This window comes from Thalassospira sp., from assembly GCF_002709775.1.
Lineage (GTDB): Bacteria > Pseudomonadota > Alphaproteobacteria > Rhodospirillales > Thalassospiraceae > Thalassospira.
In genome coordinates, this window is record NZ_PAQR01000016.1 from 53740 (window position 1) to 108169 (window position 54430).

55 protein-coding genes (1 of these 55 cut by a window edge) are annotated in these 54430 nt (G+C 55.1%); 29 read left to right on the forward strand and 26 right to left on the reverse strand.

Annotated elements, in window-relative coordinates; genetic code table 11:
* Positions 1-185, forward strand: partial view of a GntR family transcriptional regulator gene (locus CMO10_RS08040; protein ID WP_297020516.1) — the 3' end only. It extends 469 nt beyond the left edge of the window; 185 of the gene's 654 nt are visible here — the last part of the coding sequence; its start codon lies beyond the left edge, outside the window; its stop codon occupies positions 183-185.
* A gap of 21 nt (positions 186-206) precedes the next feature.
* On the opposite strand, the gene CMO10_RS08045 is transcribed toward CMO10_RS08040, so the two are convergent.
* Positions 207-746, reverse strand: a complete 540-nt coding sequence (locus CMO10_RS08045; RefSeq protein ID WP_297020519.1) for a phosphatase domain-containing protein — start codon at positions 744-746, stop codon at positions 207-209.
* Positions 747-846: 100 nt separating this feature from the next.
* Entirely contained in the window at positions 847-1818 is a 972-nt protein-coding gene (locus CMO10_RS08050) for a nucleoside recognition domain-containing protein (protein ID WP_297020521.1), read from the reverse strand.
* A 196-nt stretch (positions 1819-2014) separates the two neighbouring features.
* On the opposite strand from CMO10_RS08050, the gene CMO10_RS08055 reads away from it, so the two are divergent.
* The 7 genes from CMO10_RS08055 to CMO10_RS08085 all read left to right on the forward strand — a co-directional run bounded on the left by CMO10_RS08055 (position 2015) and on the right by CMO10_RS08085 (position 9078).
* Positions 2015-2476, forward strand: a complete 462-nt coding sequence (locus CMO10_RS08055) for an Lrp/AsnC family transcriptional regulator (protein WP_297020524.1) — start codon at positions 2015-2017, stop codon at positions 2474-2476.
* Positions 2477-2533: 57 nt separating this feature from the next.
* The gene (locus tag CMO10_RS08060; protein ID WP_297020528.1) at positions 2534-2875 is read left to right on the forward strand and encodes a hypothetical protein; all 342 of its coding nucleotides are present in this window, start codon (positions 2534-2536) and stop codon (positions 2873-2875) included.
* A 95-nt stretch (positions 2876-2970) separates the two neighbouring features.
* Complete coding sequence (locus CMO10_RS08065) at positions 2971-4476, forward strand: multicopper oxidase family protein (protein WP_297020530.1); 1506 nt, start codon at positions 2971-2973, stop codon at positions 4474-4476.
* Positions 4477-4515: 39 nt separating this feature from the next.
* Complete coding sequence (locus CMO10_RS08070) at positions 4516-4956, forward strand: DUF411 domain-containing protein (protein WP_297020532.1); 441 nt, start codon at positions 4516-4518, stop codon at positions 4954-4956.
* Positions 4957-5264: 308 nt separating this feature from the next.
* Positions 5265-6437 (forward strand): acetyl-CoA C-acetyltransferase, encoded by a 1173-nt coding sequence (locus tag CMO10_RS08075; protein WP_044827793.1) that lies wholly within the window; start codon positions 5265-5267, stop codon positions 6435-6437.
* 258 nt (positions 6438-6695) lie between these two features.
* Entirely contained in the window at positions 6696-7418 is a 723-nt protein-coding gene (gene phbB, locus CMO10_RS08080; RefSeq protein ID WP_044827794.1) for an acetoacetyl-CoA reductase, read from the forward strand.
* A gap of 103 nt (positions 7419-7521) precedes the next feature.
* The gene (locus CMO10_RS08085) at positions 7522-9078 is read left to right on the forward strand and encodes a mannose-1-phosphate guanylyltransferase/mannose-6-phosphate isomerase (RefSeq protein WP_297020537.1); all 1557 of its coding nucleotides are present in this window, start codon (positions 7522-7524) and stop codon (positions 9076-9078) included.
* A 39-nt stretch (positions 9079-9117) separates the two neighbouring features.
* On the opposite strand, the gene CMO10_RS08090 is transcribed toward CMO10_RS08085, so the two are convergent.
* From CMO10_RS08090 to CMO10_RS08105, 4 genes are all read right to left on the reverse strand, one after another.
* Positions 9118-9750: a nucleoside triphosphate hydrolase gene (locus CMO10_RS08090; protein WP_297020539.1), complete on the reverse strand. Its 633-nt coding sequence runs from the start codon at positions 9748-9750 to the stop codon at positions 9118-9120.
* A gap of 42 nt (positions 9751-9792) precedes the next feature.
* A complete protein-coding gene (locus CMO10_RS08095) occupies positions 9793-10578 on the reverse strand; it encodes an ATP-binding cassette domain-containing protein (protein ID WP_297020542.1) in 786 nt (261 codons plus the stop codon).
* Positions 10575-11657, reverse strand: a complete 1083-nt coding sequence (locus tag CMO10_RS08100; RefSeq protein ID WP_297020544.1) for an ABC transporter permease — start codon at positions 11655-11657, stop codon at positions 10575-10577. The genes CMO10_RS08095 and CMO10_RS08100 overlap by 4 nt, the downstream gene beginning before the upstream one ends.
* Positions 11658-11835: 178 nt before the next feature.
* A complete protein-coding gene (locus tag CMO10_RS08105; protein WP_297020547.1) occupies positions 11836-12864 on the reverse strand; it encodes a sugar ABC transporter substrate-binding protein in 1029 nt (342 codons plus the stop codon).
* Between the two features lie 225 nt (positions 12865-13089).
* On the opposite strand from CMO10_RS08105, the gene CMO10_RS08110 reads away from it, so the two are divergent.
* Entirely contained in the window at positions 13090-14337 is a 1248-nt protein-coding gene (locus CMO10_RS08110; RefSeq protein ID WP_297020550.1) for an ROK family transcriptional regulator, read from the forward strand.
* 12 nt (positions 14338-14349) lie between these two features.
* Here CMO10_RS08110 and gloB read toward each other — a convergent pair whose 3' ends face one another.
* Positions 14350-15120, reverse strand: a complete 771-nt coding sequence (gene gloB / locus CMO10_RS08115; RefSeq protein WP_297020551.1) for a hydroxyacylglutathione hydrolase — start codon at positions 15118-15120, stop codon at positions 14350-14352.
* A gap of 134 nt (positions 15121-15254) precedes the next feature.
* Here gloB and CMO10_RS08120 point away from each other — a divergent pair, with 134 nt between their 5' ends.
* Positions 15255-16091 (forward strand): methyltransferase domain-containing protein, encoded by an 837-nt coding sequence (locus CMO10_RS08120; protein WP_297020553.1) that lies wholly within the window; start codon positions 15255-15257, stop codon positions 16089-16091.
* 331 nt (positions 16092-16422) lie between these two features.
* Positions 16423-17259, forward strand: a complete 837-nt coding sequence (locus CMO10_RS08125; RefSeq protein ID WP_297020554.1) for a substrate-binding periplasmic protein — start codon at positions 16423-16425, stop codon at positions 17257-17259.
* A 107-nt stretch (positions 17260-17366) separates the two neighbouring features.
* On the opposite strand, the gene CMO10_RS08130 is transcribed toward CMO10_RS08125, so the two are convergent.
* The 4 genes from CMO10_RS08130 to CMO10_RS08145 are packed head-to-tail and all read right to left on the reverse strand — an operon-like array spanning position 17367 to position 20106.
* Positions 17367-18146: a cytochrome c1 gene (locus tag CMO10_RS08130; protein ID WP_297020555.1), complete on the reverse strand. Its 780-nt coding sequence runs from the start codon at positions 18144-18146 to the stop codon at positions 17367-17369.
* On the reverse strand, positions 18139-19407 hold the full coding sequence (locus tag CMO10_RS08135) for a cytochrome b (protein ID WP_297020556.1): 1269 nt from the start codon (positions 19405-19407) through the stop codon (positions 18139-18141). Before CMO10_RS08135 ends, CMO10_RS08130 begins: the two co-directional genes overlap by 8 nt.
* A gap of 11 nt (positions 19408-19418) precedes the next feature.
* Entirely contained in the window at positions 19419-19967 is a 549-nt protein-coding gene (gene petA, locus CMO10_RS08140; protein WP_044827804.1) for a ubiquinol-cytochrome c reductase iron-sulfur subunit, read from the reverse strand.
* Positions 19939-20106 (reverse strand): hypothetical protein, encoded by a 168-nt coding sequence (locus CMO10_RS08145; protein ID WP_161794601.1) that lies wholly within the window; start codon positions 20104-20106, stop codon positions 19939-19941. The genes petA and CMO10_RS08145 overlap by 29 nt, the downstream gene beginning before the upstream one ends.
* 530 nt (positions 20107-20636) lie before the next feature.
* Between CMO10_RS08145 and CMO10_RS08150 the strand changes: the two genes are divergently transcribed.
* From CMO10_RS08150 to CMO10_RS08165, 4 genes are all read left to right on the forward strand, one after another.
* Positions 20637-21503, forward strand: a complete 867-nt coding sequence (locus CMO10_RS08150; RefSeq protein ID WP_297020559.1) for a carbon-nitrogen hydrolase family protein — start codon at positions 20637-20639, stop codon at positions 21501-21503.
* A 43-nt stretch (positions 21504-21546) separates the two neighbouring features.
* Positions 21547-22545 carry a TRAP transporter substrate-binding protein gene (locus CMO10_RS08155; RefSeq protein WP_297020561.1) on the forward strand — a complete coding sequence of 333 codons (999 nt, stop codon included), beginning with the start codon at positions 21547-21549 and terminating at the stop codon, positions 22543-22545.
* A gap of 76 nt (positions 22546-22621) precedes the next feature.
* Entirely contained in the window at positions 22622-23131 is a 510-nt protein-coding gene (locus tag CMO10_RS08160; RefSeq protein WP_297020563.1) for a TRAP transporter small permease, read from the forward strand.
* Between the two features lie 47 nt (positions 23132-23178).
* On the forward strand, positions 23179-24459 hold the full coding sequence (locus tag CMO10_RS08165) for a TRAP transporter large permease (protein ID WP_297020566.1): 1281 nt from the start codon (positions 23179-23181) through the stop codon (positions 24457-24459).
* 60 nt (positions 24460-24519) lie between these two features.
* Here CMO10_RS08165 and CMO10_RS08170 read toward each other — a convergent pair whose 3' ends face one another.
* The gene (locus CMO10_RS08170; protein WP_297020569.1) at positions 24520-25422 is read right to left on the reverse strand and encodes a LysR family transcriptional regulator; all 903 of its coding nucleotides are present in this window, start codon (positions 25420-25422) and stop codon (positions 24520-24522) included.
* 282 nt (positions 25423-25704) lie between these two features.
* On the opposite strand from CMO10_RS08170, the gene CMO10_RS08175 reads away from it, so the two are divergent.
* From CMO10_RS08175 to bla, 3 genes are all read left to right on the forward strand, one after another.
* Positions 25705-26178, forward strand: a complete 474-nt coding sequence (locus CMO10_RS08175) for a tRNA (cytidine(34)-2'-O)-methyltransferase (RefSeq protein ID WP_297020572.1) — start codon at positions 25705-25707, stop codon at positions 26176-26178.
* The gene (gene hemF / locus CMO10_RS08180; RefSeq protein ID WP_297020577.1) at positions 26175-27050 is read left to right on the forward strand and encodes an oxygen-dependent coproporphyrinogen oxidase; all 876 of its coding nucleotides are present in this window, start codon (positions 26175-26177) and stop codon (positions 27048-27050) included. The genes CMO10_RS08175 and hemF overlap by 4 nt, the downstream gene beginning before the upstream one ends.
* Before the next feature lie 77 nt (positions 27051-27127).
* Positions 27128-28009 (forward strand): class A beta-lactamase, encoded by an 882-nt coding sequence (bla, locus tag CMO10_RS08185; protein ID WP_297020580.1) that lies wholly within the window; start codon positions 27128-27130, stop codon positions 28007-28009.
* Positions 28010-28083: 74 nt separating this feature from the next.
* On the opposite strand, the gene CMO10_RS08190 is transcribed toward bla, so the two are convergent.
* Positions 28084-29076, reverse strand: a complete 993-nt coding sequence (locus tag CMO10_RS08190) for an AraC family transcriptional regulator (RefSeq protein WP_297020582.1) — start codon at positions 29074-29076, stop codon at positions 28084-28086.
* Between the two features lie 213 nt (positions 29077-29289).
* Here CMO10_RS08190 and CMO10_RS08195 point away from each other — a divergent pair, with 213 nt between their 5' ends.
* Positions 29290-29916 (forward strand): NAD(P)H-dependent oxidoreductase, encoded by a 627-nt coding sequence (locus CMO10_RS08195; protein ID WP_297020585.1) that lies wholly within the window; start codon positions 29290-29292, stop codon positions 29914-29916.
* 76 nt (positions 29917-29992) lie between these two features.
* Here CMO10_RS08195 and speB read toward each other — a convergent pair whose 3' ends face one another.
* Together speB and CMO10_RS08205 are read right to left on the reverse strand one after the other, a co-directional pair.
* The gene (speB, locus tag CMO10_RS08200) at positions 29993-30946 is read right to left on the reverse strand and encodes an agmatinase (protein ID WP_297020587.1); all 954 of its coding nucleotides are present in this window, start codon (positions 30944-30946) and stop codon (positions 29993-29995) included.
* Positions 30947-31038: 92 nt separating this feature from the next.
* On the reverse strand, positions 31039-31923 hold the full coding sequence (locus CMO10_RS08205) for a choline sulfate utilization transcriptional regulator (RefSeq protein ID WP_297020590.1): 885 nt from the start codon (positions 31921-31923) through the stop codon (positions 31039-31041).
* 251 nt (positions 31924-32174) lie between these two features.
* Between CMO10_RS08205 and betC the strand changes: the two genes are divergently transcribed.
* Together betC and CMO10_RS08215 are read left to right on the forward strand one after the other, a co-directional pair.
* Positions 32175-33689, forward strand: coding sequence for a choline-sulfatase (gene betC, locus CMO10_RS08210; protein ID WP_297020593.1), 1515 nt, complete (start codon positions 32175-32177; stop codon positions 33687-33689).
* 253 nt (positions 33690-33942) lie between these two features.
* Entirely contained in the window at positions 33943-35592 is a 1650-nt protein-coding gene (locus CMO10_RS08215; RefSeq protein WP_297020594.1) for a BCCT family transporter, read from the forward strand.
* A 140-nt stretch (positions 35593-35732) separates the two neighbouring features.
* Here CMO10_RS08215 and CMO10_RS08220 read toward each other — a convergent pair whose 3' ends face one another.
* Both CMO10_RS08220 and CMO10_RS08225 read right to left on the reverse strand, forming a co-directional pair.
* A complete protein-coding gene (locus tag CMO10_RS08220; protein WP_297020597.1) occupies positions 35733-36680 on the reverse strand; it encodes a hypothetical protein in 948 nt (315 codons plus the stop codon).
* Between the two features lie 185 nt (positions 36681-36865).
* A complete protein-coding gene (locus CMO10_RS08225; RefSeq protein WP_044827818.1) occupies positions 36866-37762 on the reverse strand; it encodes a branched-chain amino acid aminotransferase in 897 nt (298 codons plus the stop codon).
* 113 nt (positions 37763-37875) lie between these two features.
* Between CMO10_RS08225 and CMO10_RS08230 the strand changes: the two genes are divergently transcribed.
* From CMO10_RS08230 to CMO10_RS08240, 3 genes are all read left to right on the forward strand, one after another.
* On the forward strand, positions 37876-38391 hold the full coding sequence (locus CMO10_RS08230) for a MarR family winged helix-turn-helix transcriptional regulator (RefSeq protein WP_044827819.1): 516 nt from the start codon (positions 37876-37878) through the stop codon (positions 38389-38391).
* A gap of 132 nt (positions 38392-38523) precedes the next feature.
* Entirely contained in the window at positions 38524-39252 is a 729-nt protein-coding gene (locus CMO10_RS08235; RefSeq protein ID WP_297020601.1) for a response regulator, read from the forward strand.
* Positions 39253-39298: 46 nt separating this feature from the next.
* Entirely contained in the window at positions 39299-40633 is a 1335-nt protein-coding gene (locus CMO10_RS08240) for an ATP-binding protein (protein ID WP_297020603.1), read from the forward strand.
* 133 nt (positions 40634-40766) lie between these two features.
* On the opposite strand, the gene CMO10_RS08245 is transcribed toward CMO10_RS08240, so the two are convergent.
* The 3 genes from CMO10_RS08245 to CMO10_RS08255 all read right to left on the reverse strand — a co-directional run bounded on the left by CMO10_RS08245 (position 40767) and on the right by CMO10_RS08255 (position 43439).
* The gene (locus CMO10_RS08245) at positions 40767-41660 is read right to left on the reverse strand and encodes a phage tail protein (protein ID WP_297020606.1); all 894 of its coding nucleotides are present in this window, start codon (positions 41658-41660) and stop codon (positions 40767-40769) included.
* Between the two features lie 49 nt (positions 41661-41709).
* Positions 41710-42615, reverse strand: coding sequence for a 50S ribosomal protein L11 methyltransferase (locus CMO10_RS08250; protein ID WP_297020609.1), 906 nt, complete (start codon positions 42613-42615; stop codon positions 41710-41712).
* A gap of 128 nt (positions 42616-42743) precedes the next feature.
* Complete coding sequence (locus CMO10_RS08255; protein WP_297020611.1) at positions 42744-43439, reverse strand: nitroreductase family protein; 696 nt, start codon at positions 43437-43439, stop codon at positions 42744-42746.
* 435 nt (positions 43440-43874) lie between these two features.
* On the opposite strand from CMO10_RS08255, the gene CMO10_RS08260 reads away from it, so the two are divergent.
* The 3 genes from CMO10_RS08260 (at position 43875) to CMO10_RS08270 (ending at position 47920) form a co-directional block, all read left to right on the forward strand.
* On the forward strand, positions 43875-44651 hold the full coding sequence (locus tag CMO10_RS08260) for a ferredoxin--NADP reductase (protein ID WP_044827822.1): 777 nt from the start codon (positions 43875-43877) through the stop codon (positions 44649-44651).
* 204 nt (positions 44652-44855) lie between these two features.
* Entirely contained in the window at positions 44856-46346 is a 1491-nt protein-coding gene (locus CMO10_RS08265; protein WP_297020614.1) for a methyl-accepting chemotaxis protein, read from the forward strand.
* A 221-nt stretch (positions 46347-46567) separates the two neighbouring features.
* Positions 46568-47920 (forward strand): PAS domain-containing protein, encoded by a 1353-nt coding sequence (locus tag CMO10_RS08270; RefSeq protein ID WP_297020617.1) that lies wholly within the window; start codon positions 46568-46570, stop codon positions 47918-47920.
* An 85-nt stretch (positions 47921-48005) separates the two neighbouring features.
* Here CMO10_RS08270 and CMO10_RS08275 read toward each other — a convergent pair whose 3' ends face one another.
* The 6 genes from CMO10_RS08275 to CMO10_RS08300 all read right to left on the reverse strand — a co-directional run bounded on the left by CMO10_RS08275 (position 48006) and on the right by CMO10_RS08300 (position 52180).
* Positions 48006-48353, reverse strand: coding sequence for a tRNA-binding protein (locus CMO10_RS08275; protein ID WP_297020619.1), 348 nt, complete (start codon positions 48351-48353; stop codon positions 48006-48008).
* 188 nt (positions 48354-48541) lie between these two features.
* A complete protein-coding gene (locus tag CMO10_RS08280; RefSeq protein ID WP_044827824.1) occupies positions 48542-48994 on the reverse strand; it encodes a phasin family protein in 453 nt (150 codons plus the stop codon).
* A gap of 197 nt (positions 48995-49191) precedes the next feature.
* Positions 49192-49908 (reverse strand): TetR family transcriptional regulator, encoded by a 717-nt coding sequence (locus tag CMO10_RS08285; RefSeq protein ID WP_297020622.1) that lies wholly within the window; start codon positions 49906-49908, stop codon positions 49192-49194.
* A gap of 45 nt (positions 49909-49953) precedes the next feature.
* The gene (proC, locus tag CMO10_RS08290; RefSeq protein WP_297020625.1) at positions 49954-50769 is read right to left on the reverse strand and encodes a pyrroline-5-carboxylate reductase; all 816 of its coding nucleotides are present in this window, start codon (positions 50767-50769) and stop codon (positions 49954-49956) included.
* Positions 50770-51123: 354 nt separating this feature from the next.
* Positions 51124-51630: a type III secretion system chaperone family protein gene (locus CMO10_RS08295; RefSeq protein ID WP_120224348.1), complete on the reverse strand. Its 507-nt coding sequence runs from the start codon at positions 51628-51630 to the stop codon at positions 51124-51126.
* A gap of 223 nt (positions 51631-51853) precedes the next feature.
* The gene (locus CMO10_RS08300; RefSeq protein ID WP_297020628.1) at positions 51854-52180 is read right to left on the reverse strand and encodes an accessory factor UbiK family protein; all 327 of its coding nucleotides are present in this window, start codon (positions 52178-52180) and stop codon (positions 51854-51856) included.
* 213 nt (positions 52181-52393) lie between these two features.
* Between CMO10_RS08300 and rfaD the strand changes: the two genes are divergently transcribed.
* On the forward strand, positions 52394-53380 hold the full coding sequence (rfaD, locus tag CMO10_RS08305) for an ADP-glyceromanno-heptose 6-epimerase (RefSeq protein ID WP_297020630.1): 987 nt from the start codon (positions 52394-52396) through the stop codon (positions 53378-53380).
* 107 nt (positions 53381-53487) lie between these two features.
* Complete coding sequence (lgt, locus tag CMO10_RS08310) at positions 53488-54321, forward strand: prolipoprotein diacylglyceryl transferase (RefSeq protein WP_297020632.1); 834 nt, start codon at positions 53488-53490, stop codon at positions 54319-54321.
* Positions 54322-54430 lie beyond the last annotated feature (109 nt).

A 54430-nucleotide genomic window follows, 5' to 3' on the forward strand; every position in this document is an offset into this window, starting at 1 on the left:
GTACCGTGCCGGGACTGGTGCGCCAGGCCGCACAATTCCCGGAGCTCGCCACCAGTCTGATCCGGACCGAATTTGATCGTCTGGTCGATCCGATTGAAAAGGGCGACTTCAAGGAATTCTTCCGGGTGCGCTCTGAAACGCTTCTGACCTTCTGCGATCTGCTGGACCCCAAAGACGGGCACTAGGCCAATGTCGGGCAGGGCGGTTTAGATTGCAGCGCGTGCCAGCAAAAACCGTTTCTGCTCGTCACTTTCAATGGACTCGCCATTGACCGCCTGAACGGCCTTAATCGCGATCTCGGCTGCCATGCCACGCTCAATCAACAGGAGCGCTGCGATCGTGCCACTCCTCCCGTATCCGGCCAGACATTGCAGAACAATACTCTTGCCCTGATCAAGGCTGGCATGAAGCTGTGGGGAAAACGCTTCCCAACCGCGCAGGAATGCTGCATCGGGCTTGGCATAATCATCAACGGGCAAATGGTGAAAGGCGATGTCAGATTGCCGGGCCAGTTCGGCAATATCCATAATCGCATCCGCCCCGACCTCATCATCGGTCATCAGGCAGACATAGTGGGTCGCGTTGTGTTGGCGAAGATCGCTGATCGCTGTCTTGCAGCGCGCAAAATCCATCTCAAGCGCACCGCTTGGGCCAATGTCAAAGCCCGGCACCGCCATCTGAATAATGCCCTGCGCGTGGCCGGTCTGGACCGGCAGGATGGCGCGGATATAGCTGTCATGCGGCATGGCGGTGTGATGTGACCCCGATGGATAAAGCTTTGAATACTCTACACATGCACAAAGCCGCGACAAGCCTGCTTCTAATATGAGGGGTGGGGCTGCTGCGCTATTCAGCGCTTTCGGTCGCAAGTTGTGCACGCTCTGGGGCCCAGCGCAGGGTCAGGCGGGCAAGCAGCGCGATAATTATCAGGGTCAGGATCACCCGCCCAACCAGCACCACCCAGATATCCGCCCCGAGTGCCAGCATGATCGCCGTATCCTCGATCAGGGAATGCGATAGCGACAACCAGCTGAGCGACAGGAAAAGCGTTCTTGGCGGATAGTTGTTCTTGCGCGCCTCATCAATGATCAAGGCCCCGCCATAGGTGATGCCAAGCAACACGCCAATGGTGGTCACCGGTGCCACATCGCGCGAAATGCCGGAAATGCGCAGCATCGGCATCATCGCCTGTGTGATGCGGGCCGTGATCCCGGTCTTTTCCAGGATATCCAGCAGGACCAGCAACCCGACAATCACACCAAACGTCACCACAAGCGATTTGACCATCTGCATCGACCAGTCAATCCAACCGGCCAGGCCGCTGGCGGCGGTCGTGACATCCCCTGCAACCATCCAGGAAAAATCAACCGGCTCGGACAGCCAGCCAGTCATGTCACTGATCCAGGTCACCAACGCGCCATAGGCAATTGCCGCCCCAACACGAAGGGCTGTGGTCGCCCAGAAACTCGCCCCGGCGCGTTTGACAATTGCCTGCTCGACCGGAAGCCCATGGGCAAACAGCATCATCGCACACAGCGCGCTTAACTGTGCGGCTGTCATATCAAGATGGGTCGCCAGCCCGACAAAGGCGCCAACCGCGCCATACATGCTGACCAAAACGCACGTCGCCCAGATCAGCCCGGCCTCTGGCGGCAGGCCGATCAGCGCCATCACGGGCGTCAGCCAGTCGGATACCAACTCGACTGCGCCAAATTCTTCGGCTATCCGCACGATCACCATCACCGGCAACATCACCTTGATAAGGGTGATGAACAGCTTCTGGCTGCGGTTGATCAGATCAAAGGCATAGCGATGCATGGGGCGGCAATCCATCTTCGGTGTTTGGGGCGCGTCCGGCCTGTTGGCCAATCACAGCAACCTCTAACGTTGCTGCACAAGTCTGTCGAGGAGCGCGATCATGCCACGGGTTCTCGATTTTCGTGCAGCGTATTTGTGCATCTTCGTGCAATATGGCAGCGTTATATTGCCAAATGACGCTGTGGAGTTGCGCAAAATGCCTGAGCTGGATCGGATCGATACCAAAATCCTGCGCCAATTGCAGGAAAACGCCGATATCCCCAATGCCGAGCTGGCTGATCGGATCGGGCTTTCGCCATCGGCCTGTTTACGTCGGGTGGCGAAGCTTCGCCAATCGGGCATCATCCGCAAGACCGTCGCGGTGATTGATCCAGCAAGCGTCGGACGCCCGCTTGGTGCTGTGATCAATCTTGAGTTCCATCGTCACGGCAATCAGTTCCGCCAGGATTTCATTCGCAAGGTCCGTGACCTTGATGCTGTCCGCCAATGCCATGTCGTCACCGGCGAAGTCACCGGTGTCATGATCCTTCAGATGCGCGACATGGCCGAATACACCGCCCTGTGCGAAACGCTGTTTGATGCCGATGACAATATCGTCTGGTATCGCACCTATATCATCACCGAAACGCTCAAGGATGAAATGGGACCGGCCTTTTAGGGGCGCATATGATCAAGATCATGGACGGCCCCATTCGATCGCGATAGTTTTGCGCCTATGAAAAAGCTGTTCCATATCCTCATGACACTGTGTTTGCTCAGCGCCTCGGTTGCGGGCATGGCACATATGTCTGGTCCGGCCTCGGCAATGCCGATGGCGGGCGTTGGCATGTCGCATGGAACCATGGAACAGATGATGGCCGATTGCGATGATTGCACAGCGACATCTCAGGCTACTGACAGCTGCGATATCATCTGCGCCGTTCCGGCAGTGATCGCCCGCAAGGAGCCATTGGCAAACATCCTTTCGGTCACGCGCCTTCACATCCTGCCGGTTGCCTATCGTGCCGATGGCATCACGCGGCGCCCGGAAATCGCCCCTCCACGCCTTCTTTCCTGATCAGCTACGCGCGCGCCCGGCTCATGGGCGTGTGCGCATTTCATTCCGGCATCTGAACTGCCGGGAATGTTCCTTCTGTCAGGAAAGTCATCATCATGAAGACTTCTTTCCCCCTGTGCCCGTCGCGGCGCAGGTTCTTGCAAACACTTGGTGCAGGTGGCGTGACGGCGGCGGCGCTAACCACGGGTCTGCCTGGATTGCTGCCGGGCGTCGGGCGTGGTTCGGCTCATGCGGCCGAAAACATCCAGAATATGGTGGCAGCCCCCGCCAAGGCCAATCTTCTGCCCGGCGGGGCAACGTCAACACCGGTCTGGGCCTATAACGGCACGGTGCCGGGTGCCATGCTGCGCGTCAAACAGGGTGAAGACGTGCATGTCCGTTTTGAAAATCAGCTATCCGAGCCCAGCAGCATTCACTGGCACGGGGTGCGTGTGCCCAATGCCATGGATGGTGTCCCGGGCCTGACCCAGCAGCCGGTCGCCCCGGGCGAAACATTTGATTATCGCTTTAACGCCCGCGATGCCGGGACCTATTGGTATCATCCCCATATCAACTCACCGACCCAGCTGGCGCGCGGGCTTTACGGTGCCCTGATTGTCGAGGAAGCCGAACCGGTAAGCGTTGATCGCGAGTTCGTCTGGCTGATCGATGACTGGCGTCTGGGCGCTAATGGCGAGATTGATCCGATCTTTAATGGCGGGCACGATGTCGGCCATGCCGGACGGCTGGGCGAGCTTGTCACCATCAATGGTGTAGCCAATCCCGATATTGCAGTCCGCCCGGGCGAACGCATCCGGTTGCGTTTGGTCAATACGGCCAATGCGCGGGTGTTTGCCATCGACTTTGCCGGTCTGGCACCGCATCTGATTGCCCTTGATGGGCATCCGGTCACACCGCATGTGCCCGATATGCCGGTCTTTTTGTTTGCGCCGGGCATGCGGGCCGATTTCATTGTCGATATCCCGCCAGATGCTGGTGGTGCATTTGTGTTGATCGATCGCTTTTTTGACGGGCTTGAAAACCCGTTGGCGAACCTGCGCGTGCAAGGTGACCCGGTGCGGGCGGATGTTGCCCAAACTAGCATGGCCTTGCCGGAAAATCCGTTACCGGAACCCGATCTGCAGAATGCTAGGCGGGAACAGCTGCTTTATACCGGCGGCATGATGGGCGGTGGCGTTCTGCGGCATCTGGTCGAAACCGGCAAGATTGATGCCGGGTTCCTCGGGCAGGTACGCGGCATGGCGCAATCAATGATGGGCATGATGACCGGCGGCGGTGTCTGGATGGTCAATGGCCGTGATCCGGAACGTGATCAAATGGGCCCGCTCTTCTCGCTTGGGCATGGGGAAAGTTGTGTGGTGACAGTGACCAATGCGACGGCCTGGTATCACCCGATCCATCTGCATGGGCATGCCTTCCGCGTGCTCTCGCGCGACGGGCAGCCAACCCGTTATCAGGAATGGCAGGATACCGTCCTTCTCGCCCCGGCAGAGCAGGCCGAAATTGCCTTTGTCGCCGATAATCCCGGCGACTGGATGCTCCATTGCCACATTCTCGAACACAAGTTCGGCGGTATGTCCGGCTTCATCCGAACTGCCTGAACGGCTTCCGTTGACGTTACACGTAACAGGATCAAAAACATGAAACGTTTCTTTGCACTTATGCTGACACTTGCGCTGGCAACAATCGGTCTCGCGTCGCACAGCCACGCAAACCCCTTGCAAGCCACAATCTATAAGGACCCCAATTGCGGTTGTTGTGCGATCTATGCCGATTACCTCGTCGCCCGTGATGTCGAGGTCGAGGTGATCGAAAGCGATCAGGTCGTTCAGATGTCGCGCATGACCGGCATCCCAGAGGAAATGCAGGGATGCCATCTGACGATGATCGAAGGCTACGCCATTTCCGGTCATGTGCCGTTTGAAACCATCGATCGCATCCTGGCCGAACGCCTGGACGCCAAGGCCTATACCCTGCCGGGCATGCCGATGGGATCACCGGGCATGGGCGGAATGAAGAACGCCCCGTTCGAGATCTATCAGATCAATGGCGCCACGGCCGAGATCTACGACGTTCAATAACCAAACCCAGAAGCCCGGCTCCGAGTATGGGGCCGGGCTAAAGCAAAAAATACGTGACAAAGTCCTTAAAATTGCGACTTGGGCTTGCGATCTGCGCGCCATAGGCACACACTCTATGTATCATTCGTCATCATGCGTTCCGGGCTGTTTGCCTGATGGTTGCGTATTTCGGACTGACCCGAAAGTGGTAGGCATCAGCGCTTGGAAAATTGCTGCGGTGCGGTAAGATCAAGTCTGGATCTGAGCAAGGCCCGTAACGACCTTTGCCCGATCTTTGGAAACGTAATCAGGATTAATCGGAGGATCTCATGACCGACGTCGTAATTGTGGGTGCCGCACGGACACCAATTGGTGCATTCAGTGGCACGCTGGCCAATACCCCGGCGCATGATCTGGGTGCTGTTGCCATCAAGGCTGCACTCGAACGCGCAGGTGTCGAAGGCGATGCTGTGGATGAAGTGATCCTTGGTCAGGTCCTGACAGGTGGTCAGGGGCAGAACCCGGCACGTCAGGCCGCCATTGGGGCGGGTATTTCTGACCGCGCCACGGCGTTTCTGATCAACCAGGTTTGTGGTTCGGGCCTGCGCACCGTCGCCCTTGCCGCCCAGCAGATCATGACTGGGGATGCCAACATCGTTGTTGCCGGCGGTCAGGAAAACATGTCGCTTTCAACCCATGTCGCGCATCTGCGCAACGGGCACAAGATGGGCGATGTCAAATTCATCGACAGCATGATCAAGGACGGCCTGTGGTGTGCCTTTAATGGCTATCACATGGGCAATACCGCTGAAAACATTGCCAAGAAATGGGGTATCTCGCGCGAAGAGCAGGATGAATTCGCTGCCGGCTCCCAGAATAAGGCCGAAGCCGCCCAGAAGGCCGGTCGTTTCAATGATGAAATTGCCGCGGTCACCATCGCGCATCGTAAAGGCGACATCGTCTTTGATGCCGATGAATATCCGCGTCACGGTGCCACCGTCGAAGGCATGGCCAAACTGCGCCCGGCCTTTGACAAGGAAGGCACGGTGACCGCCGGCAACGCATCGGGCATCAATGATGGTGCTGCTGCCCTTGTCGTGATGTCAGCGGCTGAGGCGTCCAAACGTGGCCTGACCCCGCTCGCAACGATCAAAAGCTGGGCGACGGCTGGTGTTGATCCGGCGATCATGGGTTCCGGCCCGATCCCGGCGTCGAAAAAGGCACTGGAAAAGGCCGGCTGGTCGGCAGCCGATCTTGATCTGATCGAAGCCAACGAAGCATTTGCCGCCCAGGCCATCGCGGTCAACCGCGACATGGGCTGGGATACCGACAAGGTCAACGTCAATGGCGGTGCGATTGCGCTTGGCCATCCGATTGGCGCATCGGGCGCACGTGTCTTCACCACGCTGCTTCATGAAATGCAGAAGCGCGATGCCAAAAAAGGTCTGGCGACGCTCTGCATCGGTGGTGGCATGGGGGTCGCGCTTTGCGTTGAACGCTAAGCCGGCCTTGGCCAAAAATTGAAGTATGCGGGGTGTCCTCTTGCGGGGATGCCCCGTTTGCATTGATGCAGCATTTGCTGCAGTGCGACGAAAGACTAAACCGTTTTGCAGACATCGATGATGGAGAAGAAATAAAATTACGTATATAACGCTGTTTATGGACTAAAGTTACGCGAGTCGTAGAAGGGCAAACTACGGAAATCGTGACGATGACATGTTGGATGACACGTTTGATGAACGAAGTTTAGGGAGGCGACCATGACAAAAACAGCACTGGTAACCGGTGGAACGCGTGGTATTGGCAAGGCAATCAGTCTGTCACTCAAGGATGCGGGTTACACCGTCGTGGCGAACTATGCCGGCAATGACGAGGCCGCCAAGGCCTTCACCGATGAAACCGGCATTGCGACCTATAAATGGAGTGTCGCGGATGCGGATGCATGTGCTGCGGGCATCGCCAAGGTCGAAGCCGAAGTCGGGCCGATTGATATTCTGATCAATAATGCAGGCATCACCCGCGACGGCTTCATGCACAAGATGGAAACCGAGCAATGGAACGCGGTGATTGATACCAATCTGAGCTCGCTGTTTTACATGACCAAACCGGTCCTTGAAGGCATGCGCGCACGCGGCTTTGGCCGGGTTGTGAATATTTCCTCGATCAACGGGCAGGCCGGCCAGTTTGGCCAGACCAACTATTCCGCCGCCAAGGCCGGCGTGCACGGCTTTACCAAGGCCCTTGCCCAGGAAGTCGCGCGCAAAGGGATTACGGTCAACACCATCGCACCGGGTTACATCAATACCGACATGGTGGCAGCGGTGCCTGAAAAGGTCCTTGAAGGCATCATTTCCAAAATCCCGGTTGGCCGTTTGGGCGAAGCAGACGAAATCGCACAGGCGATCCTCTATCTCTGCGGTCCGAATTCCGGCTTCATCACCGGTTCCTGCCTGTCCATCAATGGTGGTCAGCATATGTTTTGATGTGTTGCCAGTCCGGCAAGCATCACCAAACAGCAAAACGCCCTGCAACACTGCAGGGCGTTTATTTATAGCATAGTCGACTTGCTTAGCAGAACGAACAGATATGCTTCCCGAAGCTTCCCGAAGCTTCCCGAATTTGTTTATTCAATATACGACAGAGGTGTTGGAAGGAGAGCAAAAACTGTTCTATAAGCGGGTTCAGTTCAAAAAATGCATCACCGGAAAGCGCAACGTAAATATGCGAGAAGATAAGATCATCAAACCCGTCATTATGTGTGGCGGATCGGGGACAAGACTTTGGCCGCTTTCGCGCAAAGCGTCCCCCAAGCAGTTCATTCCTCTCTATCAAGGGAAATCTCTGTTTGAACTTACGCTGGATAGAGTTGCACCTATCGGCGAAGTGCTTGCCGTTAGTGGCGATGATTATCGATTTTTCGTTCAAGAGATTGCGGAGAAGGTCGGGAATGATGTCACTCAGGTTCTTGAGCCTTGTGGTCGAGATACGGCTGCAGCTATGGGACTGGCAGCGGCTTTTGCGAGTAGTCCCGATGACTTGCTGCTGTTCTGTCCAGCCGATCACTTTATACCCGGTGCTGACGAATTTCGCACAATGGTTTCTGATGCGGCAGACCTCGCCAGGGAGGGATGGATTGTAACCTTCGGGGTTCAGCCAAGCGGCCCAAGTACCGCCTATGGCTATATTGAAACCGGCGATGAAATTCGTGGTGATGCGACAAAATCAGTTCGCTTCCACGAAAAGCCTGATACTGCAACAGCTCTGGAATTCCTCGCTTCTGGAAAGTTCCTCTGGAATTCAGGCATTTTTCTCATCAAACGTTCAGTGCTCCTTGAAGCCTTGCAGACCTTCGAGCCGACGATCTACGAAAAATGTATGACCGCGATGGAGGGTGCTGAACAGGACGGTGCATTTTTGCGGCCCGGTGCTGAGTTTATAGATGCAACCAAAAAAAGCATCGATTACGCAGTGATGGAGCGCGCGACAAACATTGCTGTCGTGCCATTCAAGGGGGTCTGGAGTGACGTCGGCAGCTGGGACGCGATGTTTGCGCTAAGCGACGTTGATCAAGACAATTGTGGTAAGCTCGGTGTTAGCGAGAACATTCATTCAATTGACTCAAAAAACACACTCGTACATGCGTCAGACCGCCGTTTTGTCGTCACTATTGGTACGAAGGATCTGGCCATTATTGATACGCCAGATGCCTTGATGGTAAGTGCACTTGATCAGGTAGAGAAAATTAAGGGTGTTGTTTCTGACCTAGACGCATCAGGCCGCGCAGAAGTTCAGGAGCACCGTCGTGTCGCGCGCCCTTGGGGGGCGTATGACAGTATTGATCATAGCGACCGGTTCCAAGTCAAACGCATCACGGTCAAGCCGGGAGCCAGACTTTCCTTGCAAAGACATAACCACCGAGCGGAACACTGGATTGTTGTCAAGGGGACGGCATTGGTAACCCGGGATGAGGAAACGTTCCTGCTGAAGGAAAATGAATCAACCTACATTCCGTTGGGGGCTGTTCACCGCATGGAAAATCCTGGCAAAATCCCGCTCGAGTTGATTGAAGTACAATCTGGTACATACCTTGGGGAAGATGATATTGAGCGTTTCGACGACGAGTATGGTCGTCATGTTTTGTAGTCGGTCTATAACTAGACTTAGCGGATCGAGAAGATAACATCAGCTACACGTCATAACCCAAATATCAGCAATCCCGGTGCCGTGAATAACGGTTTGCGCGTTGGGCAGGTCGTTGCTGGTGGCTTTGTGGGTGGCGGGGGCGTCGTCAAAGCCATGGCCGCGCCACCGTTCGATCAGGCGTTGGCGAAGGATTTCTTCCGGGACTTCGAGATAGATCGACAGATCAAAAAGGTCGTGAAGCTGCGTCCACGGGGCTTGATCCAGTAGCAGGTAATTGCCTTCGACCAGAATGATCTTGTGGCGCGGAGTGATGGCGCGCGCCGAGCCGCGTGAGATTTCGAGGCTGCGGTCAAAAAGCGGGACATAGACGTCTTCGTTTTGTGTGTCACGAAGTGCTGTTAGCGTGCGTTTCAATCCACCGATATCAAATGTTTCCGGTGCGCCCTTGCGGGCCAGAAGCCCGCGGTCTTCAAGAATGCTGTTATCAAAGTGAAAACCGTCCATCGGCACCACAGCAGCCCCGGCTTTATCACCCCCCAGATGGTGATAAAGCCGGTCGGACAAAGCGGATTTGCCCGAGGCTGGTGCGCCGACGATAGCAACGAGGATGCGGCCGCCGTCGGCGTTTCTGGCGCGAATGGCTTCTGCCAGATGGTCAAGATCAGGTGTCATGAAGCTGTGGTTCTCATATCCGGGACACGTCGTGTTGAGGGATCAGGCCGCACTTTCTGCTGGCGGTTCCTTTGCGCCCGTCATAAAGGCAACCGCATCGGACATGCTATAATCATCGGGCTTGATCGTGCAAAGACGTTTGCCCAGACGATGAACGTGAATGCGGTCCGCCACCTCGAACACATGCGGCATATTGTGCGAGATCAGCACAATCGGCATGCCGCGCGCCTTCACATCGGCAATCAGGTCCAAAACCCGTCGGCTTTCCTTGACCCCAAGGGCCGCTGTCGGCTCATCCATGATCACCACACGTGATCCGAATGCCGCCGCACGGGCAACTGCCACGCCTTGGCGCTGGCCGCCCGAAAGGGTTTCAACCGCCTGATTGATGTTCTGAATGGTCATCAGGCCAAGCTCGTTAAGCTTTTCACGCGCCAGTCGCTGCATTTCCTTATGATCAAGTGCGCCGAAATACTTGCCCATAAAGCCCTTCTTGCGAAGCTCGCGGCCCATGAACATGTTATCCGCAATCGAAAGGGCCGGTGAAAGGGCAAGGTTCTGATAAACCGTTTCAATCCCGGCTTCGCGCGCATGCATCGGGGAGGTGAAATGGATCGGCTTGCCATCAAGTTCGATGCTGCCTTCATCAATCGTGACAGCCCCCGAAAGCGCCTTGATCAGCGATGATTTCCCCGCGCCGTTATCGCCGATCACGGCAAGAACCTCACCGGGATAAAGATCGAAATCGGCGTAATTGAGCGCAGTAACACGGCCATAGCGTTTGACGATGCCGCGTGCCTTAAGAACAGGTTTGATTTCGTTGCTCATGACGACACCTTTCTGATCCACTGGTCAATGGCGACGGCGATAATGGTCAGCCAGCCAATCGCAAAGACCTGCCAAAGAACATCCACACCCGCCAGACGAAGACCGGAATTAAACACGCCAACAATCAGCGCCCCGATCAACGGGCCAATGATCGATCCGCGCCCGCCAAACAACGAGATGCCCCCGATGACAACCGCAGTAATCGATTGCAGGTTGGCTTCCTGAAAACTTTGCGGCGACACAGAACCCACACGCCCGATCGAGGCCCATGCGCCAATCGCGCACACAAGACCCGCAAGGCCATAAACCATGATGAGCGTACGGTTGGTGCGAATGCCCGAAAGCTCGGCAGCTTCCTTGTCATCGCCAATGGCATAAACATGCCGCCCCCAACTGGTGTGATTGAGGATGTACCAAAGCACGCCAAAGATCAGCAGCATCAGGATCGACCCATACGTGATCCTGGCCCCGCCAAGCGCGATGCTTTCACCAAAGAATTTCAAAAGCGGTGCGACTTCATCCAACGTCTGGCTTCGGATCGATTGCGCCCCTGAAAGCCAAAGGTTGAGTGCAAAGAAGATGTTCCAGGTGCCCAATGTCACGATAAAGGGCGGCAGTTTGATCCGGGTGACCAGAAAACCGTTCAGCGCCCCGGCACAGATCCCGCCGATAAACCCGACAAAGATGGCAATCGGGGCGGGGATGCCGATGGTCACGGCAAGCTGCCCCATAATGACCGACATCAGAACCATGATCGCCCCGACCGAAAGATCAATGCCGGCCGTCAGGATCACAAGGCTTTGGGCGGCGGCCAGAATGCCGATGATCGACACCTGCTGCATGATCAGCGACAGATTAAAGGGTGAAAAGAATTTGCTGCCGGCGACAAAGCCGAAAATGATGATGGAAAATATCAGAACAATCACCGGCACCATGGTCGGGTTGCCATGCAGGAAGTGCTGTACACTGTCAAACAGACTGCGGTGTTTATGTTCGAATTGCGCGACGCTGCTGTCGCTGGACTCAAGCGCGTGCTCAAAATCCTGTTTCTGGCGCGACGATTTGGGTGTCTCGCTCATCGTTTCCTCCGGACCTGGTTGCAAACAGGATCAGTTTGTTGATCCCTATGCCGACACCCGTCCGGCTCTGATGGCCGGTTGGTTCGCGCGGGCGTTATACCAAGTGTAAAGCAAAGTGGGACAAGGAGGGCAGGGGTAAAGCTGCCCTCCTTCGAAGCAGGTCGGGATTAGCCGGGTTTTAGCCCCAGCAACGATCCATGCCCTCGGCAACATCGATTGACGGCACACCGTCAACCGGCTGATCGGTCACAAGGTTCACACCCGTGTTATAGAAGTTAAGGCCCTGGCTGTTCTGCGGCTTTTCACCGCTATCAGCCCACGCCTTGATCGCTTCAATGCCCTTGGATGCCATCAGCAACGGATATTGCTGCGAGGTCGCACCAATCACGCCGTCCTTTACGTTGGCAACACCCGGGCAACCACCATCCACAGACACGATCAGAACGCCTTCTTCCATGCCAAAGGATTTCAATGCTTCATAGGCACCGGCCGCTGCCGGTTCGTTGATGGTGTAAACCACATTGATGCCGGAATCGCGCTGCATCAGGTTTTCCATCGCGGTACGGCCGCCTTCTTCGTTGCCGCTCGTCACGTCATGGCCAACGATCCGGTCGTCATCCTCGTCCCCAATCTTGTTGGGGTCCTTGATGTCGATGCCAAATCCTTTCATGAAGCCCTGATCGCGCAGAACGTCGACCGACGGTGCACTCGGTGCAAGGTCAAGCAGGGCGATTTTGGCATTGGCGGCATCGGCACCAAGCTTGGCCGCTGCCCACTGACCAATCAGCTCACCAGCCTTGAAGTTATCGGTGGCAAAGGTCGCATCGGCCGCATCAATCGGCTCAAGCGGGGTGTCCAGCGCAATAACGAGCAAGCCGGCATCACGCGCCTTTTTGACAACCGGGACAATCGCCTTGGTGTCCGATGCGGTCAGAAGGATGCCCTTGGCACCCGATGCAATGCACGATTCGATGGCCTGGACCTGTGTTTCATGGTCGCCATCAATCTTGCCGGCATAGGTCGAAAGATCGATGCCAAGTTCATCGGCCTTGGCAGATGCCCCTTCCTTCATTTTCACGAAGAACGGGTTGATGTCGGTTTTGGTGATCAGGCAGGCGCCGATTTCATCGGCCTTGGCGGTATTCGGGGCCGCAGAGATACCCAGTGCAAGCGCACCAAGGGCTGCGCCAAGAAGTGCTTTCTTCATTTGTTTCCTCCCAGGATTGAACCTGAATATGTGGCCATTTGGGCCTGATTTGGTTGTTTTCCAACAGGTCGTGACGCACTTTTGGTGACGGGTCTTCAACCTGTATGGCGCATACGACACACCAAATAGGCGAAGCTGTCAATTAATAAATCCGATTGATTTATTAATTATTCCTGTCACTCTGATCGGTAATCAGGCTATCTAAAGCCTGAGTGGGAGGACCAAATGTCAGACAGCATATCTGCGTATCCGGATGATACCGGGGCGGATGATCGCACAACGCGTCCGCTGCATCCGGGCGGCGGTGCCAATCAGTTGCGTGTGCGCGCCTATAATGAACGGCTCGTGCTGTCGCTGGTCCGTCGCAATGCCGGTCTGTCAAAGGCCGATATCGCAAGGCTTTCGGGCCTGTCTGCCCAAACCGTTTCTGTCATCATGCGCGCCCTTGAAAAGGACGGCCTTTTGATGCGCGGCACACCTGTGCGCGGCAAGGTCGGCAAACCCAAGGTCCCGATGGCACTTAATCCCGACGGGGTTTATTCCTTTGGGCTTAAAATCGGCCGGCGCAGTGCCGAATTGATCCTTTTGGATTTTGTCGGCTCTGTGCGCGCGACCAAACGCGAAGCCTATAAATACCCCACACCCGATGGCATCCGCCGTTTCGTCCGGGAATCGGTCGAAGATATCCTGACCGGACTTACCCGCAATCAGATTGATCGCATTGCCGGTATCGGTATTGCCGCCCCGTTTGAACTTTGGAACTGGGTCGATGAAGTCGGCGCACCGGTCGAAGACATGAATGCCTGGCGCGAGGTCGATCTGGTCGACACCATTGGCGCCATCGTGCCCTTCCCGGTCTTTCAGCAAAACGACGCCACGGCGGCCTGCGGGGCGGAACTGGTCTTTGGCCTTGGCCCGAACTATTCCGACTTCGCCTATTTCTTTATCGGGTCGTTTATCGGCGGTGGTGTGGTGCTTAATCAGGCGCTTTATGCCGGGCGGACGGGCAATGCCGGTGCCTTCGGCTCCATGCCGGTCTCATCGCGCAGCGGCCATCCCAGTCAGCTGATTGATCAGGCATCGATCTTCGTGCTCGAAGAAATGCTCACCCGCGAGGGACGCGATCCCGCCATGCTCTGGCGTGATCCGGATTATTGGCATGGTTTGGGCGAAACACTTGATATCTGGATTGCCCATACCGCACGCAGTCTGGCAATTGCCATCACCTCGGTCTGTTCGGTGATTGATTTCGAAGCGGTGATTGTCGATGGCGGCTTCCCGGCCGATGTTTGTGACCGGGTGGTTGCCGCCACACGTGCCGCGATTTCCGAGCTCGACCTGCAGGGGATCGAACGTCCCCGCATCGAACAGGGGCGTGTGGGCAGCGCCGCCCGCGCTATCGGGGCGGCAAGCCTGCCACTGTTCTCGCGTTATCTTCTCGATCAGAATGTTCTGTTCAAACAGATGGCCTGATCCAGCATCAGCTTAGAAATTGTCTTTGCGTTTGCGGATCTCGGTAAAGATTGCAACCGGGCTTTCACCGCTCATGCCAAGCGCCTTGGCAACCGATGGCTCATCAGCGCGCAGAAACGGGTTGGTGGCAAGCTCGACATCCAGACGCGATGGAATGGTCGGCAGGTTGCGGGCCCGAAGTCCGTCAATATCCTGACAGCGTGCCGTCAGGATCGTATTGTTCGGTTCAATCGTTTTGGCAAAGCGGGCATTGGACTGGGTATATTCATGGCCGCAATAAACCTGCGTGCTGCCCGGCAGGTTGCGGAACTTCTGCAAGGACTGCCACATCTGTTCCGGCGTGCCTTCAAACAACCGTCCGCAACCCAGCGCAAACAGGCTATCACCCGAAAACAGCGCGGTGATAGCCGGGAAATAAAACGCGATATGGCCCGTGGTGTGGCCCGGAACATCAAACACCCGACCTTCCAGATCACCAATCAGAACCTGATCCCCCTCCGCACAGGTTTCATCCATGTTGGGAATGCGTGCGCTTTCGGCCACTGGCCCCAGCAATTTGGCACCGTATTTTTCCATCAGCTCGGCATTGCCACCGATATGGTCGTGGTGGTGATGGGTGTTGATCACCAGATCAAGCGTCCAGTCACGCTCTTCAAGGGCGGCAATCACGGGCGCTGCTTCGCCCGGATCAATAATGGCGGTGACTTCACTGCGGTGGCAGCGCACGAGATAGGTGTAATTGTCTGAAAGACAGGGAATGACGATCACTTCACCGGCGGCCATAACGTACCTCTGAACCTGAATTAGCTTTGGTCCAAGACTAGCAGCATCTTCTGTCTTGAAACAATCACGCAAAACCGAACGGCATGGATTGCAAAAATATTCCCGTGCCGGTTCGGGGGTGATAGGCTGATGGCATGCGTCAGGATGTCGTTGATCTTCACCGTTTTTATGCCAGCAGCATCGGGCAGGCCGCCCGTCGTCTGATTCGCAGGCGTCTGCGCGTCATGTGGTCGGATGTCCGGGGCATGCGCGTGCTGGGCTTTGGCTATGCCACGCCGTACTTGCGCCCGTTTATTGGCGAGGCAGAGCGTGTCATGGCCTTCATGCCCGCACGTCAGGGCTGCGTGCATTGGCCAGCCGACGAACAGAACCGCGTGGCATTGACCGAAGAAACCATGTTGCCGCTGCCCGATAGTTCGGTGGACCGCATTCTTCTGGTGCATCTGGTCGAACATTCCGATTCCATGCGTCGTCTGATGCGTGAATGCTGGCGGGTGCTGACCCCCAATGGCCGGATTGTGGTGGTGACGCCAAACCGAAGCTCGCTCTGGTCCTGGTCGGAAAAGACGCCGTTTGGCTATGGCCATCCCTATAGCGTTTCGCAGCTTCAGAACCTGATGCGCGAAAACATGTTCCTGCCGGTCCAGCACAGTCGGGCACTGTTCCTGCCGCCAACCAACATGCGGCTTTTGCTGCGCTGGTCGCAGATGTTTGAAAATATCGGCTCGCGCCTGTTCAAGGCCTTTGCCGGCGTTTCCATCGTCGAGGCCGGCAAACAGCTTTATGCCAGCTCAGGCACGCCACAACGCAAACGCCGTCTGGTGCATATCCCGGTGACCGTGCCGCCGCTCCGTCCAGCCGATGGCAATCAGCAGCATTGCACCTGCCACAAGGAACCAAAATCCGGTGCCGGGCAGGGGGCAAAGTCCGGTACTTCCTCTGCTGCCAAAACGTCAACGTGTTCCGACTGATTAGAAAACAACTGTTACGCCAGAGTCTGTTCTGTTTAGCTTGAACCGCTTTTGCCGAGGACATTCCTCTGCTCGGCAAGGAAAGGATCGCAGAGCGTAGCGGCGCTACGGACGAGATCCTTGACGCTGCAGAGCTGAGGAATAGCCCGGCCCGCAGGGTTCTGTTTGGCGAGGTTTCGCTTCGTTACACCGCTTGAACGATGCACCACATCGTCCTGCGCGCTGTGCCTAGCCAAACGGCACGCCAAACACGAACAAAAGCGATGCAAGCTAAACAGAACAGACTCCGGACAATTGACAGCCATGTTGGGGTTGTCGGAATAATATAGGCATGAATTTCAAAACCGTTTTGCGAAACACAGTCAGATTGACCGGAAGCGCGCTGTTTGGCTGCGTTCTCGCCGTGCCGCATGTGACGTCTGCGCAAACGGTTCAAAGCAACATACCGATCACCGTTACGCTCTATGCCGAAGACGGCAACATCCCCTATGCCTTCCTGGATGGGGTGGAGCCGCAAGGCATCTATGTACGTATCCTGAACGCCGCTTTTGATCACCTGCCGGGCTATCGTCTGGAAATCGTCAATGTGCCCTTCCGGCGCGGTATGGACTTGCTTAAGGATGGCAAGATCATGGGCTTCTTCCCGCCCTATGAACGCGCTGATCGTGACTGGATTGAACGTTATTCGATACCCATCCTGCGCGAAACCGTGGTGGCGATCTGCAGCAAGGACTACGCGCAGCGCAATCTGCTCAACAGCTTCCCGGCCGATTTCAAAGGCGCCCGCTTTGCCAACAATGCCGGCTACCGTCTGGCCGGGCCTGAATTCTTTGATATGGTCGAGGCTGGTGACATCCTGCTTGAAGAAGCCAACACCACGGCAAGTAACCTGCGTTTCCTGATGGCCGGGCGGGTGGATTGTTATGTCAATGAACGCATGGCCATTTTGGCCGGGATGCGTGAGCTGGCGGTCGACAAGGCAACCGCACGTCTGTTTGACGAGGTCGCCGTCATCGGCCACGAGCATGGCTATGTTGCCTTTGGCCCGGACCGGGATGGCAAGTGGCCCTATCGCGATGCGTTTGCCGATGACCTTGATCAGGTCCTGAGCGAGATGCGCGACAGCGGCGAGATCGACCAGCTGGTCGTTTCCTACTTCTCATACTAGGCCAGCATCGGCATACCCATCAGAACGCGCGCCGTTGGTAAGACGCAAAAAAAACAGGCCACCGAAATTCGGTGGCCTGTTTCAATATCGGGGCAGATCGAACGGAATTAATGTTCGATGTCGCGCCAGATCTTGCGTTTCACCGCATACATCATCGCAGTCAGAACCAGCAGGAACAGGATTACTTTCATGCCCAGTGCTTTACGGGCTTCAAGTTCCGGCTGTGCCGTCCAGTTCAGGAACGCGGTGATATCGCGTGCATGCTGTTCCAGGGTCATCGGGGTGCCGTCCGTGTACTCGACCGCTTCATCATAAAGCGGCGGAGCCATGGAGATCTGATGGCCCGGGAAGTAGTGGTTGTAATACTTGCCGTCCGCAAGGTCGAAGCCCTCAGGTGCTTCTTCCTCATAGCCGGTCAGCAGGCCGAACACATAGTCCGGGCCACCCACACGTGCCTTGTTCATCAACGAAAGGTCCGGCGGAATGGCGCCGCCATTCGATGCCGCAGCGGCCTTTTCGTTCGGGAACGGAGACGGGAAGTAATCCGAAGCTACGCCCGGACGGGTGAACATGTCACCATCGTCATTCGGACCGTCTTCGATGTCATACTCCGCAGCAATCGCCTTGATCTGGTCTTCGTTGAACCCAATGCCTTCAAGGTTACGGAAGGCAATGAAGCGCAGGCTGTGACAGCCGGCACAGATGTTCTTGTAGACCTGGAAGCCACGCTGCAGCTGGGCACGGTCATAGGTGCCAAACAGACCCTGCCAGCTCCAATCCTGTGCCGCAGGTGCCGGCTGATCGCCGCCAGCAGCCTTGGCAACACCACCAGTGAATGCGGTTACCGCGAAGGCGGCAGCAATTGCGGTCAGTGCGAACTTACGCATTTGCACCCTCCTTCAAAACAGATTCGCTGATGCTTGCAGGAAGCGGTTTGGTTCGTTCAAGTTTTCCAACCAAAGGCATCACCACAAGGAAGTGTGCAAAGTAATACAGCGTTGACAGCTGACCCATCACGATGACTTTCAGACCCGGGATACCCAGGAAGTAGTCATCCGGTGCCTTCGCCCCGCAATAGCCGAGGATGAAGGTGTCGATCACAAACAGCCAGAAGAACCATTTGTAGACCGGACGGAATTTCGAGCTGCGAACCTTCGAGGTGTCAAGCCACGGAATAACGAACAGGATCACGATCGAGGCAAACATCGCCAGCACGCCAAGCAGTTTCGCCGGGATGCCAAAGATGGTGAAGTCGATCGACCGCAGGATCGCATAGAACGGCAGGAAGTACCATTCCGGCACGATGTGCGGCGGCGTGACCAGCGGGTTCGCCGGGATGTAGTTATCCGGGTGACCCAGGAAGTCCGGTGCAAAGAACACAAACGCCGAGAAGAAGATCAGGAACACGCCCATGCCGTACAGATCCTTGATCGTGTAGTACGGATGGAACGGAATGGCATCAGCCGGGGTCTTGATCTCAACACCGGTCGGGTTGTTCGAACGTACACTGTGCAGTGCCCAGACATGCAGGACAACAAGGCCCAGAATGACGAACGGCATCAGATAGTGCAGCGAGAAGAACCGGTTCAGTGTCGGGTTATCAACCGAGAAGCCACCCCACAGCCAGGTCACCAGCGGATCACCGATGATCGGGAAGGCAGAGAACAGGTTGGTAATAACCGTTGCACCCCAGAAGGACATCTGGCCCCACGGCAGGACATAGCCCATGAACGCGGTTGCCATCATCGCGAGCAGGATCAGGATACCGATCCACCACAGCATCTCGCGGGGTGCTTTGTATGACCCGTAATACAGGCCACGGAAAATGTGAATGAACACGCAGATGAAGAACATCGATGCGCCGTTCATGTGGATATAACGGATCAGCCAGCCATAGTTCACATCACGCATGATGCGCTCGACCGACTCAAAGGCCATATCGGTATGCGGGGTATAGTTCATCACCAGGAAAATACCGGTGAGGATCATCGTCACCAGAACAAAACCGGCCAGGGAACCGAAGTTCCACATATAGGACAGGTTTTTCGGTGTCGGATATTCGTATGCAGAGTGGTGCAGCATGGAGATGACCGGAAGACGGTCGTCAACCCATTTGACCACTTTGTTGTTCCACTGAGGTGCGCTCATAAACCTGCTCCTTACCCGATCCGGACCGACGTGTCGGTCAGGAATTCGTATTCCGGAACGACAAGGTTCAACGGTGCGGGGCCGCGGCGGATACGGCCCGACGTATCATAGTGCGAGCCATGGCATGGGCAGTACCAGCCATCATAATCACCACGGGTTTCGCCTGTGGCCGTGCCCATCGGAATGCAACCCAGATGGGTGCAGACGCCGACGACGATCAGCCACTCTTTCTTTTCGACGCGTGCATCGTCGCTCTGCGGATCGACGAGTTCATTCAATGCGACCTCGTTGGCCTCATTGATTTCGCGTTCGGTACGATGGCGGATGAAGACAGGTTTGCCTCGCCACATCACCTTAATTGCCTGGCCAACCGGGATGTTGGCCAAATTTACCTCAACCGAGGCAAGTGCGAGAACGTCCTTGGACGGGTTCATGCTGTCCACGAACGGCAACAACGCACACCCGACGCCAACGGCGCCGACTGCTGTGGTCGCCAAGGTCAGGAAATCCCTGCGGTTCTCGTCCGGCTGCTCACCGGATGAATGCACCGTTTGCGACATAATTAATCCCTCTTTCTGCCCCCAAAACAGGCATGCGGCCTAAAACAGGCATACGACCGATTTGGTAATGCGGAATGCCAAAACCAAGACTTAGGGCAAAACACTTGATTTTCCATTGATGAAAATCAAACAATTCCATTCCCAGAAGCCTTTAGACCTGTTTGAGGTCGTATACTAACAAAAAACCGGTTTGTTAAGGAGAACTTGGAGTTGCAATTTGTTTGCATTCAACTGGATCAAATGGTTTTGCGCTGCACAAATCGGTAAAACATAGCGTAAATGCGGGTATCAGGCCCTTTTATCAGCCAATGACTTGCGGCTTTAGTTTTTCATATTCCAAAAAAGTCTAATGGGGACGTTAACGGGTAATTATATGTCTGTAAGGACCACCCAGACTTCCCGATAAAAATTCGATTCCTGTTGTCTCTTTTCCCGAGTGGCCCGCCCTCGGCTTCTTCGCCTGTGGCGGATCACGCGACGCAATTGTTGGCAGGTTCGCTGCCACAGCGCCTTTGAAAATCCTATGTGACAGTGGGGTGTAAGTTTTCTTACATGTAGCGCAAGCGCAGCCTATCTAGGCGGCTCTCATTGCGCCCCGTACTGTTTTGCCAACAAGCCGGAGCATCAAGGCTCCCGGAAGAAAACAGTTTGGCAAAGGGTTAGAACTTCATGCAAAGCAAGGTCGTGGCAAGCGCAGTCCAGCACCAGCCGATTGAGTTGGGCAGCAGAGATGAAAATCTTGCTTTCATCCTTGGACAAATGCAGGTCGAGGCATCTCAGGGAAGCGACCTTGTCGTGTTTCCCGAAGCCGGCCTGACCAGCTTCTTCAAACATGAAGAAGGCGGTCTCAAGCGTCTGTGGAACGAAGGATCGGTCGATCTTGATGGTCCCGAACTTGCCGCCATTGCAGAAGCGGCCAAAACCCTTGGCATTTATACCGTGGTCGGGTTCAACGAACGCTCCTCGGTCGTCGGCACCATCTATAACAGTGCGGCCCTGATCGGCCCCGAAGGCATTGTCGGGGTGACCCGCAAACGCTTCCTTCCGGGGATCGAGAAGCTTTATTACACGCCGGGCAACCGCCACGAGACTTTTGAATGTGCGCTGGGCCGCATCGGCATCGTCATCTGTTACGAAACCCTGTTCCCGGAAATTGCGCTCGAGCATTTCAAGCAGGGTGCAGAAATTCTTGCAGTCACTTCGTCCTTCTGGTCGGGCGGCTCCAAGGGCGGGGCAGGTGACCCTGTCACCAAAAAGAAATTCTGGGAAAGCGTACCGACTGTAACCGCGATCCAGAACCAGGCCTTTGTCGTTTCCTGCAACGCATGTGGCTTCCTTGATCTGGGCAAAAAGGTCGGCACCTGGGAGCGCCTTGGCCTCAGCCAGATCGTCTCACCGAATAACGGAATACTCGTCCAAGCCGGACAGTTCGCAGCCGAAACCATTCGTGCCGAACTGGATGTCAACGATCTGGTCGAATCCAGATCCAATTATCCCCTGATGGCAGATCGCCTTCGGGGACAAGAACTGGTCTAACAACCAGCAAAAAATCAGGTATCCTTTCAATACGGAGGCATCAATGAACACCATGTTCAAATCGGCGGCTGTGGCCGCAATCGCAGTGGCAGGTCTGGGGGGACAGGCCATGGCACAGGAATTCACCCTTACCTTCGGGCATGTGCTGATGGAAGACACGCCCAATGGCAAGGCCGCACGCGCATTCGAAAAAGAGGTCGAGGAAAAATCCAACGGCCGCATCGAAATCAATGTCATCCCGGCCGGTGGCCTTGGTGGTGACGTCGACATTATCGAGCAGCTGCAGAACGATCTTGTCCAGATCGCCATTCCGCCGACCGCAACCCTTGGCAACTTCGAGCCGAAGCTGCAGGTTCTCGATCTGCCGTTTATCCTGCCAAGCGACGAAATGATGGCCAAGGTTCTTGATGGCGATGTTGGTCGTTCCATCCTTGATACCCTTGATCAGCACGGCATGCATGGCGTGAACTTCTGGGGGGCCGGTTTCCGTCAGATCACCAACAATGTTCGCCCGATCACCACGATCGAGGATCTGGCAAGCATCAAGATGCGCACCATGCAGGCCCCGGTCATCCTGACCCAGTATAACGAATGGGGTGCAAACCCGACCGCCATGGCCTTTGCCGAAGTTTATAGCGGCCTGCAGGCTGGCGTTGTTGATGGTCAGGAAAACCCGATCGCCAACATCGTTGCCATGAAGTTCTATGAAGTTCAAAACTACATGACCCTGTCCTCGCACGCCTATCACGGCTATGCCGCCGTCATGAGCGAAAATGCCTGGAACTCGCTTCCCGATGATCTGCGTCCGATCGTGGTCGAGGCGTTTGACAATGCCCGCGACCTTGCCCGTCAGCTGACCAACGAATATGAAGCAGACCAGATCGCGAAAATCAGCTCGGACATCGAAGTCTATCGTCTGTCGGATGCTGAAAAAGATGCCTTCATCAAAGGAAGCTTTGCCGTTCACAAGGCCTTTGAAGATGTTGTCTCGGCCGAACTGATCAATTCGATCTACGAAGTGACCGGTGCGGGCCCGAACTAAGGCACACACATAGGTAATATTGGCCGCCTTGTGGGGATTTTCCCGCAGGGCGGCTTTTTGACAACGGGATGGCAACATGTTTGACAAGATTGACAAGGCCCTTTCCCGCCTTGAAGACGGGTCGATGATATTTCTGATGGCGCTGGCGATTTGCCTGACATTCGTTCAGGTGGTCATGCGCTATGTGTTCAACGCGCCGATTTACTGGGCCGAAGAAGTCGTTCTTTACGCCATCATCGTCATGAGTTTTGTCGGCATCAGCATCGGCATCCGGCTGGGCAGCCACATCTCTGTCGATCTGCTGGATGCGCTGGTCCCCGAACGTCATGTTTCGGTGTTGCGCCTGATCGCGATTGTGTTGGGTATCCTGTTTGCCCTCGCCCTGATGTATTTCGGCGGGCAATTGTTCCTCAATACCCTTAATCGCGGGCAGCTTTCCCCGGCCTTGCGCATCCCGGTTGCGACGATCTACGCCATCATCCCGATTGCCGGTTTCCTGTCGGTGTTTCGTTATGTCAATGCGTTGCGCGCGCTGCTTCAGGGCAAGTCGATCACGCAATCCGAAGACAACCTTCGCGCCATGTAACCCGCACCTGAGGGTGCTTTGACGGTTACATCAAGGGAATAAAAATCATGCTACCAGGACTTTTGATTTCATTTGGCGGGCTATTGCTTTTCGGATTGCCGATCTTTGCCGCACTGGCCTTTGCCGTGGTTGTCGCAGTCGGCTTCTGGGGGCCGTTTGATCCGGTGATTGTGCCGATGCGCATGTTTGCCGGCATGAACAACTTTTCGCTGATGGCGATCCCGTTCTTCATCCTTGCATCCGAACTGATGCGGATCGGGGGGCTGTCGCAACGCCTTGTCGATCTTGCCACTGTGCTGGTCGGCTGGATCCCCGGCGGCATTGCCGCGGCAACGGTGCTGTCCTGCCTGTTCTTTGGTGCCATTTCCGGCTCCAGCCCGGCGACCGTGATCGCGATTGGCAGCATCATGTTCCCGGCCCTGATTGCTGCGGGCTATGACAAGTTCTTTTCCATCGGTCTGATCACTGTTGCAGGCACCTTGGGGCCAATCGTCCCGCCCAGCATCGGTCTGATCATTTATGGTTCTGTCACCGGGGCCTCGGTCGGCAAGCTGTTTGCCGGCGGTGTTGGTCCGGCCCTTCTGATTGGTGGGCTTCTGATCGCGTCCTGTGTGCTGTTTGCCATCAAACGCAACTATCCGCGCGAAGCCATGCCGACCCGTGCACAGTTCGTAACCGCTTTCCGGCGTGCGGCCTGGGGGCTTGGCCTGCCGGTTCTGCTGCTCGGCGGTATTTACAGTGGCGTCTTCACACCGACCGAGTCTGCGGCAGTTGCCTGCATGTATGGCTGGTTTGTCGGGGCCGTGATCTATAAGCAGATCGGGTTTGCCGAACTGAAATCCATCCTGAAGTCATCGGGCGCAATTGCCGCCACCCTGCTTCTGATTACCGCAGGTGCATCGGCCTTCTCATGGCTTCTGACGATCACAGGCGCCCCGGGCAATCTGTCCTCCCAGGTGCTGGGCAGCACAAGCGATCCGTTCACGGTCGCGGCCCTGTTTAACATCGTCATGCTGGTGACCGGCTTCTTCCTTGATAGTGCCTCGGCGATCATCGTGCTGGCACCGCTGTTGCAGCCGATTGCAGCCCAGGTCGGGATCGACCCGGTTCACTTTGGTCTGATCACGGTGGTCAATTTCTCGGTCGGGATGCTGACCCCGCCGGTGGGCTTGAACCTGTTTGTCGCGATGGGCGTTTCCAAGATGACGTTGCGCGATGTGCTGCGCGGCTGTCTGCCCTTTATCGGCATCATGATCGTTGCCCTGATCCTGATCACCTATGTGCCATGGATCACCACCTGGCTTCCCGATCTGATCTATGCGCAATAGACCCGATCATAACGGATGACAAAACGGGGCGTGCCAGGCATGCCCCGTTTTTCTTTGCGATCAGTTGCCTTCATAAAACAGCCGGTGGTCCTTTTGTGTGGTTTCCAAAAGGAACTTCCACACCGACAGATGCCCGGGGAACCGGTGCAGATCACTTGATGATGAAATCCAGTATTTCCGCGCAAAGGCGATTTCCGGGCACACCCGCACCAGATTGAAATCCGACGTCAGATAGATCGGAAAAATCCCCAAGCCCAGGCCCGCCGCCGTCGCATAAAGCTGGGAAACCATGCTCGTACCACGAAACGCGTATTTCAGATTGGCCGAAAGTTCCTCGTGGTAATTCAGCGTCTGGGAAAAGATATGATCGCGCACATAGCCGACCCACATGTGATCAAGCACATCCTGCGATCCCTTAAGCGGCCCGTGTTCGTCGATATATCCCTGACTGGCATAGATGCCCAGTGTGTAGGGGGTCAGAACCTTTTTGATGATGTTCTCACCTTCAGGCTCTTCGAGCGTCACACAGATATCGGCTTCGCGGTTGGTAATGCGCGCCTGCTTGGGCAGCGACGCCAGCTCGAAATCAATGTTCTGGCCCTTAAGCCAGTTTGAAAGCTTCTCCGCCAGATAGCCGTTACCAATGCCCTCAACCACACCAACCCGGATTTTAAGCCGCGGCGTGCTGTCCTTGGTTTGCCCGGCAAGCGCAAGGCGCAACTGCCGTTCGCATTCAAGCGCATAGCCCGCAAGGTCGCGCCCATCGCGCGTCAGCTTGTAGCCCGTCTTGTCTTGTGAAAACAGGCGCACACCCAGATTGTTTTCCAGATTGGAAATGCGCGCCTTGACCGTAACGCGTGAGGTATCAAGAACCCGTGCCGCCGCCGAAAGTGTCCCTTCACGTGACAACACCAGAAGGTGTTTCAGATCATCCCAGTTAAGGTCGAAATGCGGTTCCTGCAAAGATCACGTTCCTGAAAATTCAAAGGCCTGCGTATCTCGACAAACCCCGTCGGGCATGTGCTGTAACGCATGCCCAAACATAGCCCAATGACCCCTGATATGAAACAGGATTGAATGAAAACGCGCGGTGTTTCGCGCCGTTTTGTCCCACCGTTGGGGCGGTTCTGTGATCTCGATTTCAATCGTTCAAATTATTGCCGCAACGTCTGGCAGACCGGTGCCCAAATGGGGTACAAGAACCGCAACGGACCCGCTATCCCTTCCCGGCATGTGACAGGCCTTATGAGAATCTGCTTATTCGAACCCGACATTCCGCAAAATACCGGAACGATCCTGCGCATGGCCGCCTGCTTTGGTCTGCCGGTCGATATCATTGAGCCCTGCGGGTTTCTTCTGACCTCGGGCGCACTCAAGCGTGCCGGGATGGATTATCTCGAAAAGGCCGATTATATACGCCATGCCGACTGGCGTGCCTTTGTCGAAGCCCGCGAAGACGGAACAGTGCCGGGCCGTCTGGTGTTGCTGACGACCAAGGGGGCCGAACCCTATTGCGATTTTGAATTTCGCGCCGATGATATCCTGATGCTCGGTTCCGAAAGCAAAGGGGTGCCTGATCAGGTGCATGATTATGTCGATGCCCGCGTCGTCATTCCAATGCAGCCACAGATGCGATCACTGAATGTCGCCATGGCAACCGCAATGACACTGGGCGAAGCGCTCAGACAAACAAACAGTTTTCCAAAGAGGGTGGAATGAACAGCACGGACAAAAACCTGATCGAACAGCACAAGGAAACCGCACGCCTCTGGTTCCGTCAGCTGCGCGATGAAATCTGTGCCAGTTACGAGGCCCTCGAAGACAGCTATGAAGGTCCGCTTTCCGATCGCGCCCCGGGCCGGTTCGAACGCACCGCGTGGGAACGCGGCGAAAACGAAGGTGCTAGTGAAGGTGGGGGCGAAATGTCGGTCATGAAGGGCCGGGTGTTTGAAAAGGTCGGGGTCAATATTTCGGTCGTGCATGGCGAATTTTCCGAAAAATTCCGCAAGGAAATCCCCGGTGCCGATGAAAACCCGAACTTCTGGGCTGCGGGCATTTCACTGGTCGCCCATCCGTGCTCACCGCATGTGCCCGCCGTGCACATGAACACCCGCCACATCGTCACGACCAAGGCATGGTTTGGCGGTGGTGCCGATCTGACCCCGGTTTTCCCCAAGGATCAAGACACGGCTGATTTCCACGCAGCGCTGAAAGCCACCTGCGATGCCCATGGTGATGACTATTACGACCGCTTCAAAAAATGGTGCGATGAATATTTCTTCCTGCCGCACCGTAATGAACCGCGCGGCGTTGGCGGGATTTTCTATGATTACCTTGATGCCGATTGGGATAAGGATTTCGCCTTTACCCAGGATGTCGGGCGTGCTTTTCGCGATATCTATCCCGAACTGGTCAAGCGCCACTACAACAAATCCTGGACCGATGATGAACGTCGCGCCCAGCTGATCAAGCGCGGCCGCTATGTCGAGTTCAACCTCCTCCATGATCGCGGCACGCGCTTTGGCCTGATGACCGGCGGCAACACCGAAGCCATCCTGATGTCGCTCCCGCCCGAAGCAAACTGGCCGTAACCCAGATTACCAACCTTGGCAGACGCCTCGCCTCGCCTTGGCTTGGTTAGTCAGCGCTTTCTCAAAAGGATTCCTAGATGCGGCTTTGCGCCACCATTCTGTTGCGTTTCGCGACAACGATCGTTCTTGGGCTGAATTTGTACGGTTTTGCCTCCGCCGATACCTTGCGATCAGAGCTTGCCTATACGGTTACGCAGATCGAAAACCGACTTGATGCGCGGGTGGGCATCGTTCTTTTGAATACCGCAACCGAGGAGACATGGTCTCACCGCCCCCATGAGCGTTTCTTGATGAACAGCACGGTCAAAGTGCCAATCTGCGGTGCTATTCTGGCGCAAAGTGACAAGGGGGCGCTATCATTGTCTGAAGCTTTGCCGATCCGCGAAGCCGATCTGCTGTCTTACGCGCCGGTGACGTCAAAGCGTGTTGGCGAGAACATGATCATTTCCGATTTGTGCCTTGCTGCCCTCGACATGAGCGACAACACTGCGAGCAATCTTCTCCTTAAGCGTTTGGGTGGCCCGGATGCCGTCACAAACATGTTTCGCAATACCGGTGATACGGTCAGTCGTCTTGACCGGTTCGAGCCCGACCTGAACACTTTCGTACCCGGTGATCCACGTGACACCACAACGCCAGCGGCAATGGCCGCTACATTGCGCAAGCTTTTCCTGGAGGATGCATTATCGCCGTCCTCAAGGGTTCAACTTGCGGACTGGACAAGTCGTGGGGCTGTTACCGGAGACCTTTTGCGCGTGCATGCTCCTGCCGGTTGGGAAATTTTCGATAAATCCGGCAGCGGAGACAAAACGCGCAACATCGTTGCACTGGTTAAGCCAGTTAACGAGCAGCCCTGGATTGTCTATATTTTTATCTCGGATGCTGATGCGGACTTTTCAACGCGAAACGCAGCATTGAAGGAGCTTTCCGCTGCTGTCATGGTCGAGATCGGCGGCTGAGGCTATGTGTTGTCGAATGCGCGAAGCGAATTGGCCATGGTCCCTAAGCGCATGTTTCATGTGATTAGAGGATGTTAAGCCGGAGGATTACCGGGCGTTTCAGTGGTTTCGAACCTGGACTGCCCGGTCAGGCCTGTCTTGGTCTGCTCGTGCCAGTTTGTCCGCGGGATACCCGATGAGTCGACAAGGTCACGCAGACGTCGGATATCGCGGACGGGAGATACCCCGAACATTCGGGAATATTCCCGGCTGAATTGGGACGGGCTTTCATAGCCAACTTCAAAGGCGGCACTGCTGGCGTTGAGTTTGTCATTAAACATAAGCTGACGCGCCTCAAGAAGCCGGATCTGTTTAAGATATTGCATCGGGCTCATGCCGGTGACGGCCTTGAAATGTTCGCGGAAGGTTGATGAGCTCATATGCGCCATCCCCGCCAGATCGCCCGATGTAAAATCATCTGCAAAATGGTTCTTAAGCCAGGACAGGATCCGCATGATTTTTTGCATCGGTGAATCCGATGTAATGATTTGGCGTAAAGTCGGTCCATAAGGCCCGTGCAATAGCCGGATCATGATTTCCTGACGAATGATCGGAAAAAGCTGCTTTGCAAGGTCGGGGCTGTTGTGCAAATCGACGAGGCGTTCAACCGCGTTGGCAATACCGGCATCAATTTCCATCGTGGGCACGGTATTGCAATGATTTTTGCTTTCGGCCGGAAGCGGTCCTGTTTCGGCTGCCAATTGCGTCATCTGCTGAAGGTCAAGATGAACGAAGATGCCAAGAAACGGTGCGTCTTTTCGGGCCCGCGTAATAGATGTGATCACCGGAAGTTCGGCCGGTGATAACAGGCATCCGCCAGCTTCCATCTCATAGGTTTTTTCGCCGACCATGATATTTTTACTGCCGCTGAGCGTCATGCCCAGACCGAAAAAATACATGCAGGGCAAGGCGGCAACCGGCGCACTGTTGCGAAAAAGCTGAATCTGCCCATCAAGGATGGACAAGGTGCCATCTTCCTTGGCGATATCCGATACTTTGTGCACAAGTTCCGTAACGTTGACAGACATGGCCAATGTGTCCTGTTTCCTGATTTTCCGGGATGTTCATTTAACGTCAGCTGTTCGTTTTGAACACACCTGACACTTCGGCATAACGATCATTCGGCGTTTTGGGCAATCATAACCGCACAACTGGCAAACCGGAAGTCGGACGGGCTGGTAATGTGCCTCCATTCACTTTGATGTCGGTATTCCGGCATCCCACCAATGGAGAAAATCGTGATGAACGTTTTGATCATCAATGGCCACATGCTCTATGTGGGCTGGTCTACGGGCAGCCTGAACGCCCATCTTGTCGATGTCATGAGCGGTGAATTCACCGCGCAAGGCCACACCGTTCGCCATACCGTCATTGATCAGGGATATGACCCCGAGACCGAGGTCGAAAAACATGACTGGGCGGATCTGATTATTCTGCAAGCCCCGGTCAATTGGTTTGGCGCGCCCTGGACGCACAAGAAATATCTGGACGAGGTCTTTAACGCGGGGCTGGCAAGCCAGACCTTCATGGTCGATGACGGTCGTTCGCGCAGTGACCCGTCCCTGCAGTATGGGACAGGGGGAAAGATGCAGGGCAAAAAATTCATGATCTCGCTGACATGGAATGCCCCGGCAGTGGCCTTTGGTAACCCGGATCAGTGCCTGTATCAGGGCAAGGATGTTGACGATGCCTTTGTGCATATTGCAGCGTGTTATCGCTTCTGCGGTGTCGAAACCGTGCCGTCATTTTCCTGCCATGACGTGCTTAAGGCGCCAGAAATCGAAAGCGATATCAAAAGGCTCAAGGCGCACCTTGATACCCATTTGGGTCTTTATGCCGGTTCGCTTTCGCCTGCCGTGCCGGCCTGACCGGATCTTTCATTTCAATATGATGGTTTGTATCCCCGCCAAACAAGGGCGGGGATACGGCTTTTGGGGCTGCCGATCAGGCCCCCCGCGCGGCGAAAATCCGCCCGATGGTATTGAGCAAAATCTGCGCTGCCAGAATGGCGGTTGTTCCGGTGTGATCGTAATCCGGGGCGACTTCGACCAGGTCAATGCCAACGATATCGCCTCGCTTGGCAAGGCCAGCGATGATTTCCAGTACGTCGTAATACAGGAACCCGCCATGGCTGGGGGTTCCTGTACCCGGTGCGATGGATGGATCAAACCCGTCAATATCGATCGTCAGGTAATAGCGTTTCCCGGCCGGAATGCGTTCGAGCACACCTTCAACACCAAGCTTGCGAACCTGGCGCACTGAGAGGATGTCTGATCCCTGTTCACGGGCATAGTCATATCCTTCCTTGGCGGTGGAGGACACATTGCGAATGCCAAGCTGGGTCATGCCCGTGACCCACGGCTTTTCAATTGCACGGCGCATCGGGTTGCCATGTCCATTGCGCACCCCGTGGCGTTCATCAACGAAATCAAGATGGGCATCAAACTGCACGACATGCACCGGTTCCTGTTCGGAAAAGGCATTGATGCAGGGAATGTTGATCGAATGATCACCGCCCAGAACAACGGGCAGGGCGCCGGCCGCCAAAATCTTGCGCACGCCGAACTCGATATTGGCGTGGCTGTTGATCGTGTCGGTATGAATGATGTCGGCATCGCCAATATCGACCATCCGGACCCCTTCAAGATAGGTCACGTCATCTTCATGGTCATAGGCCCCGGCATGGCCAAAGGCAAAAAGGGTCGATGCCTCGCGAATGCCACGCGGGCCAAACCGCGCACCGGATCGCCATTGGGTGCCGAAATCAAACGGCGCGCCAAGAATGGCGACATCCGCATCAATCGCATCCCAATTCTCGACATAGGGGCTTTTGGAAAAGGTCGAAATGCCAACGAAAGGCAGGTTCAACCGCCCGCTGTTATAACCATGCTCTGTCATGAAAAATCCCCTGTCGATTGTGGTGTGCGCGAACCATCACTCTAGGGAACACTGCGCGGCGGATACAGCAAAAGAATGAATGCCGATGGCAATCAGGTTTCGTTGGTCAGCCAATCAAGCAGCGTGGTTGTCGTGTCGCTGACAGATCGGCTGGGCACGACCCAGTATCCGCGATCCGGTCGGCTGACTTCCGAACCCACTGCGACCAGCGACCCTTGCTCGATATGATGGTCAATCAATCCCCGCCAGCCCAGCGCCACGCCCTGTTCGGCAAGGGCGGCCTGAATGACAAAGCCATAGGTGTTAAGCCCCAGATCCCCTTGCGCTGGTTTGCGGGTAATCCCGTGATCGGCAAGCCAGCTTTCCCACGTCAACCAGCGTGATTTACCTGTCACTTCCAGATGCAAAAGGGGTGCTCTGGCAAACTGGGCTGGATCATCAAACGGCCCGTATCGCTCAAGGAACCCGGGCGTGCAGACCGGTACCACCCTTTCCGGGATCAGAAGCTGTGCCGTTTCGGGGAAATCGTCGGCGCCGCCAAACAGCATGGCTGCATCGGTTTCACGGCCAAGTTCATCATCAAGGCCTTGGGAGGCGATGATATGGACTTCGGCCTCGGGATGCAGGCGGCGGAAATCGGTCACGCGTGGCATCAACCAGAAGGCCGCGAAGCCGAAATCGGTAAAGATGCGCACCGCATGATCTTGCGAAGACCGCCGGGTATCACGCACCGCCTTGTCGATATGCTCGACACTGCTTTGCACGGCCTCAAACAGGATTTCACCCGCATCGGTCAACCGGCTGCCGCCCTGGGATCGATGCAGCAATGAGACGCCCAACTGATCCTCGACCCGCTTGATTTGATAGGTCACGGCAGGCTGGCTTAATCCCAGCTCATTGGCCGCGCGCGTCAGGCTGCCCAGCCGCCCGACTGCTTCGAAAATTCTTAGCCATCCAATGTCGAGCGGTCTTTGCATTATAAAAATTCTTTATGAAAGTGATTAAAAAACACCGGGTTTCTTTGAGTGTTGATTTATGGATTTAATGTTCTTAACGAAGTTGCCGTCAAGCGGAATAACAAAAACACCCGACAAAACGCACCCGAAAAGGGGCAGGGGGTGAAGGCTGGCGCTGACGCAAATGAACGACCAAGGGGTGCTTTTATCGTCAAGACTGCCATCTCGGTGATGGCTGGATTGTCGCACCCCGATAAGGAGTGCTCGACTAAATGACGTCCCCGAATATCTTGATCCTGATGGCCGACCAGTTGAACGGAACCCTGTTCCCCGATGGTCCTGCGGAATTCCTTCATACGCCGCATTTGCGCAAACTCGCTGAGCGTTCGGCGCGTTTCCGCAACTGTTATACCGGCTCCCCGCTTTGCGCCCCGGGACGTGCATCCTTCATGGCGGGCCAGTTGCCCCATCGCACCCGGGTTTATGACAACGCGGCTGAATTTTCATCGGACATTCCGACCTATGCCCATCACTTGCGCCGCGCGGGATATTACACCTGCCTGTCGGGCAAGATGCATTTCGTCGGCCCTGATCAGCTGCACGGGTTTGAAGAACGCCTGACCACCGATATCTATCCGGCGGACTTTGGCTGGACCCCGGACTATCGCAAACCGGGCGAACGCATTGACTGGTGGTATCACAACCTGGGCTCCGTCACCGGTGCCGGTGTGGCCGAGATTTCCAACCAGATGGAATATGATGACGAGGTTGCCTACAACGCGACGCATAAGCTTTATGATCTGTCGCGCGGCCATGATGACCGCCCATGGTGCCTGACGGTCAGCTTCACCCATCCGCATGACCCCTATGTCGCGCGCAAGAAATTCTGGGATCTCTATGAAGATTGCCCGGAACTTGAACCGGATGTGGCGCCGTTTGATTTCGATGATCAGGACCCGCATTCCAAGCGTCTGATGCATGCCAGCGACTACACGGCTTTCGATATCAAAAAGGAAGATGTCCGTCGTTCACGGCAGGCCTATTTTGCCAACATCTCCTATATCGATGACAAGGTCGGTCAGATCATGGAGGTGCTTGAAACCACCCGTCAGCTCGATAACACCATCATCATCTTTGTCTCTGATCACGGTGATATGCTGGGTGAACGCGGCCTGTGGTTTAAAATGAGCTTCTTTGAAGGCTCGGCCCGTGTGCCGCTGATGATGGCCGGGCCAAACATAACACCGGGCCTTTATACCGATCCGGTTTCAAGCCTTGATGTCACCCCGACCGTGGCCGACCTTGCCGGCATTTCCATGGAAGAAGTCCAACCTTGGACCGATGGCATGTCGCTTTGTGGCATGCTTGCGGGCAAAGCCCGCACCGAGCCGGTCCTGATGGAATATGCTGCCGAGGGCTCCTATGCCCCGCTGGTTTGTATCCGCGAAGGCAAATGGAAATACACCTATTGCACGCTTGATCCCGAACAGCTTTTCGATCTTGAAGCCGATCCCAAGGAACTGACCAACCTGGCAGCCGATCCGGCCTGTGCCGATCAGATGGCAGCGTTTCGTGCGCAGCGCGATGCGCGCTGGAACCTTGAAGCCTTTGATCAGGCGGTTCGTGAAAGTCAGGCACGTCGCTGGATCGTTTACGAGGCGCTTCGCAACGGCTCCTACTTCCCGTGGGATTATCAGCCGCTGCAAAAGGCGTCCGAACGCTACATGCGCAATCACATGGATCTCAACGATCTCGAAGAAAACCAGCGCTTCCCGCGAGGGGAGTAAGAAGCAGCGTCGGCCAGCCATGTGGGACGGCTGGCCGGCGCTGCCTCAACTCGTGTGTCGAAACAGCTGAACAACCGAACACCGAACATCTGACTACCTGAAGTGCCGACCAGAAAGTGCCTAATCAAAGCCGCCTCGCAGTCCGGCTCGGGTACGGACCGCATGTTTGATCAGTCGTTACTCCGGGAGACCCCCGGCGCTGATCAGGGGCATAAACAACGAAAAGTTGGATACCCGAAACAGTGAGGTAAGCATGGACGACAAAATGAAGGTGGGGCCACTCGGGCCTTTCCCGCGGGTCAGCAAGCCGGTCTTTTCCGTCTCGGCCATCCTGATCGTCGGGTTCATCATATTCGGGGCGGTCTTTACGGAAACCGCAGGCGCGCTGTTCGCCGCCGCGCAATCCGTTATCGCCAACTATTTCGGCTGGTTTTTGATCATCGTTGCCAATCTGGCAGTGATCGTCAGCCTCTATCTCGCGATTGGTCCCTATGGACGCGTACGTTTGGGGCGGCAAACCGATGCCCCGGAATACGGGCTGTTTTCATGGACGGCGATGCTGTTTAGTGCCGGTATCGGGATTGGCTTGCTCTATTGGGGCGTGGCCGAACCGCTTTATCACTATTTCGCACCGCCAACGGCCGAGCCTGAAACGATTGCCGCGGCTGAGCAGGCAATGACGATTTCGTTCCTGCATTGGGGCATTCATGGCTGGGCGCTCTATTGCATTGTCGGTCTGTCGCTGGCCTATTTCCACTATCGCAAGGGCCTGCCGCTTTCGATCCGCTCCGCCCTTTATCCGATCATTGGTGAACGGATTTATGGCACCTGGGGTCATGTCGTCGATATCCTCGCCGTGTTTGGCACCATGTTTGGCATTGTCACGACCCTTGGTCTTGGCGTGATGCAGATCAGCTCGGGTCTGAATTCGCTGTTTGGTATCCCCGATACCATGCCGGTTCAGATTGTTCTGATTGCCATCATCACCGTGTTTGCCACCATCTCGGTCATGGTCGGGCTTGATGGCGGCATCAAGCGCATCAGTAACCTCAACATTCAGCTCAGCTTCGTTTTGCTGGCCTTCGTTCTGATTTCCGGGCCGACGCTTTTCGTGCTCGACAGTTTTGTCGAGAATGTCGGCAACTATATCAGCAATCTGGTCGTGATCAGCTTCTGGAGCGAAGCCTACACCGACACCAACTGGCAGGCTGGCTGGACGATCTTCTATTGGGCCTGGTGGGTGTCGTGGTCGCCGTTTGTCGGCATCTTCATTGCCCGCATTTCGCGCGGTCGTACGGTGCGTGAATTCACCCTTGGGGTGCTGTTCATCCCGGTCGTCATTCTGTTCTTCTGGTTTACTGCCTTTGGCGGGGCGGCGATCCATATGGAAATGGTTGGTGATCCGGGGCTGATCGAGGCGACCAAGGCAAGCTACGGCAGTGCGATCTTCAAGCTGCTGGAATTCATGCCGTTTACCAAGTTTGTCACGACCGTTGTCATCGTCATGATCGTCATCTGGTTTGTGACCTCGTCTGATAGTGGCTCGTTTGTCATCGACATGCTGACCGCCGGGGGTGACGCCAACCCGCCGCGCATTCAGCGCCTGTTCTGGGCAACGACCGAAGGCGTGATTGCGGCGGTCCTTCTGGTCGCTGGGGGGCTTTCAGCCCTGCAGGCTGCGGCCGTGGTGGCGGGCTTCCCGTTTGCGGCTGTCATTCTGGTCATGATGTATGGGTTGTTGCGTGGCCTTGGTCGCGACTCACTCGTGCTCTATCGCTACAAGCAGTGGTACGAGACCGAGCACGAGGCCGACCATAACCTGCCCGATGCCTATGTCGACGAGACTGAACTCCCTGATGTTCATCCCGGCCCGACATTCACGGCACCGGACGCGGCAAAGTAGCCCCGTGAAACCTTAGACATTCTCACCAGAATGCAATGCGGACCGTCCGGGTTTTCGGGCGGTCCGTTTTATATGAGGAATATCTGGCCGCCGCTTGCTCTCGTACCGCAACGGCAAAACAATCCTCATACCATTGGCGATTATTGTGATTGCGATGTTTTTGGCGCGCCGGCGGTGGCGGCCAGCGGGTTAAGGATTTTCCAGTCCGCCACCTTTTCATTTATGATGCCGCTATTGACCATGCACTGGCGGATAAAGCCGCTTTGGCGCAGGGCAGTCAGGCCGTGATCAAGGGCCTTGATGAAGTTCTGCGCACCGGTCAGGCGGCGCGAGACCATGAAATGCTGGCTGTCTGGCAGGATCACCTTCACCCCGGGCATCGGATACAGGGTGATGTCCTCATATCGCCGCGCCAGGTCGGGTTCGGATGAGAACTCCAGCAAGGTAAAGTCAGCCCGTCCGGCATTAATCAGACTATATATTTGCAAGGTCGTGGGCGCACTAGTCAGGCTTTTGGGCGCAAGGTTTTCTAGTGCCTGCCAATCCAGTCGCCATGTGCGAATGGACACCGCCCGCATGTCATGCAGGTCGCTAATGCGCCTCTCACCATTGAGAATGAAGGCGTCCTGACTGACATAGACGCCTTTCTCAAACTCGCCCTTGCGCAGGATCGGGGCCGATTTCAGCAAATCCGGATCGGGATCGATATTGAATTCCCAGTCCGATTTTACATCGGCGAGACCATCACTGACCATCTTGCGGCTACGCTCTGAATTGGGCGACAGCACGGGTTTGACCTTGGCCTTGATCCCGCCGGTGGTCAGGGCTTCCTGCAGGATGGAATAGATGACAAGCGACGCGCTGCTCGGATGATCGGCAAGGCAGGATCGGCATGCGGAATCCGGATCAAGCTGACAGGCCAGCACATCATCAAACTCGCTCTCACGCACCGGGAGCCTGATTTCGAGCGGTTCAGCCGCATGAAGCGGGCCGTTGGCAAATAGCGTCAGCAGATAAAGCGCGAAGCTCAGGGCAAGACGGATGGGGGCTCGGGCCTGTTGGCGGGGAGAGCCGGTGTCGGGGCGCATTTTTGGGTTCGGCGGTGATTGTGTTTGGGGCGATCTTGCCGATATGTGAACGCACGGTCGTGATTGCATCCGTGGCGGGAGGATATTTTTGCGAACTGGTCTTTGAGCAAAGAAAAACACCCCGGCGCGCAAGGCTCGGGGTGTTTTCAAAAAAATTGAATAATCGCTGTGATTATTCAAAAAAATCACTCAGCGGCAACGGCTGTATTTTCGCCGCGCACCAGCGCCATGTAATCTTCCATCATGGTCTTGCAGACCTGGCCCGGGGTGAATTTGTACGGGCCGATTTCCGCAACCGGGGTAACTTCCGCCGCCGTCCCGGTCAGGAAGCATTCTTCGAAACCTTCCATTTCCTCGGGCATGATCGCGCGTTCGATGACTTCATAGCCACGCGCCTTGGCAAGGCCAATCACGGTGCGACGCGTGATGCCATCAAGGAAGCAATCGGGCTTCGGCGTATGGATCTGACCATCCTTGATGAAGAAGACGTTGGCACCGGTGGCTTCTGCCACCTGACCGCGGTAATCAAGCATCAGGGCATCGGCATAGCCTTTGCGTTCTGCTTCGTGCTTGGAGAGCGTGCAGATCATGTAAAGACCCGATGCCTTGGCATTGGTCGGTGCGGTGTTCGGAGCCGGACGGGCCCATTTCGACAGGTCAAGACGAATGCCCTTAAGGCGTTCTTCCGGTGCGAAATAGCTCGGCCATTCCCAGCAGGCAATCGCCACATTGATGCGCGTGGTCTGGGCGGAAACACCCATCATTTCACTGCCGCGCCAGGCAATACGGCGGATATAGCCTTCGGTAATGTTGTTGGCAGCGAGCGTCTCGATGACCGCGTCATCAAGTTCAGCTGCGCTGTAAGGGATTTTCATATCCAGGATTTCACCGGATTTGATCAGGCGTTCGCCATGTTCGGCCAGCTTGAAAACCTTGCCGTTATAGGACCGTTCGCCTTCAAATACCGCACTCCCGTAATGGACAGCATGGCTGAGCACATGCAAAGTGCTTTCACGCCACGGTTTAAGTTCGCCATTATACCAGATATAACCGTCGCGGTTATCAAAGGTCGGAGTTGTCATTTGCCAAATTCCATTTCAAGAACGTTCCTGGACGTAACTTTATGTCCTTATTTGTCTGGTCGAGGTAACATTCATAGATTAATGTGTCAATATAACTGACATAACGGATAAGCATGGCAGATATCTCTACACGCAAGGTCAACCCGCTTTTTCTGCGGGAAGAAGAACTTAGACAAGGCATTGAATTACTGTTCTATGCCTACCGTGATTTCACCGAAGTCGCGGACCAGATGCTTGCGCAATATAATTTCGGTCGCGCCCACCACCGGGTCATTTATTTCGTCAGTCGGAACCCCGGAATCACGGTCAGTGACCTGTTGTCGATTCTCAAGATCACCAAGCAGTCCCTGTCGCGTGTGCTGGGCCAATTGGTGCGCGAAGGTTTTATCGAACAAAAGACAGGTCTGCAGGACCGTCGCCAGCGTTTGCTGACCCTGACGGAAAAGGGCGAGGCGCTTGAACGCGAGCTGACCGAACAGCAGCGCGCCCTGATTGCCGCAGCCTATCGCGAGGCAGGCGCAGAATCGGTTGAGGGCTTCCGCAAGGTCATGCTGGGCATGATGGAAGAAAAGGACCGTAAACGGTTCGAGGATGATGGTCCCGGTGGCCTGCGCCGCCGGGCAGGATAAAGTTCAGGTAACGGGCAGGATAAAAAGCGCACTGCAAACGGATGGTCATATTTTTGACGTCCTTATCCTTACGCTTTTGAAAGATTTTGCAGCCAGATTGTTCTGCATAGATGTTGATCTAGGGAAAACCCGATGACCGGTGCTGATCAGCCACATATTCTTGTGGTCGATGATGATGACCGTTTGCGTGACCTTCTTACCCGCTATCTGGGGGAGAACGGCTTTAACGTGTCTGCGGCGCGCGATGCCGCCAATGCGCGTGCGAGCCTGTCGGGTTTGCAGTTTGATCTGATCGTGCTTGATGTTCTGATGCCCGGTGAAAAGGGTGTCGATCTGGCACGCAGCCTGCGCGAAGCCGGATCAAAGGTGCCGATCCTGTTACTCACCGCTCTTTCGGAAACCGAGGACCGCATTGCGGGCCTTGAGGCAGGTGTTGATGATTACCTTGCCAAGCCGTTTGAGCCACGTGAACTGGTGCTGCGGATCGAGGCGATCTTGCGCCGCTATGGTGAGTTACCCGAGGTGGAAACGTCGGCATCCGTGGAGGTGCCAGAAACCAGTGCATCGTTTGGTGCGTATCGCTTTGACCTGACGCGCATGATCCTGCAACGCGGGGAAGAGCATATCTATCTGACCACGGCTGAGCAGGCGTTGCTGAGCGCATTGGTCAAAAGGCGTGGACAAACAACATCGCGCGAGCAGCTTCACGGCATGATCAGCGGCAATGCCATTGATCCCGGGGCATCGCGCAGCATTGATGTGCAGGTTACCCGGCTTCGGCGCAAATTCGAAGAAGACCCCAAACAACCAAGATACTTGCAGACAGTACGTGGTCAGGGCTATGTCCTGTATACGGACTGACGAGTGCAATTCTGACCGACCATGACAACCGACAGGGACAAGCAGCGTGGGTAGCGAACAGAACGGACGGATCAAATCACTGATGCCGACGGGGCTTTTGGGCCGGTCGCTTCTGATCCTGATGACGCCGATGCTGCTGTTGCAGATCGTCACCGTCCTGATCTTCTTTGAACGGCACTGGGATACGGTGGCGCGCCAACTCAGCCGTGGTCTGGCTGGCGATGTGATCTTTGTGATCGATTATCTCGGCCAGTATCCGGATCCGGAACATTACGAGTGGATTCAGAACTCCGCCCGGGCGCGTATGGAGCTTGATCTGTTTTTCGAGCCCGATGCCATCCTTGAACGACAGATCACCGAGCCGCCTCTTGGCCTTGTATCCGAAGAACTGTTTGTCGCGCTGTCGGAGCGTCTGCAGCGTCCGTTCTACTTCGATCTTGATCTTGATGATCGCAAGCTTGAAATCCGGGTGCAGCTAAAAGACGGCGTGATGTCGATCATCGCGCCGCGCAAGCGTCTGTATAACTCCACGACCTATATCTTCTTCCTGTGGATCGCCGGTTCCGCACTGATCCTGTATGGGGTTGCGGTGATCTTCATGCGCAATCAGGTCCGTCCGATCCGGCGTCTGGCCAAGGCCGCCGACCAGTTCGGCCGCGGTGTGGATGTGGAGAACTTCAAACCCGAAGGGGCAGCTGAAGTTCGCATGGCAGCGACATCGTTCATGTCGATGCGTGATCGTATCGGGCGTCATTTGTCACAGCGCACAGCGCTGCTTGCCGGTGTGTCGCATGACTTGCGCACCCCCTTGACCCGCATGAAGCTTGAACTTGCCATGCAGCAAAGCTCGCCCGGTGTTGATGCCCTGAAACAGGATGTCATTGACATGGAGCGCATGGTTGATGCCTATCTGGCATTCGCGCGCGGTGAAGAGGGCGAGAAAGCTGTTCTGACCGATATTGGCAAGCTTCTGACCGATCAGGTTGGCGAGGCCTTGCGTGACGGGCAGCAGATTGATCTTCATATCGAAGACAGCCTTGAGATGGAGCTGCGCCCGCAATCGCTGAAACGCTGTGTGGCAAACATCATGTCCAATGCCGGGCGTTATGCCAACAATCTGTCGGTGCGTGCCGGACGGCGTGGACAGGATTACGAGATTGTCTTTGATGATGATGGCCCGGGTATCCCGGCTGACAAACGCGAAGAAGTCTTCAAGCCGTTTTACCGTCTGGAAGAATCGCGCAATCAGGCGACTGGTGGTGTTGGGCTGGGCATGACGATTGCGCGGGATTCAGCGCGTGGTCATGGCGGGGATGTCTATCTTGAAGATGCGCCGGGCGGTGGGCTTCGCGTGCGCCTGGTTCTGCCGATCGGGCATTAGGGACATTTACTCCTCGCCTGTGGAAGGGGACGCGTGATTTAGCGCATAGAGCGAGATTAGAAAGCTGCGGAATTACTCTTGGTGAGCAAGTTGCATGAATTTAGAAATGATCTAACTATTCGGCAGCTGCGTGTTAGGGACGTGGTGGATATATACCATCGGTCATGATTAACCAGTTAACGCCAAGTTGAGGTGGTATTGTTCCTATTTCGGCATCAGGTTGACCCGTCTGGTCTACAAAAATGGAACCTGAAGTTTCAGGAACCTTTGTCCAAAGGTCAAAAGCAGGGTCGGGAACCATTACATCAAGCAGATTTGTTTCAGCATAACCGTTTACTGATACGGACAAGTTACTGGTGTCGATACTAAAGCCGCTGCCATCAACTGTTTTTCCAGTAGCAGGAACATCGCCGGAAACCTTGACGGCCGCCCCTTTCACGTCATCGGGCGTCGGACCCGTATCAAACATATTCACAGGGCTGCCCCCAGCTGTCGCTTTGGCAAGAGAGCCATTCATCTGGGGAGCAGATAAATTGCCATTTGTCGTATTGACCGCTACGTAACCATCCAAGGTAACAGGTGTTGTGCCGATAACGGGAACAGTGCCGTTCACCGATGCATTTCCAGCGAAAGTGGTGCTAGAAATGTTCAGATTTGCATTTCCGGAAATTTTGCCATCAAAATTCGTTATTGTTCCATAGACTTGGCATATTTGTGAATCTGACGCGAATTTGCCTGTGTGTGTGTGTTGAGGTAATGGAACTGTCGAGCTTTCGGAGCCTCGAAGTTGGCCACGATATACATTGCTCAGGGTTGGTCCTTGACCCGCTCCGACAGCTGTTCTGCCACGCATATCCGGTATTCCAAAAGTGGTGCGGCCGTCTCCACCAAATGTGTCGCCAATAAGAGAAAACAGAGACGTATAATTAGCAATGGGAAGGATTTGGCCTTGGCAAAGTGCAGTATTGACTGGCGCAAAATTTGCTGCGGTGCAGCTCATGATTGCAGTATAGCTTTCAGGTCCCATTTTTAAGTACATCCAACCTATAGGTTAACCGGTCATTAGACGTAAGAAGTTACGATTTGTTCTTCATCCAGCGTAGTGACCAGTTCAGACTGTGCTGGCGACGCCCTGTATCAACAGAGACGACGAGGCTGTCTCCAGCCTGGACAGCAACGGGGGCTCCAACAGTGAAAATTCCGCACGACCAAGAGGCTCTTGTCTGGCCAGGATAGTTGACAATTTTAAGCGCCGGATCCAAGGCAGGCATCATATCAGCTTCAAACCACATCACAAACGATCTGATAATGCCGGGTCGATCAATAGTCAGATTGATCCTGAGTGGGTCAGCAGCCGGGACTTCTGTCAAGCCGACGGTGACGTCATCCAATATTGCTGGCGGCCCCAGCGGGATAAATTCAGTTTCCGGCATTCGGAAGGACATATTGTCATCACCGGGAAGGGCTTTCAGAACCGACCAGTCGAAATCGGCAATGGATAAACTGGAGTCTAGGGCGTGTGCCAAGTGGCTAAAGTCGGACGGGGCAATCATTGAGCGCACGGAGTGAGGAACTGCAATGCCATCAAGCTTAAGGTTGTTGCGGGCGAAAGCGCCGGCCAAATTCTGAATTTGTTCGTCTACACCCGTCGTTCCCATCGTCTCGGTAACCAGAATGTCGACTTTCTCGGGTAGACGAATTGTCTCGGCGTCGTCGACTAAAACATCGATCTTGTCGCTATATCCGTTGGCTGCGATGTTCTTGCGTGCGAGCTCCGCTGCTTCAGGAACGCGCTCAATGGCATAGACTTTCCTTGCTCCGGCACGGGCCGCGAATAGCGCCAAAACCCCCATGCCCGTTCCCACGTCGGCCACAACGCTTTCTGGCGTGACGAGTTTTTCGATCGCTGTTCGATAGGCCTGCATACGCTGGTTATCTTGAAACATATTGCTGAATGCGTTTGCATGGCCGTGCAATGACATAGCACTTCTCTGTGCCGAGAAATTCATTGTTACCTCTCGCGGATCATCTGCTGTCCTATTTGTACAATCGTATTTTATATCATGTATCAAATAAATAAATTTCAACGATTTACGCTGAAGAGGGTATGTTAGAAGAAGGTCGCGATTTCCGAGAGGTCCTTTTTCTCGGTCGCGTGGGCAGGGATGGTGGCATCTGACGCCGGGTAGCCTGTGACCAAAAGGATGTAGGGCTTGTTGTGGTCCGGGCGGCCGCAAATGTCGGTCAGGAAGCTCATCGGATTTGGCGTATGCGTAAGTGTGGCGAGCCCCGCACGGTGGAGGGCAGCGATCAGGAAGCCTGTCGCGATCGAAACCGATTCCGGCACATAGTAGTTCTTGCGCAGCTTGCCGTCGGCGGACGTGCTTTTGCGTTCACCAAAAATGCAAATGAGCCACGGGGCGGTTTCCAGAAACGGCTTGCTGTCATCTGTGCCAAGCGGTTTAAGCGCATCCAGCCACTCCTCGCCCGCGCGGCCTTCGTAAAAGGCGCGTTCTTCTTCCTCTGCCGCTACGCGGATCTTGCGCTTCATCGCTGGATCGCCAATCACCGAGAAATGCCAGGGTTGATGGTTGGCACCGTTGGGTGCCGTCCCCGCCGCACGAATGCAGGTTTCGATGATGTCGCGCGGGACCGGGCGATCCGAGAAATCACGGACGGTATGGCGGGTTTTGATGTCGTCATAGAAGCCTTGCGCCCGCGCACGCATCTGGGCGACGTCATATTCCTGATAATCGGGCAGGGGGATGGGAACGAAATCGGTGGTCAGGGATTTGGTGGACGACATGGCGCTTCCTGAATTTTCTTGGTGTTTGTGATGGCCCGATCTTATGGAGCATCAAAGGGCCCAGCAAGGGCAAAGGCCCAGTGACACAGAGTTGTGAAAGGCGGTTGGCCGTGATTGATTCGGACAGACATTCATTGCGATGTGTCATTGCACAAAGTCGCACACAAGCCTATCAAACCGGCAGTGAGGCGGAGCTTCCGCGGTGCCACTGTCTTGCGACACAGGCTTTGGGTAGAGGTTCTATTTCACACTAAATACACAGACAATTATGTAATTTACACAAAATGACAATAAATTTGGATTGTTTTCTTGCGATATACGTTTGATTGATGTTAAATCGCGGCAACTTGGCATGGAATGCGTGCCGGGATATATACTCCGTGTTTCCCGCCACGGTTCCACACACAGACAGACGAAACGGATTGATGTAGCGTTATGGCCAGCAACTTAAACGAAGAAACCGTCACTTATGTCCATCATTGGACTGACACCCTCTTCACGTTCAAAACCACCCGTGATCCGGGCTTCCGATTCATCAATGGTCAGTTTGCAATGATCGGCCTCGAAGTTGAAGGCAAGCCGCTTCTGCGCGCCTACTCGATGGTCAGTGCAAACTATGACGAAGAACTTGAATTCTTCTCGATCAAGGTTCCGAACGGACCGCTTACGTCGCGTTTGCAGCATATCAAGGTTGGCGACAAGATCCTGGTCGGGCGCAAGCCGACCGGTACCCTGATCCATGACAACCTTCTGCCGGGCAAGAACCTTTGGCTGCTGTCGACCGGTACGGGCCTTGCGCCGTTCATGAGCGTGATCCGCGATTACGAAACCTATGAGCGCTATGAGAAGGTGATCCTTGTTCATGGCTGCCGCGAAGTGCGTGAGCTGGCCTATCAGGAATTCATCCATAGCGAACTGCCCCATAACGAGTTCTTTGGCGAGGAAGTGCAGAACAAGCTTCTGTATTACCCGACCGTAACCCGTGAAGAGTTCAAGCATCAGGGCCGTATCACCGAACTGATGGAATCGGGCAAGCTTTACGAAGACCTTGGTCTGGAAAAGCCGACGCTGGAAAATGATCGCTTCATGCTGTGTGGCAATCCGCAGATGATCGCCGATACCCGTCAGATGCTTCTTGATTGGGGTGGAAAGGAAGGCAACATGAACGAGCCGGGCCACTTCGTAATTGAAAAGGCTTTTGTCGAAAAATAAGGCTTTGGCGATTATTTGACAGGAATTTCAAGGCAGTACCCGCTGGGTGCTGCCTTTTCTTATGCCTGCTTTTCGGGGAATTGGAATGATTATAAGGCTCCCCATTTGGGGATATTTATAGTTGAAATCCTGAAGTAGTTTGCGCCCCATCGCGTCAGGTTTCGAAGTTGTGAAAGTCCTGATGCACTGTGAAGGGAAATCACAATGGGCTTTTGCAACTTCTTCAAACGTTCCGATGCGCCGGCTGCTGCAATGACCCTTAACGCGCTTGAGCAGTCGCTCGCGGTTATTGAATTCGATCTGCAGGGAAAAGTCCTGCGCGCAAACAAGAATTTCCTGAGTGTCATGGGCTATGAGCTTTCCGAAATCGTCGGCAAGCATCACAGTCTTTTCGTGCCCGAAGAAATTCGTAAAAGTCCTGACTACGATGCCTTCTGGGCTGACTTGCGCCAGGGATTTTTCAAAAGTGCTGCTTTCCCGCGCATCACCAAAACCGGTAAGCGCGTTTGGATTGAAGCGACCTATAACCCGGTGCGCGATAGCAAGGGCAAGGTTTCAAAGATCGTCAAATTTGCATCCGACATTACCAAGCGTCAGGAAACGCTTGCCGATTTCGAAGGCAAGATCAATGCGATCAACCGCAGTCAGGCCGTGATCGAATTTGATCTCAATGGCAATATCCTTGATGCAAACGACAACTTCCTGTCGGTGATGGGCTATCACTTGTCGGAAATCGTTGGCAAACATCACCGCATGTTCGTTGAGCCGAGCTATGCCGCAAGTCGGGACTATGCCGATTTCTGGCGGGAGCTCGGCAAGGGGAACTTTGTATCTCAGCAGTTCAAGCGCTTTGCCAAGGGCGGCAAGGAAATCTGGATCGAGGCATCCTATAACCCGATCTTTGATGCCAATGGCGTACCCTACAAGGTTGTCAAATATGCGATCGATATCACGGATCAGATCAATCTTCTGACGGATCTGAAGAAGATGATCGATACGAACTTTAGCGAAATCGATCAAAGCCTGAGCGAACTTGATCAGCGTTCTTCCCTTGCTTATTCGAGTTCCGAGGAAACGTCTTCGAACGTGCAAACTGTTGCATCGGCTGCAGAAGAGCTTGCTGCGTCTATTGCTGAAATCTCACGCAGCATGTCGGAAGCGCGTTCATCGACCGATCAGGTGTTTGAGAAATCCATCGCCGCCGGTGCGTCGACCGAGAAAATGAGCGAAGTGGTTACGGCCATGAGCAGCATCATCGATGTCATTCAGGGCATTGCCGGACAGATTAACTTGCTGGCACTGAATGCGACGATTGAATCGGCCCGCGCAGGTGAGGCAGGCAAAGGGTTTGCTGTTGTTGCCAATGAAGTCAAAAACCTTGCCAATCAGGTTGCCAAGGCAACCGAACAGATTACCAGCGAGATCGAAGGCGTGCAGGGCATTGCAGGTGAAGTCGCAGGCGTGCTGGGTTCGATCCGAATTGAAGTTGAAGACGTTTTGAATAACGTTACGACGATTTCCTCAGCTGTTGAGGAACAAAGTGCGGTGACCCAGCAGGTTTCCAGCAACATGCAGAGCATGGCGAATTCGGTCGAACAGTTTGCCAGCAGCGTGCAGTTTATTCGTGAAGCATCGTCTGTCGTGCTGGGCAGTGTCGGGCGCACCCGTGAAGCCGCATTGGTTCTTGCGCGCTAGGAATTTCGGCCCCCCTCGGTAATGCGGGTTGTTGAGTAAAGGAGGCAAGGTCGTTGAGCGACCTTGCCTCTTTTTATTTTCCGATATCTATACCAAAAAATATACATTGGTATATTATCCTCCCCAAATGGGGATGTCCGGTTGGCGGCGGAGTGAAGATACTCGGCGACACAAACAAGCCCTGTCTTCTTTCGTCTGATCCCGAATATCCGGAGCTACCCATGAACCTGATGACCTCCATGAGCGTTGAAACCAATAACGTGTTTGAGGACATGTCTGGTGTTGTCGATGCATCCTTTGCGGTGGCTGAGTTCGACCTTGATGGGAAGGTCATGCGGGTCAATGACAATTTCCTGGCGCTGACCGGCTATGACGAAGACGAAGTTCTTGGGCAGTATCACGCGAAGTTCATCTCAAACGATGTGGCCGAGGCACCGGAATATGGTCTGTGCTGGGCGGATCTGCGCGCAGGGAAAAACAAACGGGTTGTGTTGCCTTGGATCACCAAATCCGGCGAACGCAAATGGGTCGAAGAAACCGTTGGCCCGATACGCGACGCCAAGGGAACGGTCGTCCGGATTGTCCGGCTTGGCGTTGATGTTACCGCACGTCATGACAGTTTTGCCGATCTTCAGGGCAAGGTTGATGCGATTGAGCACAGCCAGGCCGTGATCGAGTTCGATCTTGCGGGCAACGTCCTGACCGCCAATTACAACTTTCTTGTCGCCATGGGCTACAGCCAGTCTGAAGTCGTCGGAAAGCATCACAGCATGTTTGTCGACCCGGAATATGCGGCAAGTAGCGAGTACCGCGCGTTCTGGCGGTCGCTTGCCAAGGGTAAAACCGCTGCGCGCCAGTTCAAACGCTTTGGCAAGGATGGCCGTGAGGTCTGGTTCGAAGCCAACTATAGCCCGGTTTTCGGTGCAGATGGCAATGTCTGCAAGATCGTCAAGTTTGCCACCGACATTACCGAGCAAATCCATTCGCTGGATGATCTGAAATCAACGCTTGAGAGCGGCTTTGAGGACGTGGATCAGAGCCTTTGCAAGTTTGATCAGAGCTATGGCGATGTATCCCAGTCATGCCGGCAGGCACAGGCGCATCTTGAAGTCAGCACGATGGTTGCCGGTCGACTTGTCAGCAGTGTTGATGAAACCGCCCAGCGCCTGAGTGAGCTTCGCACGGTTGCCGACCGTGCCTATGAACACGCAATTGAAGGGGATGGCGCGATTGTATCGCTGGAGCATGCCATTGATGTGCTGCGCGATTGTGCGCGCGATGACGCCGCCATCATCGAGCAGATCAATGTTCTGGAGAAATGTATTGGCGAAAGTGCACGCATTTCAACCGAGCTTCGTTCCGATCTTAAGGCGATGCTAAGCCGGGTTGCTGTGGTGTCGCTGGCGATTGACGAGCAAGGCCAGATTACCAATCAGGTCAGAAGCGAGATGCATGGAATCCAGACCGCGATCGAGACATCGCATGGGTCCTTTGACACCATGATCAAGGCATCCGAAGAGGTGGCTATGGCCGTTGGTCAGACGCGCGAAGCGTCGGTGGTTTTGGCGCGCTAACCCTGCCGGGAGCGTGACACGAGCGGGATTGGGGCGGGTATCGCAACGACGATATCCGCCCTTTTCCTTTTTGGGAAACCCCGGATCAGAACAGGCGCGAGCCGTTCGGGACATCCTGATCCGGGCGGATCAGAACAATGCCCTTGTCGTCATCAGCATCGGGGAAGCCGAGGCAGAGGAATTCCGACATGAAGGGGCCGACCTGCTTTTTAGGGAAATTGACCACACCCGCAACCTGACGGCCGATCAGCTTTTCGGGCGTGTAATGCTTGGTGATCTGGGCGGATGTTTTCTTGGTGCCGATCTCTGGCCCGAAATCGACCCAGAGTTTGAGGGCGGGGCGGCGGGCCTCTGGGAATTCCTGGGCGTCAATGACGGTCCCGACGCGGATATCGACTTTCAGAAAATCATCAAAACTGATTTCGTCACTCATGACTGTCTCCTTGTGATGGGAGCAGCTTAGTAACTTCGTTTGGTTGTGATAAGCCCAAACCATCTGAGGAACATGAATTCCGGAGTTTGAGCAAAAAGAGCAGCCAGAAGGCCGACCGACAAAGAAAAATGGCAGGACCCAAAGGCCCTGCCATCAAGTAGATTACGGGAATTTAACAGCCAAAGCTGTTACTTCGAAGCTGCGGTCTTTTCGATAGCAGCTTTGAATTCGTCAAGGGATTCGGTAAAGCGAGCCTGCAGAAGGGTCAGAGCCTCTTCCTGGGACTTGGTTACCAGACCAGACAGTTCCTTGGCGTTTGCAAGAGCTTCTTCGTAAGCAGCTTTTGCAGCTTCGGTCTGTTTTGCAGCCGAAGCCATCGGGTCGTCAGCAGAAGTAGCAGCGAAATCTTTGCCCTGGGTCTGAACTTTATCCAGCAGCGTTTTGAAGATTTCACTCTGGCGCTGAGCGACAGCCTGGAAACCGTCGAAGGCCACCTTGTTGGCTTTGGTGAGGGCTTCCACGTTTTTACGCTGGAAAGCCATCATTTCGTTCACGTCTACACCCGGGATTTTGAAGTCCGCAGTGTATTTGGTGAAGTCGAGGTCAAAGAACGGGTTGGTTGCCTTTTTTGCGGCGGTCATGGTTTGCACTCCATTAATTTGCAACAGGTATGGAATGAGGCGCTATTGTGCGCCGCACAAATTCAACTGCAATATGAAGGAATGACCGCTTGTCGTCAAGTGTTATTTTGCACTGCACAATAGCTTTAGGGTTAATGTTTTGTGTCGGTAAAATAACCTTGGGTAGTGTCGTGATTTTTATACGTTAGATCAGGGAATTAGCCGTTCGCTGCTGGTGACGCGCCCTGATCGGACGTGCTGTCAGACGGGGAGTTTTCGCCCGCACTCGTCGATTTTTTCAAAGAAAAATTCCGACAGCGTTTGGTGATTTTACCACAAATCGAGGATGCCTTGCCGAATCCTTTTTCAACCCGGCGGTCCCAACCGGCAGCCTTGGAAAGCTCGCGATCAAGATAGGCCATGGTCGGGCCGAAATCCGTACTGTCATCATCAAGCCAGTGCTTGAAGGTTTTGGCATAAACCGCGGTCAGGCCGGCAACCCGCATGCTGCCATGCAGGCCGGATGTCTGAAAACCGGCGGCCTCCAGCATCCAGCGCATAGCACCAAAATGGGTTTTGATCGCACGCAGCCCATCGGCCGGGCCAAGGTCGCCACCAGCATTGATGATGGAGCGAAGTGCGCTTCGATGGTCCGCAAGAATATCAAACCGCGCCATGATGACGGCGATTAGGCGATCATGACCGGGTTCATTGAAATCTTCCGACTCCAGATCGGCAAGAACTTCGCGGTCGACCCGCTTGACGAAGCGACGCAGAATATCGGCCTTGCTGCTGCAATGATCGTAGCAATCGGCAACCGTTACGCCGGCCTCGTTTGCGATATCGATCATGGTGACGTCATGCCAATCGCGTTCTGCGGCCAGTTTCAGGGCCGCATCAATCAGAAGATTGGGGATGTCCTTTTTGGATGGCATGACGTGCTCCTTGGGTTGGGTGTTCCGGGTTCCGGTGGGCTTGGTTTAGCCCGCCAGTTCCTTTGACCGGTCACGGGCGGCGGCGACCGCGCGGGTCATCAGTTCCGGCAGTCCGGTTTTCTGATCCATCAGAACATTAAGGGCGGCCGCCGTGGTGCCGCCCGGGCTTGTGACATTTTCACGAAGGGTGGCGGCGGTTTCTTCGCTGGCATCAAGCAGGAAGCCAGCACCAACCACGGTCTGACGCGCAAGCATCATGGCCTGATCAGCAGGAAGGCCAGCAGCCTCGCCAGCCTGTGCCATGGCTTCGACCAGATGGAAGATATAGGCAGGCCCGCTGCCCGACAGGCCGGTGACGGCATCCATCAGGCTTTCGTCCTCAACCCAGGACACCATGCCGACGGCCTCAAGCAGGGTCTGGCACATGTCGCGCTGGGCGATGCTGACATTCTCAGTCGGGCACATCACGGTCATGCCGCGCGAGACGGCTGCTGGCGTGTTGGGCATGGAGCGGACAATACGCGCGGTCTCGCCAAGATGGCTTGTGAAAAACTCGATGGTTTTGCCAGCCGCAACCGACAGGAAGACGGTTTCGGCGCGGACCATCGGTTTATAGGCGTCAATCACATCGGGCAGGACCTGTGGCTTTACGGCAAACAGGATGACCTGCGGGATAAAGTCGGATCGCATGTCGGCAACATCGGTGATGCCATTGATGCCGTATTTCAACTCGAGCTGTTCGGCGGCTTCAGCCTGCTCGACGATAAAGACATTGGCGGCATCAAGCCCGCGGGCCAGCCAGCCTTCGAGCATTGCACTGCCCATCTTGCCACAGCCAACCAGCAAAAGACGCGTATTCATAAATTCAGCTCCGCTTTATCCATCGGGTTTGGTTGATCGTTTGGTTAATCATGGGGCGATCAACGCACATGATGCAATGCCGTAGCGATCTTCTCAAGGTGGGTCAAGTCAGTGCAGAGGGCAAGAGGGTAGTGAAAACCGCCCGTGTTTGCAGGGTATTAGCGTTGGTAAGGATGCTTTGGCTGGCAAGGGGCGGCTTTGCGGGATTTTGTGTCGTCAAAGGCGTTCGCAAAAGCCGGTTTGGGGGATTTGTATGGCTTTCAAAGCTGGCGGCAAGCGCCCAAAAAAAATCACCCGGAAATGACACAGGACGGCGATGAGGCCGTCCTTGGCAGGTGGGATGGGCTGATGTGATCAGGCCTGACCGGCGGGTTCGAGCATGGCGTGCATCAGTGCCTCGTCCGGGGTTTTTCCCTGACCCAGGACAAAGTTGAACGCCGGGAAGAAGCGTTCGCATTCCGAAAGTGCGATATCAATCAGCTCTTCGAATTGTTCGACCATCGGGGGCACGTCACCACCAAACAGCAGGGTGTGACGGAACAGCGGCATGTTTTCTTCGAGCCACAGCCCGAAATGCCCGATCCAGAGTTGCTCGTTACATTTGGCAACCAGTTCATAGATGCGCGGGCGCAGTGGTTCGGGCACGAACAGATCAAAGCAGCACGCAATGTGAAGTGCCTCGGCATCTTCACGCCAGGTGAAATAGACCAGATAGGTGCACCAGTGTGCTGGAATTTCGACCACAATCTCGTCCGAGCTGCGGCGTTCCAGATGCCACTGGTTGGTGCGGGCGATATCCTCGACCAGAATCAGCGGGTTTTCGTCGCCGATGTCGCCGATATCTTCCATTTGGTCGTTCATCTATACCCAGCCTGTTCAAGCATATGCGAAAGGGCGCGCACTATATGCCGGAGAACGCTTTGTTTCAACCGTCGCTACGCGCAGGACTGCAATGAATATTCGCATCAAGGTTACCTTGCGGTTTTCATTGACCGCAAAGCCTGCCTGCTTGTGACGGCAAATAAGGCCGCGGGGGTCGTTAAACACCTGCGACCTTATTCCTATGTGGGGATGATTTGCCCGGTCAGGCGTCTTTTTTTGCCGCAGTTTTCGGGGCTGCCTTGGCGGTGTTGCTTTTGGCCGCCGGTTTCTTGGCTGGTGCGGCAGTATCAAGACGCGTTTCGAGATCAGCGATCTTGGCTTCGAGTGCGTCGATGCGCTCGGCGGCACGGATCGCGACATCATGGACGACGTCATATTCCTCGCGGGTGACCAGATCCATGTTCATCAGGATCTTTTCGAACTGCTGGCGGATCATGGCATCTACTTCGCCTTTGACACCGGTCATGGTGCCCAATGCGGAATTGGTGACACGGGTCAGGTCATCGAGAATGCGGTTGTTGATCTGCATAATGGTCTCCGGCTTTCTGGATCAAGGTGCTGGGCATAATATGGGTCTTGGGCGTGCAAGGGCAAGCGGCACGTCACAAGCTTGGTGTGACGATATCTTTATTTTGGTTTGCTTTTCTTGCTCCAGATCAGGGGCGGTCTTATAAAGTGTCGTCAAAACGTGATCCGTCGTCCTTTCCCGTTGCGGGCAGGGCGGCCTCGTCAGGAGAATGCAATGCTTATCGTCACCGGTGGTGCCGGGTTTATCGGTTCCAATATTGTTGCGGCCCTTGAAGAACGTGGCGAAACCGACATCGTTGTCGTCGATCGCCTGCGCGATGGCATCAAATGGAAAAACATCGCCAAGCGGAACCTGCGCGACATTGTCCATCCCGACGAATTGCCTGCCTTCCTTGAACAGCATGCCGGCGATGTCGAGGCGATTTTCCATATGGGCGCGATTTCCGCGACCACGGAAACCGATGCCGACAAGATCGTTGCCAACAACCTGAAACTGACGACCTGGCTTTGGGAATGGTGTTCGCGCCATTCATCGCGCCTGATCTATGCATCCTCGGCAGCCACTTACGGCGATGGCAAGCAGGGCTTTGATGACAGCTTTGACGAAGCCGATATGGCGAAACTGGCACCGCTGAATGCCTATGGCTGGTCCAAGCATGCGACCGACCGCCGGTTCCGCCGCATCCTTGATCAGAACGGTTTCCGTCCGAAACAGTGGGCGGGTCTGAAGTTCTTTAACGTCTATGGCCCGAACGAATACCACAAGGGCGGCATGCGTTCCGTGGTGTCACAGCTGTTTGACAAACTTTCAGCGGGCGAGACCGCAACCCTGTTCAAGTCGCATCATCCCGACTACGAAGATGGCGGGCAGCTGCGTGACTTTGTCTGGGTTGGTGATGTTGTCGATATCATCATGTGGCTTTATGACAACCCGAATGTCAGCGACCTGTTCAATATCGGAACCGGCAAGGCGCGCAGCTTCAAGGATCTGGCACTGGCGGTGTTTGCCGCCATGGGTAAGGAACCCGATATCAAGTTCGTGCCCACCCCGGAATCGATCCGCGACAAGTACCAGTATTTCACCGAAGCCAATATGACAAAGCTGCGCAAGGCGGGTTATGGCAAGGAAATGACGTCGCTTGAAGACGGGGTGCGGTCCTATGTGCAGGATTATCTTGCGAACGAGGATGCGTTCCGCTGATGTGAGCCGCACGGGATCGGGCGGCTTGCCATGATGCTGCCCAACTCCTTTGCGACTTCAGCACCACACGCCCATCAACACCCAATTGCTGATCCGGAGTTTTCCAGATGCTGAGCCTTGCCTTTCCGGCGATAGACCCGATTGCGATTTCCATCGGCCCGATTGCCATTCGCTGGTATGCGCTGGCCTATATTGCCGGTCTGCTGCTGGGCTGGAAATATGTGGTTTATTACTGCACCAAAACACCGAACATCATGAGCAAGCGCGATGTTGATGACTTGCTGTTCTGGGCGACGCTGGGTGTGATTCTCGGCGGGCGGTTGGGCTATATCCTGTTTTACAATCTGGATTATTACCTTGATAACCCGGCCAATATCCTGAAGGTCTGGCAGGGCGGCATGGCGTTCCATGGCGGGTTCATGGGCGTGATCCTTGCGATCATTCTGTTTGCCAGAAAGCGCGGGATTTCGATCCTTGCCGTGCTCGATGCCGCCGCTGTTGCAACCCCGATCGGTCTGTTCTTTGGCCGGATTGCCAATTTCATCAATGGCGAGCTTTATGGTCGCACGACCGACGTTGCCTGGGGCATGGTATTCCCCAATGGCGGACCGGAACCGCGCCATCCAAGCCAGCTTTATGAAGCACTGCTTGAAGGGCTGATCCTGTTTGTTGTGCTGTTTATCCTGTCGCGCAATGCGTTTATCCGACATCGCCCGGGGATCCTTGGCGGCACGTTCGTTGCGGGCTATGGCATTTCGCGCATTATTGTCGAATTCTTCCGTCAGCCCGATGCCCAGCTGGGCTATCTGGCCGGCGGCATCACCATGGGTCAGATCCTGTCGATCCCGATGGTGCTGGTGGGCGCGGCATGCATTGTCTATGCACTGAAATCCAAGCCGATTGAAACCCGGATCCATCCCAAAGAAGCCGAAAACGCGTAACGTAAAGATGACTTCCGAGACCGACAGCCCGCTTTTGGCCCATATCAAGCGCCGGATCAATGTATCCGGGCCGATCACCATTGCCGATTTCATGACCGAGGCACTGGCC

Excerpts from the sequence above, each read along its gene's own strand:
- CMO10_RS08050 (WP_297020521.1), bottom strand. The coding sequence starts at position 1,818 with ATGCATCGCTATGCCTTTGATCTGATCAACCGCAGCCAGAAGCTGTTC.
- CMO10_RS08085 (WP_297020537.1), top strand. The coding sequence starts at position 7,522 with ATGCTTCCCGAAGCTTCCCGAAGCTTCCCGAATTTGTTTATTCAATAT.
- CMO10_RS08245 (WP_297020606.1), bottom strand. The coding sequence starts at position 41,660 with ATGGGACCTGAAAGCTATACTGCAATCATGAGCTGCACCGCAGCAAAT.
- CMO10_RS08045 (WP_297020519.1), bottom strand. The coding sequence starts at position 746 with ATGCCGCATGACAGCTATATCCGCGCCATCCTGCCGGTCCAGACCGGC.
- CMO10_RS08295 (WP_120224348.1), bottom strand. The coding sequence starts at position 51,630 with ATGAACGACCAAATGGAAGATATCGGCGACATCGGCGACGAAAACCCG.
- betC (WP_297020593.1), top strand. The coding sequence starts at position 32,175 with ATGACGTCCCCGAATATCTTGATCCTGATGGCCGACCAGTTGAACGGA.
- CMO10_RS08235 (WP_297020601.1), top strand. The coding sequence starts at position 38,524 with ATGACCGGTGCTGATCAGCCACATATTCTTGTGGTCGATGATGATGAC.
- CMO10_RS08150 (WP_297020559.1), top strand. The coding sequence starts at position 20,637 with ATGCAAAGCAAGGTCGTGGCAAGCGCAGTCCAGCACCAGCCGATTGAG.
- CMO10_RS08055 (WP_297020524.1), top strand. The coding sequence starts at position 2,015 with ATGCCTGAGCTGGATCGGATCGATACCAAAATCCTGCGCCAATTGCAG.
- CMO10_RS08250 (WP_297020609.1), bottom strand. The coding sequence starts at position 42,615 with ATGTCATTGCACGGCCATGCAAACGCATTCAGCAATATGTTTCAAGAT.
- CMO10_RS08135 (WP_297020556.1), bottom strand. The coding sequence starts at position 19,407 with ATGAGCGCACCTCAGTGGAACAACAAAGTGGTCAAATGGGTTGACGAC.
- CMO10_RS08100 (WP_297020544.1), bottom strand. The coding sequence starts at position 11,657 with ATGAGCGAGACACCCAAATCGTCGCGCCAGAAACAGGATTTTGAGCAC.
- CMO10_RS08285 (WP_297020622.1), bottom strand. The coding sequence starts at position 49,908 with ATGCCATCCAAAAAGGACATCCCCAATCTTCTGATTGATGCGGCCCTG.
- CMO10_RS08060 (WP_297020528.1), top strand. The coding sequence starts at position 2,534 with ATGAAAAAGCTGTTCCATATCCTCATGACACTGTGTTTGCTCAGCGCC.
- CMO10_RS08265 (WP_297020614.1), top strand. The coding sequence starts at position 44,856 with ATGGGCTTTTGCAACTTCTTCAAACGTTCCGATGCGCCGGCTGCTGCA.
- CMO10_RS08270 (WP_297020617.1), top strand. The coding sequence starts at position 46,568 with ATGAACCTGATGACCTCCATGAGCGTTGAAACCAATAACGTGTTTGAG.
- CMO10_RS08300 (WP_297020628.1), bottom strand. The coding sequence starts at position 52,180 with ATGCAGATCAACAACCGCATTCTCGATGACCTGACCCGTGTCACCAAT.
- CMO10_RS08165 (WP_297020566.1), top strand. The coding sequence starts at position 23,179 with ATGCTACCAGGACTTTTGATTTCATTTGGCGGGCTATTGCTTTTCGGA.
- CMO10_RS08230 (WP_044827819.1), top strand. The coding sequence starts at position 37,876 with ATGGCAGATATCTCTACACGCAAGGTCAACCCGCTTTTTCTGCGGGAA.
- CMO10_RS08220 (WP_297020597.1), bottom strand. The coding sequence starts at position 36,680 with ATGCGCCCCGACACCGGCTCTCCCCGCCAACAGGCCCGAGCCCCCATC.
- CMO10_RS08120 (WP_297020553.1), top strand. The coding sequence starts at position 15,255 with ATGCGTCAGGATGTCGTTGATCTTCACCGTTTTTATGCCAGCAGCATC.
- CMO10_RS08155 (WP_297020561.1), top strand. The coding sequence starts at position 21,547 with ATGAACACCATGTTCAAATCGGCGGCTGTGGCCGCAATCGCAGTGGCA.
- hemF (WP_297020577.1), top strand. The coding sequence starts at position 26,175 with ATGAACAGCACGGACAAAAACCTGATCGAACAGCACAAGGAAACCGCA.
- phbB (WP_044827794.1), top strand. The coding sequence starts at position 6,696 with ATGACAAAAACAGCACTGGTAACCGGTGGAACGCGTGGTATTGGCAAG.
- lgt (WP_297020632.1), top strand. The coding sequence starts at position 53,488 with ATGCTGAGCCTTGCCTTTCCGGCGATAGACCCGATTGCGATTTCCATC.
- CMO10_RS08145 (WP_161794601.1), bottom strand. The coding sequence starts at position 20,106 with ATGGAATTGTTTGATTTTCATCAATGGAAAATCAAGTGTTTTGCCCTA.
- CMO10_RS08065 (WP_297020530.1), top strand. The coding sequence starts at position 2,971 with ATGAAGACTTCTTTCCCCCTGTGCCCGTCGCGGCGCAGGTTCTTGCAA.
- CMO10_RS08215 (WP_297020594.1), top strand. The coding sequence starts at position 33,943 with ATGGACGACAAAATGAAGGTGGGGCCACTCGGGCCTTTCCCGCGGGTC.
- CMO10_RS08160 (WP_297020563.1), top strand. The coding sequence starts at position 22,622 with ATGTTTGACAAGATTGACAAGGCCCTTTCCCGCCTTGAAGACGGGTCG.
- CMO10_RS08075 (WP_044827793.1), top strand. The coding sequence starts at position 5,265 with ATGACCGACGTCGTAATTGTGGGTGCCGCACGGACACCAATTGGTGCA.
- CMO10_RS08275 (WP_297020619.1), bottom strand. The coding sequence starts at position 48,353 with ATGAGTGACGAAATCAGTTTTGATGATTTTCTGAAAGTCGATATCCGC.
- CMO10_RS08195 (WP_297020585.1), top strand. The coding sequence starts at position 29,290 with ATGAACGTTTTGATCATCAATGGCCACATGCTCTATGTGGGCTGGTCT.
- petA (WP_044827804.1), bottom strand. The coding sequence starts at position 19,967 with ATGTCGCAAACGGTGCATTCATCCGGTGAGCAGCCGGACGAGAACCGC.
- CMO10_RS08130 (WP_297020555.1), bottom strand. The coding sequence starts at position 18,146 with ATGCGTAAGTTCGCACTGACCGCAATTGCTGCCGCCTTCGCGGTAACC.
- CMO10_RS08095 (WP_297020542.1), bottom strand. The coding sequence starts at position 10,578 with ATGAGCAACGAAATCAAACCTGTTCTTAAGGCACGCGGCATCGTCAAA.
- rfaD (WP_297020630.1), top strand. The coding sequence starts at position 52,394 with ATGCTTATCGTCACCGGTGGTGCCGGGTTTATCGGTTCCAATATTGTT.
- proC (WP_297020625.1), bottom strand. The coding sequence starts at position 50,769 with ATGAATACGCGTCTTTTGCTGGTTGGCTGTGGCAAGATGGGCAGTGCA.
- speB (WP_297020587.1), bottom strand. The coding sequence starts at position 30,946 with ATGACAGAGCATGGTTATAACAGCGGGCGGTTGAACCTGCCTTTCGTT.
- CMO10_RS08090 (WP_297020539.1), bottom strand. The coding sequence starts at position 9,750 with ATGACACCTGATCTTGACCATCTGGCAGAAGCCATTCGCGCCAGAAAC.
- CMO10_RS08105 (WP_297020547.1), bottom strand. The coding sequence starts at position 12,864 with ATGAAGAAAGCACTTCTTGGCGCAGCCCTTGGTGCGCTTGCACTGGGT.
- gloB (WP_297020551.1), bottom strand. The coding sequence starts at position 15,120 with ATGGCCGCCGGTGAAGTGATCGTCATTCCCTGTCTTTCAGACAATTAC.
- CMO10_RS08225 (WP_044827818.1), bottom strand. The coding sequence starts at position 37,762 with ATGACAACTCCGACCTTTGATAACCGCGACGGTTATATCTGGTATAAT.
- CMO10_RS08110 (WP_297020550.1), top strand. The coding sequence starts at position 13,090 with ATGTCAGACAGCATATCTGCGTATCCGGATGATACCGGGGCGGATGAT.
- CMO10_RS08255 (WP_297020611.1), bottom strand. The coding sequence starts at position 43,439 with ATGTCGTCCACCAAATCCCTGACCACCGATTTCGTTCCCATCCCCCTG.
- CMO10_RS08260 (WP_044827822.1), top strand. The coding sequence starts at position 43,875 with ATGGCCAGCAACTTAAACGAAGAAACCGTCACTTATGTCCATCATTGG.
- CMO10_RS08205 (WP_297020590.1), bottom strand. The coding sequence starts at position 31,923 with ATGCAAAGACCGCTCGACATTGGATGGCTAAGAATTTTCGAAGCAGTC.
- CMO10_RS08175 (WP_297020572.1), top strand. The coding sequence starts at position 25,705 with ATGAGAATCTGCTTATTCGAACCCGACATTCCGCAAAATACCGGAACG.
- CMO10_RS08190 (WP_297020582.1), bottom strand. The coding sequence starts at position 29,076 with ATGTCTGTCAACGTTACGGAACTTGTGCACAAAGTATCGGATATCGCC.
- bla (WP_297020580.1), top strand. The coding sequence starts at position 27,128 with ATGCGGCTTTGCGCCACCATTCTGTTGCGTTTCGCGACAACGATCGTT.
- CMO10_RS08280 (WP_044827824.1), bottom strand. The coding sequence starts at position 48,994 with ATGACCGCCGCAAAAAAGGCAACCAACCCGTTCTTTGACCTCGACTTC.
- CMO10_RS08125 (WP_297020554.1), top strand. The coding sequence starts at position 16,423 with ATGAATTTCAAAACCGTTTTGCGAAACACAGTCAGATTGACCGGAAGC.
- CMO10_RS08070 (WP_297020532.1), top strand. The coding sequence starts at position 4,516 with ATGAAACGTTTCTTTGCACTTATGCTGACACTTGCGCTGGCAACAATC.